The organism is Methanobacteriaceae archaeon (genome assembly GCA_030656015.1).
In the GTDB taxonomy this organism is placed as follows: Archaea; Methanobacteriota; Methanobacteria; order Methanobacteriales; family Methanobacteriaceae; genus UBA349.
Genome location: JAUSNX010000001.1, coordinates 230685 through 288355, shown reverse-complemented (window position 1 = coordinate 288355; position 57671 = coordinate 230685). Strand labels below are relative to the sequence as shown.

At 31.4% G+C, this 57671-nt stretch carries 66 protein-coding genes (2 of these 66 cut by a window edge); 23 read left to right on the top strand and 43 right to left on the bottom strand.

All coding sequences use genetic code 11. The features are described 5' to 3' along the window. Both priS and Q7I96_01385 read right to left on the bottom strand, forming a co-directional pair. A protein-coding gene (gene priS, locus Q7I96_01390) for a DNA primase catalytic subunit PriS (GenBank protein MDO9626264.1) crosses the window boundary here: on the bottom strand, positions 1-669 show its 5' portion. The gene continues 312 nt to the left of window position 1, outside the view; only the first 669 of its 981 coding nucleotides appear in the window; its start codon is at positions 667-669; its stop codon lies off the left edge, out of view. A 188-nt stretch (positions 670-857) separates the two neighbouring features. Next, positions 858-2219, bottom strand: coding sequence for a DNA primase (locus tag Q7I96_01385; GenBank protein ID MDO9626263.1), 1362 nt, complete (start codon positions 2217-2219; stop codon positions 858-860). Positions 2220-2790: 571 nt separating this feature from the next. Between Q7I96_01385 and metG the strand changes: the two genes are divergently transcribed. The 4 genes from metG to Q7I96_01365 all read left to right on the top strand — a co-directional run bounded on the left by metG (position 2791) and on the right by Q7I96_01365 (position 8061). Continuing rightward, positions 2791-4857 carry a methionine--tRNA ligase gene (metG, locus tag Q7I96_01380; protein MDO9626262.1) on the top strand — a complete coding sequence of 689 codons (2067 nt, stop codon included), beginning with the start codon at positions 2791-2793 and terminating at the stop codon, positions 4855-4857. Then, entirely contained in the window at positions 4854-6434 is a 1581-nt protein-coding gene (locus Q7I96_01375) for a DUF530 domain-containing protein (GenBank protein MDO9626261.1), read from the top strand. The genes metG and Q7I96_01375 overlap by 4 nt, the downstream gene beginning before the upstream one ends. Before the next feature lie 166 nt (positions 6435-6600). Then, entirely contained in the window at positions 6601-7065 is a 465-nt protein-coding gene (locus Q7I96_01370) for a resolvase (GenBank protein MDO9626260.1), read from the top strand. Between the two features lie 24 nt (positions 7066-7089). Beyond that, the gene (locus tag Q7I96_01365) at positions 7090-8061 is read left to right on the top strand and encodes a multidrug transporter (GenBank protein MDO9626259.1); all 972 of its coding nucleotides are present in this window, start codon (positions 7090-7092) and stop codon (positions 8059-8061) included. Between the two features lie 271 nt (positions 8062-8332). Here the strand turns inward: Q7I96_01365 and Q7I96_01360 are convergent, their stop codons facing one another. The 7 genes from Q7I96_01360 to Q7I96_01330 form a co-directional block, all read right to left on the bottom strand. Further along, positions 8333-9241, bottom strand: coding sequence for a tetratricopeptide repeat protein (locus Q7I96_01360; protein ID MDO9626258.1), 909 nt, complete (start codon positions 9239-9241; stop codon positions 8333-8335). A 165-nt stretch (positions 9242-9406) separates the two neighbouring features. Continuing rightward, positions 9407-10099, bottom strand: coding sequence for an RAD55 family ATPase (locus Q7I96_01355; GenBank protein MDO9626257.1), 693 nt, complete (start codon positions 10097-10099; stop codon positions 9407-9409). A 128-nt stretch (positions 10100-10227) separates the two neighbouring features. Then, entirely contained in the window at positions 10228-10941 is a 714-nt protein-coding gene (locus Q7I96_01350) for an RAD55 family ATPase (GenBank protein ID MDO9626256.1), read from the bottom strand. Positions 10942-10999: 58 nt separating this feature from the next. Continuing rightward, positions 11000-12175, bottom strand: a complete 1176-nt coding sequence (locus Q7I96_01345; protein ID MDO9626255.1) for an ATPase domain-containing protein — start codon at positions 12173-12175, stop codon at positions 11000-11002. A 2-nt stretch (positions 12176-12177) separates the two neighbouring features. Then, positions 12178-12555 carry a roadblock/LC7 domain-containing protein gene (locus Q7I96_01340; GenBank protein ID MDO9626254.1) on the bottom strand — a complete coding sequence of 126 codons (378 nt, stop codon included), beginning with the start codon at positions 12553-12555 and terminating at the stop codon, positions 12178-12180. A gap of 187 nt (positions 12556-12742) precedes the next feature. Further along, a complete protein-coding gene (locus Q7I96_01335; protein MDO9626253.1) occupies positions 12743-13249 on the bottom strand; it encodes a hypothetical protein in 507 nt (168 codons plus the stop codon). 61 nt (positions 13250-13310) lie between these two features. Continuing rightward, positions 13311-13757, bottom strand: coding sequence for a hypothetical protein (locus tag Q7I96_01330; GenBank protein MDO9626252.1), 447 nt, complete (start codon positions 13755-13757; stop codon positions 13311-13313). 384 nt (positions 13758-14141) lie between these two features. Here Q7I96_01330 and Q7I96_01325 point away from each other — a divergent pair, with 384 nt between their 5' ends. From Q7I96_01325 to cobM, 4 genes are all read left to right on the top strand, one after another. Then, the gene (locus tag Q7I96_01325) at positions 14142-14411 is read left to right on the top strand and encodes a hypothetical protein (GenBank protein ID MDO9626251.1); all 270 of its coding nucleotides are present in this window, start codon (positions 14142-14144) and stop codon (positions 14409-14411) included. Positions 14412-14589: 178 nt separating this feature from the next. After that, positions 14590-14853, top strand: coding sequence for a TIGR00304 family protein (locus tag Q7I96_01320; protein MDO9626250.1), 264 nt, complete (start codon positions 14590-14592; stop codon positions 14851-14853). A 137-nt stretch (positions 14854-14990) separates the two neighbouring features. Continuing rightward, positions 14991-15929 (top strand): DUF166 family protein, encoded by a 939-nt coding sequence (locus Q7I96_01315; protein ID MDO9626249.1) that lies wholly within the window; start codon positions 14991-14993, stop codon positions 15927-15929. A gap of 135 nt (positions 15930-16064) precedes the next feature. Then, complete coding sequence (gene cobM, locus Q7I96_01310; protein ID MDO9626248.1) at positions 16065-16826, top strand: precorrin-4 C(11)-methyltransferase; 762 nt, start codon at positions 16065-16067, stop codon at positions 16824-16826. A gap of 98 nt (positions 16827-16924) precedes the next feature. Here cobM and Q7I96_01305 read toward each other — a convergent pair whose 3' ends face one another. Next, positions 16925-17308 (bottom strand): CopG family ribbon-helix-helix protein, encoded by a 384-nt coding sequence (locus tag Q7I96_01305; GenBank protein MDO9626247.1) that lies wholly within the window; start codon positions 17306-17308, stop codon positions 16925-16927. A 180-nt stretch (positions 17309-17488) separates the two neighbouring features. Between Q7I96_01305 and Q7I96_01300 the strand changes: the two genes are divergently transcribed. The 4 genes from Q7I96_01300 to Q7I96_01285 all read left to right on the top strand — a co-directional run bounded on the left by Q7I96_01300 (position 17489) and on the right by Q7I96_01285 (position 20617). Then, positions 17489-18418, top strand: coding sequence for a zinc ABC transporter substrate-binding protein (locus Q7I96_01300; GenBank protein MDO9626246.1), 930 nt, complete (start codon positions 17489-17491; stop codon positions 18416-18418). 92 nt (positions 18419-18510) lie between these two features. After that, positions 18511-19257 carry a metal ABC transporter ATP-binding protein gene (locus tag Q7I96_01295; protein MDO9626245.1) on the top strand — a complete coding sequence of 249 codons (747 nt, stop codon included), beginning with the start codon at positions 18511-18513 and terminating at the stop codon, positions 19255-19257. A gap of 36 nt (positions 19258-19293) precedes the next feature. Beyond that, positions 19294-20103, top strand: a complete 810-nt coding sequence (locus Q7I96_01290) for a metal ABC transporter permease (GenBank protein ID MDO9626244.1) — start codon at positions 19294-19296, stop codon at positions 20101-20103. A gap of 307 nt (positions 20104-20410) precedes the next feature. Beyond that, entirely contained in the window at positions 20411-20617 is a 207-nt protein-coding gene (locus Q7I96_01285) for a hypothetical protein (protein MDO9626243.1), read from the top strand. A 205-nt stretch (positions 20618-20822) separates the two neighbouring features. Here the strand turns inward: Q7I96_01285 and rpiA are convergent, their stop codons facing one another. From rpiA to Q7I96_01270, 3 genes are all read right to left on the bottom strand, one after another. Further along, positions 20823-21488, bottom strand: coding sequence for a ribose-5-phosphate isomerase RpiA (gene rpiA / locus Q7I96_01280; GenBank protein ID MDO9626242.1), 666 nt, complete (start codon positions 21486-21488; stop codon positions 20823-20825). 142 nt (positions 21489-21630) lie between these two features. Further along, the gene (locus tag Q7I96_01275) at positions 21631-22062 is read right to left on the bottom strand and encodes a UPF0179 family protein (protein ID MDO9626241.1); all 432 of its coding nucleotides are present in this window, start codon (positions 22060-22062) and stop codon (positions 21631-21633) included. After that, complete coding sequence (locus Q7I96_01270; protein MDO9626240.1) at positions 22063-23106, bottom strand: NAD(P)-dependent glycerol-1-phosphate dehydrogenase; 1044 nt, start codon at positions 23104-23106, stop codon at positions 22063-22065. It abuts the gene before it with no gap. Positions 23107-23641: 535 nt separating this feature from the next. Here Q7I96_01270 and proS point away from each other — a divergent pair. The 4 genes from proS (at position 23642) to thiD (ending at position 27504) form a co-directional block, all read left to right on the top strand. Beyond that, complete coding sequence (gene proS, locus Q7I96_01265) at positions 23642-25045, top strand: proline--tRNA ligase (protein MDO9626239.1); 1404 nt, start codon at positions 23642-23644, stop codon at positions 25043-25045. 136 nt (positions 25046-25181) lie between these two features. Then, on the top strand, positions 25182-25874 hold the full coding sequence (locus tag Q7I96_01260) for a hypothetical protein (protein ID MDO9626238.1): 693 nt from the start codon (positions 25182-25184) through the stop codon (positions 25872-25874). Between the two features lie 67 nt (positions 25875-25941). Further along, positions 25942-26619, top strand: coding sequence for a 2-phospho-L-lactate guanylyltransferase (gene cofC / locus Q7I96_01255; protein ID MDO9626237.1), 678 nt, complete (start codon positions 25942-25944; stop codon positions 26617-26619). Between the two features lie 126 nt (positions 26620-26745). Next, positions 26746-27504 carry a bifunctional hydroxymethylpyrimidine kinase/phosphomethylpyrimidine kinase gene (thiD, locus tag Q7I96_01250; protein MDO9626236.1) on the top strand — a complete coding sequence of 253 codons (759 nt, stop codon included), beginning with the start codon at positions 26746-26748 and terminating at the stop codon, positions 27502-27504. Positions 27505-27642: 138 nt separating this feature from the next. On the opposite strand, the gene Q7I96_01245 is transcribed toward thiD, so the two are convergent. After that, positions 27643-28665: an adenylosuccinate synthetase gene (locus tag Q7I96_01245; protein MDO9626235.1), complete on the bottom strand. Its 1023-nt coding sequence runs from the start codon at positions 28663-28665 to the stop codon at positions 27643-27645. A gap of 194 nt (positions 28666-28859) precedes the next feature. After that, positions 28860-30194, bottom strand: a complete 1335-nt coding sequence (locus Q7I96_01240; protein MDO9626234.1) for an ATP-binding protein — start codon at positions 30192-30194, stop codon at positions 28860-28862. A 233-nt stretch (positions 30195-30427) separates the two neighbouring features. On the opposite strand from Q7I96_01240, the gene Q7I96_01235 reads away from it, so the two are divergent. The 3 genes from Q7I96_01235 (at position 30428) to Q7I96_01225 (ending at position 32149) form a co-directional block, all read left to right on the top strand. Beyond that, a complete protein-coding gene (locus Q7I96_01235; GenBank protein MDO9626233.1) occupies positions 30428-30640 on the top strand; it encodes a hypothetical protein in 213 nt (70 codons plus the stop codon). 128 nt (positions 30641-30768) lie between these two features. After that, positions 30769-31968 (top strand): low temperature requirement protein A, encoded by a 1200-nt coding sequence (locus Q7I96_01230; GenBank protein ID MDO9626232.1) that lies wholly within the window; start codon positions 30769-30771, stop codon positions 31966-31968. 52 nt (positions 31969-32020) lie between these two features. Then, positions 32021-32149, top strand: coding sequence for a hypothetical protein (locus Q7I96_01225; GenBank protein MDO9626231.1), 129 nt, complete (start codon positions 32021-32023; stop codon positions 32147-32149). 397 nt (positions 32150-32546) lie between these two features. On the opposite strand, the gene Q7I96_01220 is transcribed toward Q7I96_01225, so the two are convergent. The 5 genes from Q7I96_01220 to Q7I96_01200 form a co-directional block, all read right to left on the bottom strand. Continuing rightward, positions 32547-32912 (bottom strand): YbaN family protein, encoded by a 366-nt coding sequence (locus tag Q7I96_01220; GenBank protein MDO9626230.1) that lies wholly within the window; start codon positions 32910-32912, stop codon positions 32547-32549. Positions 32913-33328: 416 nt separating this feature from the next. Beyond that, on the bottom strand, positions 33329-33988 hold the full coding sequence (locus tag Q7I96_01215; GenBank protein MDO9626229.1) for an alpha/beta fold hydrolase: 660 nt from the start codon (positions 33986-33988) through the stop codon (positions 33329-33331). 263 nt (positions 33989-34251) lie between these two features. Continuing rightward, on the bottom strand, positions 34252-36156 hold the full coding sequence (locus Q7I96_01210) for a YhgE/Pip domain-containing protein (GenBank protein ID MDO9626228.1): 1905 nt from the start codon (positions 36154-36156) through the stop codon (positions 34252-34254). Positions 36157-36280: 124 nt separating this feature from the next. After that, a complete protein-coding gene (locus Q7I96_01205; GenBank protein MDO9626227.1) occupies positions 36281-36865 on the bottom strand; it encodes a TetR/AcrR family transcriptional regulator in 585 nt (194 codons plus the stop codon). Between the two features lie 210 nt (positions 36866-37075). Further along, complete coding sequence (locus tag Q7I96_01200; GenBank protein ID MDO9626226.1) at positions 37076-37579, bottom strand: Hsp20/alpha crystallin family protein; 504 nt, start codon at positions 37577-37579, stop codon at positions 37076-37078. A gap of 478 nt (positions 37580-38057) precedes the next feature. Here Q7I96_01200 and Q7I96_01195 point away from each other — a divergent pair, with 478 nt between their 5' ends. Together Q7I96_01195 and Q7I96_01190 are read left to right on the top strand one after the other, a co-directional pair. Beyond that, the gene (locus Q7I96_01195; GenBank protein ID MDO9626225.1) at positions 38058-38222 is read left to right on the top strand and encodes a 4Fe-4S binding protein; all 165 of its coding nucleotides are present in this window, start codon (positions 38058-38060) and stop codon (positions 38220-38222) included. 10 nt (positions 38223-38232) lie between these two features. Further along, positions 38233-39420 carry an NAD(P)/FAD-dependent oxidoreductase gene (locus Q7I96_01190; protein ID MDO9626224.1) on the top strand — a complete coding sequence of 396 codons (1188 nt, stop codon included), beginning with the start codon at positions 38233-38235 and terminating at the stop codon, positions 39418-39420. A 133-nt stretch (positions 39421-39553) separates the two neighbouring features. On the opposite strand, the gene Q7I96_01185 is transcribed toward Q7I96_01190, so the two are convergent. The 3 genes from Q7I96_01185 to Q7I96_01175 form a co-directional block, all read right to left on the bottom strand. Next, positions 39554-40351 (bottom strand): prenyltransferase, encoded by a 798-nt coding sequence (locus Q7I96_01185; protein MDO9626223.1) that lies wholly within the window; start codon positions 40349-40351, stop codon positions 39554-39556. A 70-nt stretch (positions 40352-40421) separates the two neighbouring features. Next, positions 40422-41096: a hypothetical protein gene (locus tag Q7I96_01180; protein ID MDO9626222.1), complete on the bottom strand. Its 675-nt coding sequence runs from the start codon at positions 41094-41096 to the stop codon at positions 40422-40424. 283 nt (positions 41097-41379) lie between these two features. Then, entirely contained in the window at positions 41380-41967 is a 588-nt protein-coding gene (locus tag Q7I96_01175) for an acyltransferase (GenBank protein MDO9626221.1), read from the bottom strand. A 285-nt stretch (positions 41968-42252) separates the two neighbouring features. Between Q7I96_01175 and Q7I96_01170 the strand changes: the two genes are divergently transcribed. Then, on the top strand, positions 42253-43308 hold the full coding sequence (locus Q7I96_01170; protein ID MDO9626220.1) for an ATPase: 1056 nt from the start codon (positions 42253-42255) through the stop codon (positions 43306-43308). Between the two features lie 43 nt (positions 43309-43351). On the opposite strand, the gene Q7I96_01165 is transcribed toward Q7I96_01170, so the two are convergent. Next, a complete protein-coding gene (locus tag Q7I96_01165; GenBank protein ID MDO9626219.1) occupies positions 43352-43492 on the bottom strand; it encodes a hypothetical protein in 141 nt (46 codons plus the stop codon). A 34-nt stretch (positions 43493-43526) separates the two neighbouring features. On the opposite strand from Q7I96_01165, the gene Q7I96_01160 reads away from it, so the two are divergent. Further along, the gene (locus tag Q7I96_01160; GenBank protein MDO9626218.1) at positions 43527-43709 is read left to right on the top strand and encodes a hypothetical protein; all 183 of its coding nucleotides are present in this window, start codon (positions 43527-43529) and stop codon (positions 43707-43709) included. A gap of 133 nt (positions 43710-43842) precedes the next feature. Here Q7I96_01160 and argH read toward each other — a convergent pair whose 3' ends face one another. The 19 genes from argH to Q7I96_01065 all read right to left on the bottom strand — a co-directional run. After that, positions 43843-45270, bottom strand: a complete 1428-nt coding sequence (gene argH / locus Q7I96_01155) for an argininosuccinate lyase (GenBank protein ID MDO9626217.1) — start codon at positions 45268-45270, stop codon at positions 43843-43845. Between the two features lie 228 nt (positions 45271-45498). Next, on the bottom strand, positions 45499-45657 hold the full coding sequence (locus Q7I96_01150) for a 30S ribosomal protein S27ae (GenBank protein ID MDO9626216.1): 159 nt from the start codon (positions 45655-45657) through the stop codon (positions 45499-45501). Between the two features lie 2 nt (positions 45658-45659). Beyond that, positions 45660-45965 (bottom strand): 30S ribosomal protein S24e, encoded by a 306-nt coding sequence (locus tag Q7I96_01145; GenBank protein ID MDO9626215.1) that lies wholly within the window; start codon positions 45963-45965, stop codon positions 45660-45662. Continuing rightward, on the bottom strand, positions 45965-46462 hold the full coding sequence (locus tag Q7I96_01140; protein ID MDO9626214.1) for a DUF359 domain-containing protein: 498 nt from the start codon (positions 46460-46462) through the stop codon (positions 45965-45967). Before Q7I96_01140 ends, Q7I96_01145 begins: the two co-directional genes overlap by 1 nt. A 5-nt stretch (positions 46463-46467) precedes the next feature. Next, positions 46468-46644 (bottom strand): transcription elongation factor subunit Spt4, encoded by a 177-nt coding sequence (gene spt4 / locus Q7I96_01135; protein MDO9626213.1) that lies wholly within the window; start codon positions 46642-46644, stop codon positions 46468-46470. A gap of 2 nt (positions 46645-46646) precedes the next feature. Next, positions 46647-47195, bottom strand: a complete 549-nt coding sequence (locus tag Q7I96_01130) for a DNA-directed RNA polymerase (protein MDO9626212.1) — start codon at positions 47193-47195, stop codon at positions 46647-46649. 159 nt (positions 47196-47354) lie between these two features. Next, on the bottom strand, positions 47355-47879 hold the full coding sequence (locus Q7I96_01125; protein MDO9626211.1) for an inorganic diphosphatase: 525 nt from the start codon (positions 47877-47879) through the stop codon (positions 47355-47357). Between the two features lie 185 nt (positions 47880-48064). Continuing rightward, the gene (locus Q7I96_01120) at positions 48065-48421 is read right to left on the bottom strand and encodes a twitching motility protein PilT (protein MDO9626210.1); all 357 of its coding nucleotides are present in this window, start codon (positions 48419-48421) and stop codon (positions 48065-48067) included. Positions 48422-48472: 51 nt separating this feature from the next. Then, positions 48473-49696 carry a translation initiation factor IF-2 subunit gamma gene (gene eif2g / locus Q7I96_01115; GenBank protein ID MDO9626209.1) on the bottom strand — a complete coding sequence of 408 codons (1224 nt, stop codon included), beginning with the start codon at positions 49694-49696 and terminating at the stop codon, positions 48473-48475. 195 nt (positions 49697-49891) lie between these two features. Further along, a complete protein-coding gene (locus Q7I96_01110; GenBank protein MDO9626208.1) occupies positions 49892-50275 on the bottom strand; it encodes a 30S ribosomal protein S6e in 384 nt (127 codons plus the stop codon). A 62-nt stretch (positions 50276-50337) separates the two neighbouring features. Continuing rightward, positions 50338-52125 carry a translation initiation factor IF-2 gene (infB, locus tag Q7I96_01105; protein ID MDO9626207.1) on the bottom strand — a complete coding sequence of 596 codons (1788 nt, stop codon included), beginning with the start codon at positions 52123-52125 and terminating at the stop codon, positions 50338-50340. A gap of 233 nt (positions 52126-52358) precedes the next feature. Then, the gene (ndk, locus tag Q7I96_01100) at positions 52359-52814 is read right to left on the bottom strand and encodes a nucleoside-diphosphate kinase (protein ID MDO9626206.1); all 456 of its coding nucleotides are present in this window, start codon (positions 52812-52814) and stop codon (positions 52359-52361) included. Then, entirely contained in the window at positions 52811-52972 is a 162-nt protein-coding gene (locus Q7I96_01095; protein ID MDO9626205.1) for a 50S ribosomal protein L24e, read from the bottom strand. Before Q7I96_01095 ends, ndk begins: the two co-directional genes overlap by 4 nt. Positions 52973-52996: 24 nt before the next feature. Next, complete coding sequence (locus Q7I96_01090; GenBank protein MDO9626204.1) at positions 52997-53203, bottom strand: 30S ribosomal protein S28e; 207 nt, start codon at positions 53201-53203, stop codon at positions 52997-52999. Between the two features lie 83 nt (positions 53204-53286). Continuing rightward, a complete protein-coding gene (rpl7ae, locus tag Q7I96_01085; GenBank protein MDO9626203.1) occupies positions 53287-53658 on the bottom strand; it encodes a 50S ribosomal protein L7Ae in 372 nt (123 codons plus the stop codon). Positions 53659-54289: 631 nt separating this feature from the next. Further along, complete coding sequence (locus tag Q7I96_01080) at positions 54290-54493, bottom strand: histone family protein (GenBank protein MDO9626202.1); 204 nt, start codon at positions 54491-54493, stop codon at positions 54290-54292. A 241-nt stretch (positions 54494-54734) separates the two neighbouring features. After that, positions 54735-55928, bottom strand: coding sequence for a threonine synthase (thrC, locus tag Q7I96_01075; protein ID MDO9626201.1), 1194 nt, complete (start codon positions 55926-55928; stop codon positions 54735-54737). A gap of 233 nt (positions 55929-56161) precedes the next feature. Then, positions 56162-56791: a stage II sporulation protein M gene (locus Q7I96_01070; protein MDO9626200.1), complete on the bottom strand. Its 630-nt coding sequence runs from the start codon at positions 56789-56791 to the stop codon at positions 56162-56164. 408 nt (positions 56792-57199) lie between these two features. Continuing rightward, positions 57200-57671, bottom strand: partial view of a tryptophan--tRNA ligase gene (locus tag Q7I96_01065; protein MDO9626199.1) — the 3' end only. 635 nt of this gene lie beyond the right edge of the window; the window shows 472 of its 1107 coding nt (coding positions 636-1107); the start codon falls outside the window, past its right edge; its stop codon occupies positions 57200-57202.

Below are 57671 nucleotides of genomic sequence, written 5' to 3'. Positions count from 1 at the left end.
TTTCTCAGTTCCATTCAAGTGTAGAATGGCATATTTAATCCTTTTAGTGAAAACAGCAGGATATCCTAGGGGTATGGAGAAATGTTCCAATTCATAAGGCTTTTGTCCAGATTCATCTTCCATAAAATACTTATTTTTAGGAGGCTCAGCACCAACTACATATTTAAGAACCTGAGAACGCCCTTCACTATCTAATCCCATGGCGGTTTCATCCAGTATTCTGATGTGGTAGCCCCTTCCAGAATAAATTACATGTATGTTTTTTAGCCCCAAATCTTGCTTTAATGTATCTATAAGTCCAGCAACTATCTGTCTAGCTTCATCCAGACAAATTTCACAAACGCTATCACAGCCACAAGATCTAACTGGAACATCTTTCGCATCAACGTCAAAAACCAGCTCAGATTTCAACCATTCTCCTCTTTTGCGAGGCTTATTATAAAAAGCCACAGAACAATATGCTGCAAAAGGAGATCGATACCTCATGAACCTTTTTAACATATCTGGTGTTTTAAAAACCCTATATCTATCATTAGGACCCCTTCCTAAATGATCAAAACCAAATTCTCTTTTACTCAGGTCTTTTCTTATAAAATCCGGTAGATCATTAACATTCCATTCGTCCCGGTAATATCGGCGTCTCTCTTCTAATGTTGATGGTTCAAATATATGCGTCACCTTATAATTATCTTGATAATTCGTTAAAATATGGATTAATGATATATGGGATTTAAATTATCTTCATATTAGTATTAAGTATCTCATTTTCAATATCTAATTTATATCAATATTCGAAGATTTTAAAATTTTCATTTCAATTATAATTATTTTCAATCATAATTTTAAAAATTATTCAATCAATCTTTATCTGAATCAGATTCTGAGGATTTAGAAGGAGTTTTATCTCCGGAATTTCGGAGTTCCCATCTTTTTCTATTGTAATAAGAGAGAGGATTTCCGATTTTTTTACAAGTGGCATCAGGTTTACATAATGAAGATAAATGAATTTTGATTTTATCGCAACTCATAGGAGTGTACCACTTACTTTCGCCTTCATGCTTTAATTCAGGGTCTTTATTAACTCCAAAACCAAGTTTGGCGATAACATTCAATTTTTCTTGAGGATCGTCATCAAATAATGGCGGGTTACAGTTATCTGCGGCCTCAAATATTAATGGGATTATTTCATTTATAGTAATTTGGAGATCTGGATCAATATCTGAAATCTTACTTGTTCCTTCATTTCTAAAAACAGAAGGGTATAATCTAGCATAAGATAAAAAAGATGTTAATAATAATACGATAGCATCGTTCCGGTTTCCAGACCCTACGCCTTCGATAGTTTTTTGTATACATGGGGGAAAAGCATCAGGTTGTAATTGAGTGGCCTTAATGTCTCCTCCAAAGCCACCAGAACCTCCAGACCCAGGAAAATACGATAATTCTTTGATTTTTTCAGATATTTGTTCCCCAATTTCGAGTAATGTGGGATGTGCTTCAATTTTAGGGGCCATTTCATGAACTTTCTGGAGATAATTTTCTGTTTTTTGCATTATCATGCGGCTTATAATCATTTCTTTGATTTTCTCACCAATTAATAAGTCATACATCTTCTCTGGTACTCTACCTTCAATTTTATCCTCAAATCTAATTAAAAAATCTTCTTTTTCTAATACAACGTCCCCTTGATCCAGGATCATGTCAGTCAAATTAATTTTTTTGGATCCTAAAAGTTGACTCATAGAAGTCCATTTAATGTTATCTTGAGTTATCATCTGATTTAGAAGATTGTTTACCACTTCTTTTCGCTCTATTGGGGCCAGTTTTTCAAGGCGATCTTCTACCAGTTTTCCCTGCGATTCAACTAATAATCTACCTTCTCTCGATTTGGGATTGAATTTAATGCCTATGGCCTGTGCCATTGTATAAATTGATATAACATCAAATTTTGCTATTTTTGGATTAATTAAGAATGCATAATCGTTATGGTTGTACTTTTTATCATTTTTTCTACGTAGATACCATTCTACTCTCTTTAATGCTAAATCAGCGTAGTTTTTAGGAATATATGAATCATCAGAAATGTTCTGTGATTTACTATCCCTTACTAATTGTAAAAGTTCGGGATTAACCTCAAATATTCCTTCAATAGAACCCTTTTCTCTAACTATATCTTCACCTTCGCTGGAGAAAGGATTTAGATATGATATTAAAACCATAATTTCTATTAGTTGAACTATAGATAAAAAATTACCCATATAAATTAATAAAATATGGATAAAATATTTAAATTTAATAATTCTTTTCATGGATTAAAACTCATATTTTTGTTTTATGATTCTTTTTTATACAAAAAACAAATATTTATCATGTATTATTTGCATTAGGTTCTTTTAATTATTTCATTCGATGATTTATAAGTTTATGAAGTATTTTAATACTTAAGACTTGAAATTGCTTCTTTTTTAATCAACTGCATCAGATTTATATAGTAAAATAACTTAAAATAGGATAAATATTTCTAAAATAATTCTGGTATCTTATTAAGAATAATATTTATAAATTTGAATAGTATAACCTCATTTTTATTTGGCCTTTAAAGTCAATTTATTGGTTATATTTATCTTATATTTGATTTAAGACATTTATTTGCGATATGTTTATTGGGATATTTAATATCCTTTTAATTAAATTTTACATTAATGACCGAGAAAGATGATAGAAATATAATTGATTATAAAATTAATAAAATACTAATTATCAAGCTTATTGGGCTTTAGGAGGAATAATATGGGTAAAATATTTATAACCAGTGCACTTCCCTATGCTAATGGACCTACTCATTTAGGCCATTTAAGGTCGACTTATATTCCTGCAGATATTTATGCACGTTTTAACAGAATGAAGGGACATGATGTGCTTTTTGTTTGTGCTACTGATGAACATGGTACTCCCATCGCGGTAAAAGCTGAAAAAGAAGGTAAAAAACCTTTAGAAATAGCCACCAGATACCATGAAATGATCAAGGAAGATTTATTATCTTGTAATATTTCTTTAGATAATTTTTCAAGGACTACTGATCCACTTCACTACGAACTTTCCCAAAACTTCTTTTTAAACCTTTATAATAAAGGTTTTATTTACGAAAAAGAAATTAAACAACCTTATTGTGGGGAATGTGCTAGGTTTTTACCTGATAGGTATGTAGAAGGAATTTGTCCAGATTGTGGGAGTGAAGGGGCCCGTGGAGATCACTGTGAAGCATGTGGTCGGCACCTGGAGCCTACTCAACTTCTGGAACCGCAGTGCTTAATATGCAGCAGTAAACCTGAAATTAGGGAGTCAAAACATTACTTTTTTAAATTAAGTCATTTTCAGGATGATGTTCAGAATTGGATAACCAATAATAATGATTTACCTCCAAATGTAAAAAATTATGCTCTCCAATGGGTAAAAGAAGGATTGAAAGATTGGATTCTCACTCGAGACATGGAATGGGGAGTTCCAGTTCCTTTAGAAGGTGCTGAGGGTAAAATTATTTACGTATGGGGTGAAGCATTCTTAGGTTATCTCTCATCCGCAAAACAATGGTCTAAAAAGATAAATAAAGATTGGATTGAATACTGGGATGAAAATGCGGTTCATTTCATTGGAAAAGACATAATTTACCATCATTCCATATTCTGGCCAGCACTTTTAATGGCCCGTGAATGTACTTTACCAAAAAACATTATTGCTGGCGAATATTTATCACTGGAAGGCCAAAAAATGTCTACCAGTAAAAATTGGGTTATATGGACCTCTGATTTCTTGAAAGACTTTGATGCTGATATTTTAAGGTATTATTTAACTATTAATGCTCCCTTAAACAAGGACACTGACTTTTCATGGGATGATTTCCAGAGGAGAATAAATGACGAACTGGCCGATGTTTTAGGTAATTTCCTGCACCGTACATTTTCGTTTACTAAACGATTTTTCCAGAATGTTATCCCTGAAACAGAATCGTTCGTGGAAGAAGATTTGGAATTTGAAGAATTAATTAAAAATGCTCCGGGGAAAATTGGAGGTTTAATATCTCAATTTAAGTTTAGAGAAGGTTTAGTCGGGATTATTAAAATGGCAAAGGCCGGAAATAAATACTTTAATGACCAGGAACCTTGGAAAACAGTAAAATCCAATCCTGAAAAGGCAGCGAATTGTATCTATCTTTGTAATCAAATGTCGAAAACATTAGGAATTCTTCTAAGGCCTTATATGCCTACTAAATCTTCAGAAATTCTGCAAATATTAAATATTGATGAAGAAATTGTTAATATTGAAAAATGGGATGATGCCGGGATATTTTTAGATTCTGGACATGAAATTAATAAAGCTAAACCTCTTTTTGCTAAGATAGATGATGATTTCATTGAAAAACAAAAGGAAGATCTTTATAAAAATTTAGGCACTGATAATAAAGACGTTGAAAGTTCAGAAAAAGTTAAATCTAATACTAACTCTGATAATTCAAATAAAACAGTGGAGACAGATAAAATGGGACAAATAATCAACATCGACGATTTTGCTAAATTAGACTTAAGAATTGGTCAAGTAACCAGTGCAGAAGCAGTGGAAGGTTCAAAAAATTTATTAAAACTTAAAGTTGATATTAAAGATAAAGAATTACAAGTGGTTGCTGGTGTGGCCAAAAAATATTCACCTGAAGAAATTTTAAACCATAAAGTTGTAATATTAGTCAATTTAGAACCAGCAAAACTCTTTGGAATTAAGTCTGAAGGAATGATACTGGCTACTGGTGACAGTTCCAGCCTTTTAACTTCTCAAAATGCAGCCGTTGGTGAAAGAATAAAATGAACGAAACCGTGCTTATTGGTAAGTCCGAGAAATTTTTAGACCGCATTGCGTGGGAAAAAATTGATCTGAGTGAAATTTCAACTTTAGAGAAATTTCTGAAAACTTACCAGTACCTGAAAGAAAACCTGGATGAATTACAGGATTTAAAGGAAAACATGGAATCTCGAGGTTATAAGGCCCCTTATAGGTCCTTGGCTCGTTATGGATCCAGTGCTCCAGGTGAAGTTGTGGTAGAAGAACTTTATGAAGTTAATCGCCACAATCAATATTTCAGGATGAAAGCGGCTGCAAAAAAGAATGTTTTAGATCGTGCAAAATCATCTATATCTTCTCATAAAATTGCTTTAGGACATTTAGAAGATTATGCGTCTTTAAAATGTATATCTTGTGGGAAAAGTTTCAGAGTTCATGAATTTAGTGATTTAAATCAAGAGGATAATATTATTAAATGTACCTGTAACTCACCAGATTTTGAATTGGAAGTTAATGAACACCATAGTTCCAGAATAGGTATAATTTCGGAGCTTCCCCTTTCTGGAAATTACATGGTTTTAATGTCACAGTTAACTCCTTTGGGAAGAGAATCGTTTAAAATAATAATGAAATTTTTAAAACAAGAAAGAAAAGGTGTTGTAAAAACTGTTTCTCTTGTTATAAAGGTTATGGAGTCTGGAAGATGGATTAGGAAGCGTGTTACTCAGGACGCTGATGATAATTTGAATTACGAATCTGAGTTGCGAAAAAAATACGGTCCAAATGTTCGTATTGAATTTTTACAATTTCAGCGCAAGAAACCCACAATTATTAATGATAAACATACTCGTACCGCATTATCTTTGGCATATGCTCGTTTTTCAGAAAAATTTTTAAAAAAATTTGCTGATGAAATTTTAAATGAGCACTTAAATCTAGAAATGGTCGAACTGTATGATGATCTATTTTTAAAGGCAGAATCATTTAATCCGGTTCTTTGGGAGGCAGATGATACTGTTTCTGAAGCCCGTAAAATGGAATTTAATAGGCTTCTTATAGATCATGGAATGATGAATGAAAATGAGGAAATTAATTCTGATTTAAAAAAAGACCTCAAGTTAAGGACAGAAATTCAGAAAAACATTTTTACATTAATTCCCATTACTTTAATTTCATGGGATATACTAAAATATTACTTAATAACTTCGTATGACCGTAGAACAACTTACTCTGGCCCTTTCCCTTATTTAAGATATAATCTTGATCGTAATCAAATCAAGGTTTTTCAAGATTTTGATTTAGATGTTATTGAAATCTTAAAAAATTTCATGAAAGAGAAAATTGATTATATTCCATCAATGCAAAAAACAATACTGAAGAAATTTGAAATAGAACAAAAAATGAAAGGCTTGAATATGAAAACCAATCCTTCAGCTTTTGGCGCAGCTATTGTCAATTTAAAATCCGAATTAGATATTAAAACATGTGCTGATGTATTTTCGGTAAATATAAAAGATATTGAAATGGAAAAAGAAAATATAAACACTATGGGTAAACCCAAAACTAAAAAAGCCAAAAAATTCATGGAAATGATCAAAAAATGAGTTCCTAGTTAAAATCCATGTTTTAAACCAAATAGCCTATTAAATTCAATGTTTTACATTATTTATTCAAATTTCGTAATTAATTATCTAGTTAATATTTATTAATTTAATTTAAACTCATTACTTATAATTTTAAATTTAATATTATTACTTATCATGTGATTTCATGTCATTGGAGAAAGTTCATATAAATCAACCATTAACTTCAAGAAAGATAATGGAAGTACTGGAAAAGTATCCTGATTTAAAAAAAATAACTTGCCCGATTAGTTTATACAAAAGAACATCTCCTAAATATTTAGATGCTCTTAAAGAGCTGGGTATTGAGGTAGAACCCTTATCTTCTAGGGGTAGGCCAAATAAATATGATGAAAAAAAAGTTTTTGAAATTAAAAGTCTCCTAAAAGATGGTAAGACTCCTAAAGAAATTTCTAAGCAGATGAAAATTCCTTTGAAATCTGTTTATTACTTAAATAAAGATTTACATCTAAAAAAGGGTCGAAAATCTAAGTATGCTAAAGGGATACATATTAAAGTCCGTGAAATGGCTAAAAATGGAGTTCCACGTAAACAAATTTCAGAAAGGCTCCATATACCACTTAGAACAGTTTATTATATTTTAAAAAAATAATTTTACTAAATGAATGGTGATAGAATGGTATTCCATGCTTCAATTGAATATTCATTAATATTAATTATTTCCGGAGTTTGCGGATTATTAGCATTTGCTTCTACTTATTTAGTAATGCCTAGGCTTATTAGTAAATTAGAGAATGCTAATGTTGTAGGTAAAGATATACACAAGATTTCAAAACCTATTGTTGCTGAAATGGGTGGAATAGGAATACTTTTTGGATTTACAATTGGAATGTTTTTTGGTATTTACTCATATCCTGATCTTCATTATGAATTAATCATTACTCTGTTAGTTATTCTTCTGGTGGGAATAGTTGGTATGGTGGATGATTTGGTAATGTTATCTTCCCGAGAAAAACTTCTTTTGCTTTTTTTAGCAGGATTACCTTTGATTTGGGTGGCACCTCCCGAGGTTGGAATTCTATATCTTATTATGATGCCCATATCTGTTTCCATAGCATCTAATTTAACTAATATGTTGGCTGGATTAAATGGAGTTGAATCTGGATTAGGTGTCATTGCCATGACTTCACTCACGGCTTCTTGTATTATAATGGGAAAATACGATGTTTCCATAATAACTATAGCTATGTTAGGTGCGTTACTAGCATTTTTACTATATAACAAACATCCATCACGTGTTTTCCCAGGTGATGTGGGAACTTTAATAATCGGTGCGTCGATTGCTTCGGTAGCTTTTATTGGTAGGGTTAAAATAATTGCACTTATAGTTTTATTGCCTAATATTATAGATGGTATTTTAAAATTTTACAGTGCCGGGGTGGTCGAAAGACAGAAACATGCACCTACTAAAGTAGGAAAAGATGGAAAGCTATTGGCACCTCCACAAGGATTTAAGTCTTTAATTCGCTGGATATTAAGAAGACCAATGGAAGAAAAAACAGTTGTTATAATTGTATGGTCAATAGGAATATTATTTGGAGCTATAGGCATATTACTTGCATTCATACTTCCTCTAGATCCATTTTAATAATTTAATTCAGCATCCAATTAAACTATTATTTATTATCTTATTTTTTATATTATTAGTTTTTATTATTTTTATTATAAAATTAACAAAATTATAACTTAATTAAGTTAAGAAAAACCAAAAAACTAAACATTTAATTGATAAGCAAGAATATAACTATCCAAAAAATTTCAAATCCAGAGAACAAATCATTTCTGGAAAAAAGATTTAATAACAATTATTAGAAAAAATGGGATGTTAATCAAAAAATAAGGATCTACTAAATAAGGATCTACTCATTGTATAGTGTATTTAAAATATCAATTGCAGCGGATTCCGCCTTTTTATTATCTAATTGTTGGAATTTTTCAACGGCTTTTCTAAAATTTTCAGAAACTCCCTCAATATTGCCTTGAATAAAATTAACGGTTCCTAAAATAATCATAGCACCAGCTAATCCACTTTCATCACCTAAACGTTTGAATATTGATTTAGAATTCTCTAAACATTTTTCTGCTTCATCATATTTCTTTTGTTTTAGATTTTCATTTCCCATTATTAAAAGTAGAGCTGCTTCTCCACTTGTATCACCAATTTCTTTGGATATTCTGAATGCTTGGCTAAGATGAATAAGTGCATCTTTTTCATTGGAGTAAGTTTCATAAATAGAAGCAGATTCCACAAGTTGAACTATATCGTCCAGTTTAGGGCTCATGTTTGATAAATCTGTTTCATGATCGTCTTCTTCAGAAAGTGAACTAGACTTACTTTTCATTTTTTCCAGTTCAGATAATTCAATAGCTTCTTTAATTTTTTCTACTTCTTTTATCTTTTCTTGGAGTTCTTCAACTAATGGAGAGTTGTTTGAGGCATAAATTCGTAGAGATTCATTATAATATTCCAGAGATTTGATTATTTTTCGGGTATTTAAGTAGACATCTCCAATAGAATCCAAAACAAAAGCTTCTAATTCGTCATCTTTTAGATTTATGGACATTCGCAATGCTTTTTCAAAATATTTCAAGGAATTTTCGTATTCTTCTGATTCTAAATAAATGACGCCTACATTAATCAGCACATTAAATTCATCATTTTGTAGCTCATCTAGGCGTTGAAGATAATACTCTAGACTACTTTCTTCTTCCTCTTTCTCGCCCTGGTTCTTGAGAACATCGAATACGCCTAAAACTTGAAGAATCATCTATTTTTCTCCATATGATTTATTTTACAGTAAATTATTATTTTTCCAAAAATTTTCAGAAAATATTAACGGCCGGTAATAAGTTAATTGATATAAATATACTGATTTTTTTAAAAATTAATATTAATTTACATTCAATATTCAGGACATATCGAAATTTATGAATTAAAAAATACTTATGCCTTGATCGTTTATCTCATACTTTGCTTCACTTGACTGATCTTCGGAGCTAATAAATATGTTTTTACCATCCATTCCTACCGTAAAATCTACTAAATCACCTAAAACCTCTTCAGTTTGATGATCAACAGTTCCTTGTGTGTGGGTGATTAATGCAACACCATTAGCTTCTTTTATTCGTTCGATGTATGATTTCAAAACCCTTAAAACTAAATGTTCTGGATTGAAAGCAAACTGAGTTGTTAAAGAATCTAAAATGGATCTAAATTTCGGTGATTTTTGAAATAAAAACCTAGTTCCAATCCCTACTTTAACCATCATATCGGTTGGATTCTGAAGTGAAGAAATTTTATAAGTTGCTGATTCTTCCAGTTTTGCCCCAGACAACTTGGAAATAAGATCTATAATATATAAATTTTGATTTTGAATGTGTGATTGAAGAAACCAGTTAAAATCCATAGTTCTTTGTTGTAGCTGTTTAATTCCATAGTCAGCTGTTATGTAGAGGCATGGCTCGCTTTCCTCTAGTCCGTTGTACATGAATTGGTAGCAGAAAATGGATTTTCCTACTTTAGGGGGTCCATATATGAGGGCTACTGAATCTTCGCTGATTTCTAATCCTTCTTCACCAATTAAAGCGTCGAAACCTGGAATGCCAGATTGATAGTATTTTGTCATTATAACCACGTGTTAAATCTAAACAAATCAACTATTTTAATAGTAGTTATGTTCATAATCAATTTTTACTATGATTGTTTTTTGGAGGCATACTCTACAATGAATGTTGTGTTTATTGGATATTATTTTTATTTATCAGAGGTTCCAATAGAAATACCATTTTCATTCACAGTATAACTAGATTTTTTCTTTCCAACACCAACCATGGCTTCAATTGTTATTTCATCTCCATTAAGATGAATTATGTTATCTACTATAGATTTTAACATTGCTTCGACTTTAGAATCTGCTGATCCTTCAGTATAAGTCACAATTGCAGTCCCTCCTGATTCTTTAATGCGCATTATATATGCGGTTAGGACTCTCACAATTAACATTTCGTCATTGAAAGCCATTAATGTAGTGAGTGAATCGAGGATTGATCTAAAACGTGCTGATTTTTTTGATATAAATCTGGTTCCAACTCCTAATTTAACCATAATGTCTGTGGGATTGTGTACTGAAGATGAAGCATAAGTTGGAGTGTCTATTACTTTGTTACCAGAAACGCTTGATATGGCATCAATTAGATACAAAGTTTCTTCATTGAAATATGTGCTTAATTCCCATCCAAAATCTAAAGTATTTTGTTGTAGTTGTTTTATACCATAGTCTGTGGTGATGTAGAGGCATGGTTCGCTTTCTTTTAGTCCGTTGTACATGAATTGGTAGCAAAATATGGATTTTCCTACTTTAGGAGGCCCATATACTAATGTGACTGTATTTTCTGGAATACCTCCAGTACCATTACTGGAAACCATATCGTCAAAACTTGAAATTCCTGATGGAATACGGGGTATCATTTAATCACCTATTTACTGAATATTTAATGAATTTAAAATAATTATGAATAATTTGAGATTAATCTCCATAAAGAATTTTTAGAAGTGCATCCAATGCGTCTTCTATTCCTTTCTTCTCAGAGATTACTGTGGGTATTATAGGTATACTTTTATCTAATTTCATTTTTTCTCTAATTTCATCTGGTGAAAGTGCACCATCTAAATCCTGTTTATTAGCTACAATTATTTTGGGGATTGATTCTGAGCGAGTCTTCCTAATCATTTCTTTGGCTCGTGCAAAGGTTTGCTCTGCAGTTGAATCAACTAATATAAATGCACCAACGGCTTCTTTAGATAAAACACCTAATATCAAGTCAAATCTCTCTTGACCAGGTGTTCCAAATACATCTGCCAAAAATCCTTTATAATCCACGTGTCCAATATCCATAGCAATTGTGGTCGGAAATGCAGACATGGCTTGCCTATCAACAGAAACAGATTTTTTAGATATGGCCTTGACAAAACTGGATTTTCCGGAGTTATAGGGTCCCGTAACAAGTATTTTAGGAACATAAACCTTTACCCCACCTGGCTGAACTATAAAGAAAAGAACCATAGTATCTGCAGGGCTTGACCATGAGGAATGAGCAACCATAAATCCTTGTCCGATAATTACTCTTTCTTCTATTGTTTTTAAGTCTACAACACAATCCATAGAATCTTTAATTGCATTGATCACATCTTTATCATAGTCCCATTCGGTAAAAACATAAACAAGTGTTGTTTTTGTTTCTTTAGCTTTCTCATTCCATTTTTTGATTAAATCTAACGTGTTTCCATTACTTAAATAATCTATAAGTACAGAAAGATTATTTATAACTCCTATGCCTCCGGCAACATCTTCTATAGCAGCTAAAATAACATTCTCTACTTCAGAATAATCATTAATAGAATATTTACTATCACTTTGTGAACCTAAAAAACTGGAACTACCATCTACAAAAAAAACTTTTTCTTCTTCTAAAAAAGATTCTAAGTCCCAACCATAGGAATTGAATTCATATTGTATTGTTTCAGGTTCTGAAACATTTGTAAAAATAAATGCAGGATCTCCTTCTTCTACCCGACCATTAAGCATTTGATAACCGAATGCTTCACAGTCTACTCCAGGATATGCACAAAACATGATAGATGCATCATCTAAAATTCCACCACCCAGCAAGTCGTCAAGCTTGGGGATGTAGGTTTTTTTCATGTTTACATCTCCTTAAGGATTTCATCGACTTGACTTGCCCGACTTTCCATCTCAAAAAGAATTAATCCTAATTGGGCGTCTGGTTCAGTCAAAGCATTGAATATAGCTTTATCTCCTGCTGGTTTTAAAATAATAATTCCTTTTTCAGTTCTAACAGAAATTTCATTTACAGATCCAGTATTCATTTGACCGGAAGCTGCTTCTGCCGCACCCATAATTGTAGAACATAGTGCGGAAAAAATACGAGCATCTACATCTGGAGGAGCTCTGGAATTAATTAGCAACCCTTCTTTAGATACAATACCACATGCTTTAATCTGTCCCACTTGCATGAAAGCTGAAAGTACATCATCCAGTTTTTCCTTTTTTGTTTTACTCATGCATTCACCCAGTATTTGTATTCCTATTATTATCTTTATGTTTATAATTATATAAAATGAGTAGTTATTTTATGCATTGGAAAATAAATTCTATAAATTAATTTTTATTTTGTATTATTAATAATTATATTAACCTGAGGAATATAAATATTTATCAACAAATTTTTATTTAAAATAATTGAATAATTTAAATCCATTTAATATCAGCCGTGGTGAAAACATATTTTGGGGAAAAAGCAGGGTTATAAATACTATTTGTTAAATTTTCAGTTTTAAAACATATGCTTATGCTTTTTCGGATATTATAATTTATTCTATCTCCTAAGGAATTCTTTTCATTACTATTAAGTGGTTTTGTGCAAGAGACGAAAACCTTTAATTGAATTTTTGTTTTTTTATAATTAATATTATATCCTTGATTTTTGGTTTCAATTTTTACAATTTTTATTGATGAAGGTGAAATTAATGTTGGTTTTTCAGTTTCATAGGTTTTAAATGCTTCTTTAGGATAAATGGCAAAATTATTCATATTTATACCTTCTGAAGCTCCGGATCTAGCTGCACCTAATGCATTACCAAGTTCTTGTTCGGTGTTTATAAAATTAACAATCATTAAGGTTATTATAAATGCCATCCCTACAATCAGCATATATTCTATAGATATATTTCCCTGATTGTCTATAAATTTTGACATGTATATCTCCTCGTTTGTTTTCAAAAAAATTTGTTAATATTCTTCTTTTTAATTTAATGTCTTACTTTTCACATTCTTTTATGATAATGGTCTTTAAATGAAGATTTGAAACATCATTTTGAATTAAATATGATTTTCCAGGATAAAGCTTAACTTGGCTACTACTTTTTGTAATTTCATTTATAATAACTGTAGGATATATCTCTGATTTCCCTTTCAAGCCTTCTATTTCAATATAAACTCCTGAAGAATTTATGGATATGGTATAATCACTTGAATTCCCTATCTTTTCAGGCATTTTAATTTTAAATTCATTTCCTGTGCCTGTTTGAACATTATTTATGGCACTGGCTATTTTTTCAGTTAGTATTCTAGCTTCTGATAGTTTTTCACTTGCATTGGCATGATCTATTCTGTCAGAAACTATGGATATTAGGCCAATTGATATAATTATGGCTATAAAAAATGATAAAATAAAATCTCCTGCTAAAGCTCCCTTTTGATCCATAAAAATATTATATTATTTAATATATATAAAGTATTACTTTTTTAGGTTAATTATAATTAATTGAACTTAGATAAATATTTTTATTGTTAGATTAATCTGTTGTCATATTTGAAATCAATTCATACAAATTTTATCAAATAACATTGATATTGTCTCTGATTAATTAATGACCAAGAGGATTATATGTACCAAATAAGAATTTATTCCTGAGTTTTATATAAATTCAATGAATTTATTGAGTTTATAGATGATTTAGGGGGCTTAGTTCTTAAAAGAGACAAATTTCATATAAGTAGGGGCGAATATTTTTTATCAGAGGAAGTACATGCACTTACAGTTATTCCCACTCAAGAAAGTCCAAATGCTGAAATAAAGGCTAAAAATTTGAAAGGGAGTTTAAATCTTTTGGATGTTGAAAAAAAGAACAAAATAAAGATTTTATCTTGTTTAACATTGTTTAACTTATTAAGTAAGAATGTAAATGGCCTTAATAAAGAACAGATTATTAATGAGATTCAATGTCCTTGTATTTCTGAAATTTGCAGTGAAAATGAAGAAGAATGTCTTTTAAATTACTTGGATGAAGTACTGGATGGCATGTTGCAAATGGAAATGATTGAAGAACATGTAATTGAGCAGTTAATTGTTTTATAACATTTTTAACCATGAAAAAGATTGAGGGCATATATTTAATTAGCGAATTATAAAAATTGTGAAATTATAAATCATATCAAATAAATTTATTAAATCCATTTAAATAAAATCAGTAATTTTTAAGTTTATTAATTAATAAATAGCAATAACCTAATAAATAGACCAAAGGAACTAATTAATGATTAATGGAAGTACTCTAGTCAATATAGGATTTTTTGTAGTAGTAGCTGGAATTCTGCTAATCTTTTTGGGCAGTATGATTCAATCAACTTCTTCAGAAAATACTAAAGAAAGTTCTAATAGTGAAATTAAAACTGGTGGGGTCATTTTAATAGGCCCCATACCAATTATTTTTGGCAATGATAAAAATATGCTAGTTACTAGTGTTATTTTAGGTGTTATTTTAATGCTGGTTGCTTATTTTCTATTTTACAGATATTAAACGAAATATTTAAAAAAAATTTAAAAACATGAATATTCTTATTAAATAATTTTTAAGTGTGTTTTAATAATAATTGATAATTATTTAATCAATATTTAAACCAATAAACAAAGAATAATAATTGATCAAGGGATAAAATGAAAATTGTAATTTTAAGTTCTGGTGAATATGGCTCTAGGATTGTTAATACTATTGCTTCAAAGGGATTCGCACAATATATTGTAGGAATTTACGAATTTTCAGATGACTTACCTGAGTTTTTAGATGATGTTTCGACTTACATTCCTGAAAATCTTCCAGAAGCGGAATTACTAATATCTGTTGGCCTATTTGGTGATATCAATTTAGTAATTCCGGAAATTATTTCTCAAACTGGTATTAAATCAGTTATCGTACCTATTCATGATCCTAAACAGATTCCAGCTGGTCTTCAAAATGAAATAGAACTTATGGTTAAAAATATCAATAGTGAAGTTAAAATAATATTTCCTAAACCATTTTGTGCTTTAATTCCTAATGGGGATGAATTTATAGATCGATTTGCAGAGCTTTTTGGAAAACCAAAACTTGAAATAGATGCAGATAGTAGAATAAATGGTATAATTGTTATTAGGGGTGCTCCCTGTGGTTCGACATGGCACATAGCTGAAAAACTGCTGGGGTTGCCTATTGAAGATGCCGAATTTGAATCCGGAAATAAATTTCATAATTATCCCTGTCTGGCCTCTATGAACACTGATCCAATGGTGGGAGATACGATTATGCATCTGGCAGGTTATAAAACCAAAGAATCTGTAAAAAGGGCTTTAGGTTTTACTCTCAAATCTGCGGTGGTGGATAATGAAGTGTGTTTGGGTGGGGAAGACTGTGATTATTTATGCCGTGCGGCCTGTCCTAATGTGAGGGCGGGAGATGAAACCGTTTTTGTTGATAATAATGGAAAAGCTGAAATTGACCCAGCTTCTTGTGGAGTTTGTGAAATTTGCATAAAAGAGTGTCCTTATGGTGTAATAGAGATTTATGAAGAAAAAATTAATATTAAACCAGATTCTACGAAACAAAATTCAAAAATTTGATGGAATTTTTAATTAATGAATTTTTATAATTTATATTTTAATTAAAAAATTATATTTAATTGATATAGTATTATATAATCTTAAAATAATTCAATAACTAATTTAAACATATTAAAATCAGTGTAAAGTGAAACTATGAGTGGAAAAGTGATTTTCATCGGTGGAGGTCCTGGCGACCCGGAACTACTTACTGTCAAGGCTTATAAAGTTATTGAGAACGCAGAAATTATAATATATGCTGGTTCTTTAGTAAATAAAGATATTTTAAGCTGTGCTCGAGAAGATGCAACTATTCATAATAGTGCTTCTTTAAATCTAAATGAAATTATTGATTTAATGGAAAGTGGAGTTTTAGAAGGTAAAACTGTGGCCAGGGTCCATACGGGCGATCCGGCTATTTATGGTGCTATTGGGGAACAGATTCGAGAACTGGATAAAAAAGGAATTGAATATGATATAATTCCAGGAGTAAGTTCTCTTTTTGCAACAGCAGCTGCTTTAAGATCTGAATTAACCCTTCCTGAAATTTCACAGACTGTGATTATCACTCGACCTGAAGGTAGAACCCCTAAACCTTCAAAAGAATCAATATCTAGTCTGGCCAGTCATCAGGCGACTATGTGCATATTTTTAGGCGTTCATATGATAAAAAATGTGGTAGAAGATCTTTTGAGTCATTATCCTTTGGATACTCCAGTGGGTGTTGTTCAGAAAGCTTCCTGGCCAGAAGAAATAGTTGTTAGAGGTACTCTGGAAAATATTTCTAAAAAAGTAGTTGATGCTGGAATTAAAAAAACAGCTATGATTGTGGTGGGCCCGGTTTTAGATCCAGGAGACTTCAAAGCATCTAAATTGTATGATGCTACATTTAAGCATGAATATCGGGACTCTGAATAATTAAAATGAATTAGATAAATCTACTCAATATTATTTATTTCAATATTATTTAATTATTTTTTTTAAATATTGATATTTGTTTATTATTTTATACTAATCTAAAAAACAATCACCTTGAGATGCTCCATTTTCCCACAGTTTCTAAACTTCCGAGCAAGGTCTTTTATTCGCAAAGCATCACCTTCTAAAATGAATATTTCAAGACAATTTCCCTCTTTTAAATGACTGTGTATTTGAGTATTTATGATGTCTTCATAGTTGTGTTTAACCTCAGTTACTTTATCTTCAACTTTTTGACTATGTATTAAAAAAATTACAGCATTCACATTTCCTGAGATATTTTTGCTTTGTCGGTTATCATCAATTAACATTCTAGCAGCGGCTCTAATAACATCGGATCTGCCAGAAAATCCCATATCTTCTTTTAGAGAGTCTAATTCTCCTAAAAGTTTTTCATTTAGGGATATGCTTATTATTGTCATAGCCATAATTTTTTTAATAACTATTTATAAATGTTTTCATAAATTTTATTAAGATTAATTATAAATATTAATAAATATTATATATTAAATTAAGAAATATTAATAAATTTATTATCTTAACTTTCAAGGTCTTAAAAAATTATTAGGGCCCTTTTAGAGCTATGCTATTAGAGGAATTACATGGAAAAAGACTTTAAGATTCTTTTTATTGTAGTTTTAATAATTTTAACTGTTTCAAGTGTACTAATTTATTTTTCTAATTATCATAATTTTTTGAATAATAATAATAATAATACTTCAAATGTATCTAACACTAAAATTGTTGTTGCAGCATCGGTTTTACCTCAAAAAGAATTCATTGAGAAAGTGGGTGGTGATAAAGTCCAGGTAATCATCATGGTTCCTCCCGGAGCTGATCCACATACTTATGAACCAAAAGCCAGCCAAATGGAGCAGATTGCTAATGCTCAAATGTATGTTCAGGTAGGGTCGGGGATTGACTTTGAAATAACTTGGATTGATAAAATAAAATCTCTTAATCGTAATATGCTTATCATAAATGATTCTAAGGGGGTTAATTTTATTCCAAGTATTGAAAAAAATACGGAAAATAATTCTAATGCTGAAATTGAATCTGATCCTCATGTATGGGTTTCGCCCAAAAATGCCCAAATAATGGTTGAAAATATTTATCAAGGTCTGGTAAAAATTGACCCAGAAAATAAGGAATATTATTTAATTAATAAAGAAAACTACTTGAAAGAACTAAGGCAACTTGATAAAAATATCACTAATGAGCTTTTTAATCAAAAAGGGTCAAAAATATTGGTTTATCATCCTTCATGGGGATATTTCTGCCAGGATTATGGAATGACTCAAATAGCGATTGAAAAGGAAGGAAAAGATCCAACGCCTAAAGAAATGATGAATATTATTGATTTATCCAAAAAAGATAATATTACGGCAATATTTGTTTCACCTCAGTATAATACGAGAAGTTCAGAGGTCATAGCTTCTGAAATTGGTGCTAAAGTTGTTTTTATAGATGAACTTTCACCAGACTATGTCTTTAATATGAGAAAAATTGTCAAGGCCTTCGAAAATGGGTGAAATAATAAATTCTATTTAAATAGGAACTTAAATTGGATTAATCAATGAATCTTTATAAAATAAATTATTAGATTGTGACGTATGGTGATTTAATGTCTTCTAATGTGGTCTCAATTAAAAATATGAGCTATAAAATTAAGGATAATTATATTCTTGAAGATATAACTCTTTCTATAAAAAATAATGATTTTTTAGCAATAATTGGTCCTAATGGCGGTGGAAAAAGCACATTGCTAAAAATTATAATGGGATTATTAAAACCCGAGAATGGCACTGTGTCGGTTTTTAATACTGCTCCTGAAGAAGCAAGAACTAAAATTGGGTATTTGCCTCAAATAACTCACTTGGAATCTGATTTTCCCATTAATGTGTTTGATACGGTCATGATGGGTAGATATAATGGAATTTTCAAGGATTACAATAATAAAGATGAAAAATATGTCATGGAATCTCTTAAAGCAGTTAAAATGGCTGATTTTAAGGATAAACAAATTGGAAATTTATCTGGAGGTGAGATGCAGCGTGTTCTAATTGCAAGAGCTTTATCTAGAAGGCCTAAATTGTTATTACTTGATGAACCAACTGCTAGTATTGATCCGGAAATGCAAGGTCTGTTTTATGAACTTTTAAAGAAAATTAGGAAAGAAATGGCGGTTGTTTTAGTTTCTCATGATGTGGGTGTGGTTTCATCTTATGTAGAAAGCATAGCTTGTTTAAATGGCCGTCTATTTTCGCATGGTCCTGTTGAAACTGCTGCTAAAGGTATAAAAGAAGCATATAACTTTAAATTAGATTTAATAACTCATGAAACACCTAGAAGAGTATTAAAAGAACATTAATTCACTATAATTTTGATAATTTTTAGGAGCGATTTAATGCTGGATTTTCTTCAATATCAATTCATGCAAAATGCACTTATTTCTGCTATTTTAGTCAGTGTAGCATGTGGCCTAGTGGGAACTTATGTAGTTCTCAAAAAAATAGTTTCTATAAGTGGTGGAATATCACATGCGGCATTTGGTGGTATTGGATTGGGATATTTCCTGGGAATTAACCCCGTAATAACTGCCATACCATTTAGTATTTTATCCGCTGTTTTTATGGGTGAGATAAGCAAAAAAGTTGATATTAGTGAAGATACTGCTATAGGAATATTATGGTCTGTGGGAATGGCCATTGGTATAATATTTATTAATATAACTCCAGGATATGCTCCAGATTTGTTTAGTTACCTTTTTGGAAGTATTTTAACAGTTCCTAGTTCTGACTTAATTATAATGTTGGTTTTAGATATAATTATTTTATTAACCGTAATTTTATTTAGAAGAGAATTTGCAGCCATATCATTTGATGAAGAGTTCGCAGAAGCATTAGGAATTCGTGCTAATCTTTTTTACATACTTTTGCTGGCTATGGTGGCTTTGAGTGTTGTTGTTTTGATTAAAGTGGTGGGTGTGATTTTAATAATAGCTCTTTTAACGATCCCATCTGCTATTGCTCGACAATTTACTTACAATCTTCCAAAATTGATGTTATTATCTATTTTCTTAGGTATGATTCTCACCATGTCTGGCCTGATGTTATCATATATTTATGATATTTCTTCAGGAGCAACCATAGTATTAGTGTTAGGAATGGCCTTTGCGGCGGTATCAATTGCACGAAAATACTTGTTTAAATTGTGATTCAAATTTGGGTTAATTTTTATTTAGATTATTTAATAGTGAATTAATTACTATTTTGACTGGATTCTATTTTTTATCAGCATTTATTTCGTAGTTATTAATTATTGAAATATTAAATAAATTTAAATAAGAATTCTTAATTTATAAGTATAAGTTTTAATAAAAATTATTTGTGAACTAAAAAAAATCATGATACAACTCATGTTAAAAATCGTATAAATTTCAAAATTTAGAATTTATAATCTATTAATAAATAATTTCAGAGCATTTCAAATGAATATATTATATTTAAAATGAGGGAATTAGTATGGAATGCGGTTCAGATCTTAGAGATACACTTAAATCAGCTTTAGGTGATTATTTAAGTATAACCCTTATCACGGGTAAAACATATTATGGTGAAGTTAAAACTGTAGAAACTGATTATGTACTTATAGAGCTAAGATTACGTGGAGGAAAGAATAAAACTTCGGTTATATTGCCATTTGCACACATAGTTACTATAACCATTTAAATTAAAAATTAAGTGTTTTTTAAAAGAAATATTATACTAAATTAAATTTGGTCCTAAATATGTTCTAAAAATTATAATTGATTTTAGAAAATTTTTTTTAATTTTATTAATTTAATAAAAATAAATTAGATTTTTAGTTACTACATTCTATTTTTAAAATAATTTTATTTCAAATTTTAGTTCATAATAGTTGTAATATTAAAAACTAAATCTTTTTTATACCGTCTGGTGTTCCCACAAAAACTTGATCAACAACTCCCGAGAAAATTCCGTTTTCAACAACGCCTGGAATGGAATTCAATTCAATTTCAAGTTCTTCTGGATCATTTAAAATCCCGAATTCAGCATCTATGACAAAATTTCCATTGTCAGTTATAACTGGACCATCTTTTCGCTCAGCCATTCTTATTGAAGTAACCACTCCCATATCTTCTAGAATTTGAGAAACGACTCTAGATGCAGTAGGAATAACTTCTAATGGTACTGGGAATTTTCCAAGGGTTTCTACCATTTTAGAATCATCTACAATAACAATAAACCGATCTGCAGAGTAATCGATAATTTTTTCCAGTGTGTGAGCCGCACCTCCTCCTTTAATTAGATTAAGTGCAGGATCTACTTCATCAGCACCATCTACAGCAAGATCTATATCGTGTTCTTCTAGAGTGGTTACTGGTATATTGCAGTCTTTGGCCAGGAAGAAAGACTGATAAGATGTGGGTATTCCCATAATGTCCAAATCTTCTTCTTTTATTCTCATTCCTAGTTTTTCTATAAAATAATGAGTGGTTGATCCAGTTCCTAAACCAACGATCTGCCCATCTAAAACTTCTTTAGCTGCCTCATAACCGGTATTTTTTTTTAAATTCATTTTAAATCTCCTTATTAAAAAATTTGAGCAAATATTTGAATTAATAAATAAATTACAATAATGTGTGGAATGAATATAATATTTAATATACTAATTTGTTTTTAATGAGCTAGTTAATTAACTTTAAATTAAATAAATAAATTTAATATTTCAAAATGACACGATTAAGGTCATATCCCTTAGCACATTTTTTGGAAGGTTTTCCTAGAGTTTTAACAATTTTACATTTGTCATTTTCGTATAATCCTTCTGGGAAACACATATCATGGATTTCACATTCTTCTTCACAATTAGGATGTTTTATTGAGATCATAGATCCTTCAAAAGCTCTTTTTGAATCAACTAGAGCTTCTATATTGGCCTTTTCAACTTCTATAACTTTTACTTTATGGCCTTCGTGTAGATTACATTTCTGTTCTGAATCTTTGATATTTTTGATAATATACATTCTTCCTTCTTCTAGAGAATCAACACAGGTACCTTTAAAACGGCATTCATCGCATTCTGGAGCAGATCCACAATGCATAAATATTAATCCTTTTTTTGCAAGTTTTTTTCCAATGAGGGTTATCAATTAAATCACTTCCGTTTTAATGGCCAGCTTTTCTGCTGCTTCTCTGGTAAGACCACGATCTCCCAGAATTGTGTATCTTTCTTTCCGAATACTATGTGCCATAGTAAGGGCTTCAATGATATATTCTGCATCTATACCTAACTCTTCTGCAGTGGTGGGTGCATGCATTCTTTTTAGAGCATCCCTAATAAACTGCCAATCTTCTCCATGAAGATGCATCATCATTATAGTTCCTACACCACATTGTTCTCCGTGCAGGGCTGGTTTTGGAGCAATCATATCTAAAGCATGACTGAATTTATGTTCTGAGCCACTCGCGGGCCTACTTGTGCCTGCAATACTGATGGCAATGCTACTACTAATTAATGATTTTACAACCATACGTGCGCTCTCTTCTAAGCCTTCTTTAATGGAATCTGAGTATTTGATTATCATTTTGGCAGTCATTAATGAAAGTGCAGAAGCAGATTCACTGTAATCTTCATTTAATAATCGGCTGGCAAGCTTCCAATCAAGTATGGCTGTATAGTTTGAAATTATATCTCCGCATCCTGCAGCTAATAGTCTTATAGGGGCTTTACTAATAATTTCTGTATCCGCAATGACTCCTAAAGGAGAATTTGCTTCTAAAGAAACAGTTCCTCCACTATTACGTATGGAAGCTCTTGGTGAAGCAATTCCGTCGTGAGATGCTGCCGTAGGTACACTAATAAAATGAATATTGGAATTGGTGGACGCTATTTTTGCTACATCTATTACTTTTCCACCACCTACTCCTAAAACAGCAGAAACATCGTTTATTTTTTTCTGAACTTTTTTAACAGCTTCATCTGAAGCTTCATGGATTGTTACATTTTCAACATTAAATCCTTCGGCTTCAAGACTCTCAATAGCTTTTTCACCACCAATACGCAGTGTTTTAGGGCCACTGACTACTAATATATTGTCTTCAAACCTTAAATTACGGCATATAATGCCCGTTTTGTTGATTACTCCTGCTCCAGTATGTATCTCACGGGGCAGTTGTATTTTCTTTGAATCCATGTTATCTTACCTGTTATAATGATTATATTTTAAGCACCTTTAATAAAATAATTTTGGATTTTTAAGCCACTCTTAAGCTTAAAAAGTTTAATATAAATTTTATGTTGTTATTATCTATCTAAGTAACTATTGTATTATTCTTATCATATTTTGAAATTAAATTTATAAATATAATTAATTAACAAGGATAATAATCAGATATTAATAAGATTGATTGAATAATATTAAAATAAGAATTAAAGTAATGCACTAAGTTAGTTATAAGAAATTAAATGTAGTTAATTAAAATATTAGTTTTTCTTAAACTGAATTAAAATTCTAGAAATAGATTATTGAAATTAAAAGTTTTAAGTATTTGATTAGTTAATGAATTTTTTAAATAATCTTTAAATGATATGGGAGTAGATTATTGTTATTGATAATATTAGGTCGATTTAATTTAATCAATTTTATAATAAATATTTATTATTTAAACTCCATAAATCAATTATAACACTTATTACTAACTTTATCGCAGTAAATCACGGTGAAAAATATGACAAATTTCAGTGAATGGTTTCACAATATATTAGAGGAAGCAGAAATTTTAGACTCCCGTTATCCAATCAAAGGAATGAATGTTTGGCTTCCTAATGGTTTTAAAATAAGAAAGTACACTTTAAATATCCTTAAAGATATTTTAGATAAAGAACATGAAGAAGTGCTCTTCCCATTACTTATTCCTGAAGATGAACTTGCAAAAGAGGCTATTCATGTAAAAGGATTCGAAGAAGAGGTTTATTGGATAAATCATGGTGGTTTAACTGAATTAAACAAAAAAATGGCTCTAAGGCCAACCAGTGAAACTGCTATGTATCCTATGTTTTCTTTATGGGTTAGATCTCATACAGATTTACCTATGAAGTTTTATCAAGTAGTAAACACTTTCCGGTACGAAACTAAACACACTCGACCTCTCATAAGAGTAAGAGAAATTACAACATTCAAGGAAGCACACACGGTTCACAGCAGTAAAGAAGATGCTCAAAAGCAGGTTGAAGATGCTATTAAAATTTATAAAGAGTTTTTTGATGTTTTAGGAATTCCTTACTTAATTACTAAAAGGCCAGTATGGGATAAATTCCCTGGTGCGGACTATACCATGGCTTTTGATACATTACTACCTGATGGAAAGACTTTGCAGATTGGTACAGTCCATAATTTAGGCCAAACCTTTGCTAAAACTTTTGAAATCACTTTCGAAACTCCTGAAGGGGAGCACGAATATGCTTATCAAACGTGTTATGGTCTTTCTGATAGAGTTATTGCTTCAGTGATTGGTGTTCATGGAGATGATTCTGGACTATGCCTTCCACCTGAAATTTCACCATATCAAGTAGTAATAGTTCCGATCATATTTAAAAAAGGTGGAGAAGAGGTTATAGCTGCTTGTGAGGAAATTCAGAGCAAACTGAAAGATGCTGGATTCAGAGTTCACATGGATGACCGTGATATGAGGGCCGGTAAAAAATTCTATGATTGGGAGATGAGAGGAGTTCCATTAAGAATAGAACTAGGGCCAAGAGATTTAAATGATAATAAAACTGTCTTCTTAAGAAGAGATACCATGGAAAAAATTAGTGTTTCACTTGAAGAGGACATTATAGATAATGTTAACAACTTAATGTCAGATATTAGTTTGAATATGCGAGAAAAAGCCCGGGAAAAATTCAATAATCAAATTCGCCAGGTAGATAATATTGAAGATGTTAAAGAGTCTATAGAAACTGAAAAAGGCATAATTTCATTTTCATGGTGTGGCGAAGAGTCCTGTGGAAAAGAAATAGAAGAAATAGCAAATGTAGATATTTTAGGTGTTCAGGAAGAAGAAACTTCTGGAAATTGTTTTAACTGTAGCAGGGATGCAAAATTTAAGGCTTTTCTGGCAAAAACATATTAATTAATGATTCAGAATTTGATAAATTCGAATTATACATTTTTAATAATACATTTTTTACCTAGAATTAACTGATATGTAAATTAAATTTAATTTAATTATTAAAATAATGTATAACATAAAGGACTGAGGAAGAGGAATGAATTACCGAATAATTTTGGTGTTAATGGTCATATGTTTATTTGCTGTAGGATTAGGAGCTATGAATTTCATATCTGCCAAAGGCTTAACCCTAGATGAAGCTTATAATGCGGGTAATGTTGTTATTACTCAGCAAACACCTGCAGGAACCATACCTCATGAAATAAATATTCAAAACAAAGGAAAAAATCCGGTGAATGTTCAAAAAGGCACTATCCTCTCTAGTAAAGATTCTCAAGATTTAGTAATTGCTCGTGATGAAGTTGTTTCACCTAATACTAAAATAACAGTTCCTGCTTACTGTATTGAGCCTGATCAAAAAGCAATTGAAAATAAAAAGCTTACAGTATCAGGTTTAGCTCCTCAGGTTATTACTGAGATTGCATCATCTTCCAATCCTGAAAATCCTTCTGATGCATTAAATGCTCAACTAAAAATCTGGACTATTGTGGGCGGGCCTGACTTTAATATTTACACGGGAGAAGTAGCTGCTGTTAGTCAAAAACAAGATATAAGCTTTTATGATATTAAAGGAAACTTATCTAATGCTAAAATAGAAGTAATGACCAAATTTAATTTAACTGCAGATCAAATGAACAATGTAAATATCAATAGTTCAATATTAAACCAAAGCCAGAGTTTTACTGAACAAGTAACGAATTGGTTTAGTGGGTTAGGATTAAATTTATGATATATCCTTTGAGTAATAACCTTTTAGTTATAATATAATAGAAAAATATTATTTTCGGAGATTAACTATGAAATCCACTTATGCAATAATTCCTGTTTCCAGGTTTTCCCATGCGAAAACACGGCTTTCTCCCACTTTAACCCCAAGTGAAAGAGAGGGTTTATTAAAGGCTATGTTAACTGATGTTACCATGGCCTTAAAAGGTGCTGTTGATGAAGTAGTGGTCATAAGCGCTGATGAAGATGTTCTTGAATTTGCATATGAATTAGGAGTAACAATTATTCAAGAAAAAGGCCAGACTGACTTGAATGGTGCTCTTAAACAGGCCATTGAATGGTGTTCTGAAAATTGTAGCAAAGTAATAATAACTCCTTCAGATATTCCATTACTAAGTATTGCTAATCCAAAAAAATTTATTGAAGATTCTGAGAAATATGATGTAGTAATTGCTCCTGCTAAAGGTGGTGGAACTAATGCGATTGCATTCCAACCTGGAGCAATTGAATTAAAATTCGGTGATTGCAGCTTCTTTGAACATTTGCAAGATGCAAAAAATAATGAACTTTCCTTTAAAATATATGATTCATTCTATCTTTCTCTGGATGTTAATACGGCAGAGGATTTAGGTGAAATTATTTTACATGGTCATGATACTCATACTCAAACATATTTAAAGAAACTAAAATTAAGTGCCAAGCCTTTTCACGGCTCAGAACGTTTAGAAATCAAAAGAGAATTAATATAAACTTAAATTAATTTATTTTTAATGTATAGTTAAAAAAAATCTACAAACATTAAGTAGTATTAATTTAATCTTAGTTGATTATGTTGATTGTATTAAGGTGTTTATAGTTATTTAAGAGTTGATGAAATGTTAGCTATTTCCATTGCTGGTTTTGATCCTTCAGGAGGGGCAGGAATATTAAGTGATTTAAAGACATTTTCTGCACTTGGAATTTATGGAACGGGTGTAATTACTGCCTTAACTGCTCAAAATGTTCAAAGAGTTTCAAATATACGTCCCATAGAACTGGATTTTATTGAAGAGCAGATAGACTTAATTTTAGAAGATCTTCCAGTAATTTACGGGAAAACTGGAATGCTTTATTCAAAAGAAATCATAAAATCCGTTTCTAAAAAGATTTCAGAATATGATTTAAAAATAGTAGTTGACCCGGTAATGGTTGCCGGATCTGGAAGTTCTCTCTCACAAGAGGGAATGGCCAGTGCTATAAAAAAATACCTTTTAAAAGAGGCATTAATAGTCACCCCCAATGTTTTTGAAGCAGAATTACTTTCAGGAATCAATATTGAAACTCAAGAAGATGCTATTGAATCTGCTTACAAAATAGGAAAACTATGTGATGTGGTAGTTACAGGAGGCCATCTAGATGGGGATAATATCCTTTATAATGGCCAAATCAGAGTTATTAGCGGAGAATTAATAGAAAGTAGTAATACTCATGGGAGTGGATGCTCCTTTTCAGCAGCTATTACTTCTTATATGAGTAAAGGGATTGAAATGGAAATTGCCATTAAAAAAGCTGATATTTTCGTAAAAGAAAGCATTAAAAATGGTCATTGGGGTACTTTAAATCAATTCTGGAAGAATAATATAAATGAAAAATAATAATTTTTTTTTATTTAATTTGTTTATTAATCAAATTTTAGTGAAATAAATTTTAGAGAAAATAAGTAATTGGAATTTGGATTTGTTAAATTTGCATTATTAAAATTAAAAAAAATTTAAATAAATATTTGAGAAGAATTAAAGTAATTCATCTCTTAAATCAATGGTATCAACTAGATCTGGGCCAGTAGATATTATGGTTACAGGAACTCCAGTTTCTCCTTCAATTTCATCTATAAATCTTTTTATTTCTGGTTTAAGCGAAGAATAATCAGTTGTTCGTTCGCATTCTGGATAAAGACGGTCTACACATGTCAAAGCGATTTGTGTTGCTCCATTTATCATACAGGATTCTTTAGCCATTTCCATATCAAATAGACCAACTCTTCTTCGTCTGCCAGTAACGGTTCCGTACTCTTCAAGTCCCATTTCTTCAGCTTTTTGTTGTGTAATTTCTGTTGGGAATGGTCCTTCACCTACTCGAGTTATATATGATTTAAAAACAGCTATAACGTCATCGATACGGGTAGGTCCCACACCTACATCTGCTGCTGCAGTACTAGCAGTAGTGTCTTTACTGGTCACATAGGGATATGTTCCATAGTACAGAGATAATCCAAAACCCTGTGAACCTTCAATAAAAACATCCTGGTCTTGATCTAAAGCTTCATTTATTTGCAGAGGCACATTAGCTGTGTAATCTTCAAGTTCTGGTATTTCACTGGCCAGTTTGGCTGTTCTCATTACTCTATCTGAGTTAGCAGGTCCGCAACCAGTACCAGTACTCCCTATTTTCTTAAAAAGGTGATCAGAGGCTTTATCTCTTTCTTTATGTTGTTCTTCTATTATAGCGCAGCGATAATCAACAAATGTTCGCTCTTTAACATTATATTTGTTTAAATAATCCATTTCATGTAAGAATACTTCTGGATCAACTAGTACTCCTGCGCCTATAAACATCTTAGCGTCAGTATGCACAAATCCAGAAGGAGTTAACCTTAAACCGTATTTTTCACCATTAAATTCTACAGAGTGGCCTGCATTAGGCCCTACTCCTGCTCTGGCGATGATGCTGGGTTTATCATAATGGCATAAATAAGTAATACACTTACCTTTACCTTCGTCACCCCATCCGCCTCCGACTAAAACACTGCATGTCATTTATTGTTCTCCTTTGACTGTTGCCTCTTTTATATTAAAAAAGATGTAATAAAAACTTTTCCCTTATTTGAAAAATAATTATTTTTATTTAAACATTTTTGTATTTTTTTATTTTAATTTAATTAGTTTGATAGGTGAATTTGTATTTTTATATTTTTAATTAAGTAAAATATTATTCTTAAATATAATTTTGTTTATTCATCTTTCTTCTTCCGAATAATTCTATCAAATAAAGCAGGAGTAAATCTTCTCTGTAAAGCAATTAAAACGTGCTGTTGGAGTGCATTATCCATAATTTCCGAAGTTATAATATCTTCATTTTTTCGGATTCTAACTGCTTGAGCAATTTGGGCTAAATCCCTTGCATGGGCAAAGGTTGGTTGTAGGCCTTCACCACCATTTCTGGTAGGTTCATACACTTTTTCAAATGTTTTTATTACATCTGGATCGTACTTTTCACCAAGTAAATCAAGATTTTTTTTAAAAACTTTTACTATCTCTGGCAAGGTAGGGTTTTCCAGGAAAATATGTAATGGTGCTCGCCTCAAATGTGCTTCATCCATAATAGTTATATCCAGGTTTGTTGAAAATGCAGGTATGAAATGTGTTTGGACGACCATAGGAGCACCTTTAATATAAATCATGTCTTTTTTATTTTCCATAGGTACAATCAAACGATTTAAAAGATTATTGTGGTCTTCTTTTTGTCGACCTAGATCATCCAGTAATAGAACACCACCATTGGCTTTAATAATGGGTGAGGTTTCATAAACACCTTTATGAGGATCAAAATTGGTTTCTAATTTTTCACTATTCAGTTCAGATCCTGTAAAAACGAATGGTGCGTATATTTTGACCCAACGAATATCTTCTGGTTGCTCAGGACACTCTTTATGAAAATCTGGGTCAAATAATTGGATTACATGGTCACTGAACTCAATATATCTTGGTATCAATATTGGCGGTAACAAATCTGACATTTTACTGGTAATGAATGTTTTTCCAGTTCCTGGAAGCCCATAAATAAAAAATCCTTTTCCACCAATTGCTGATTCAATCAAAGTTCTTTTACCATTCTCATTTCCTACAACTTCTTCAAATGTTTTATCTATAACTTCTTGAGGTATTTTTTGGGGAAATCGACCTTTTAATTGAATCTCCATAATTTTGTAGTATGTATCATAAGCGACTGGAGCAATACCTACGTATGGATTCTCTTCTGAAAGGTGATCTGCCTGAGTTTTTCCCACTTTTTTAATGGTAAATGTAACGCTGGGAAACATGAAACCTCCCCCAATGGCAGCGCATAGATCTTCTTCTTCCATATCATTTAGGCATTTTTCTAGAATATTTATAGAGAGTCCTGTTATTTCATGTATATGATTAACTTTGATATGACCATAATTTGAAATAACCTTTAAAATAAGATTTTTTATAAAACTTTCAGAGAGATCAATTTCTTCTAAAGTTTTAGGTTGTTTGAGGATTTCAAATAATCTCTGCATTTTTTCATCATGGTAGTAATCCATTAAACCACTCCTAAAATATTATGTTTCACTTACAAAATATATGTTGTTCTGATAACTAATACTCATACTATTTACTTTTTTAATAATTTGATAAATTATCTTGATTTTTTATAAAAAATATAAAATAATATATCAATTAAAGAAATAAAATTCCTTTCAATTTTTTTAGAGTATTTGATTGTTTTTTGGTGAAAAATATTTATTAAAAGAAAAAGAACATTTAATTAGATATTATGAACACAAAAATTTTATTAGTAGCATTATTAGTAATAATTTCAATTATAGGAATATTTGGTTTTTCTGGTCAAGATTCAACTTCTAATAATTCTTCTAATTCAACCAATCAAAACCCGTCTTATGTGCCGGTTACCACTCCTGCTCAAAATAATTCATCAGATACTTCTTCTCAATCTAATATTCAACATCAAGAGGGAGTTCCTATATAATTATGAGAATTTAATCTCTGCCATTGAATTTCTCTACTGTACAATTTATATCTATATTAGGATGGTTTCATCTTTTTAAATTCTAATCAAGATTTTAAGACTTTTAAGTTAATTATTTTTAGAATTCAATGAAAATTAGAAAAGATATAATTCTACCGCCACGGCTGCGTTCTATTGATGAAGAAGAGGAGGAGAGACATGCTGAGTGGCTAGAGCTTTTGTATGATCTAGTTTTTGTAGCAGCTGTTTCCATATTGGCCCTTAATTTAAGTTTAGATTATTCTTTCATAGGTCTTTTAAAGTCCATTCCCTTATTTTTTGTTATTTGGTGGGGATGGGTAGGCCATACTTTTTTCCTATCCCGCTTCGGTACCGACGACCTTTTTGATAGATTTTTAACTATGTTACAGATGATAGCTGTAGCAGCCATGGCCGTCAATGTTGAAGACGCATATAGTTTCAGTGGATCCAGCTTTGCAGTATCTTACGCATTTTTAAGAATTATTCTGGTATATGAACATTATAGGGCTGGTAAACACATTAAAGAAGCTAAACCACTCACAAATCATTTCTGTAAGGGTTTTGGATTAGCTGCTTTGATTTGGTTTATATCGGCATTTGTTCCTATCCCTTTTCGGTTTATTTTATGGGGAATAGCACTAATAATTGATATAATAACGGCTATTACTGCCGCTGAAGAACAATTTAAACTACCTCCCCATTCCACCCATCTTCCAGAACGTTTTGGGCTTTTTACCATAATCTTAATAGGTGAAGCAGTGGTAAGTATTGTATTTACCATAAATACTATTGGATTTGTGTTTTTAGCTGAAATTACAGGGATATTTGGTTTGATAATCGCATTTTGTATATGGTGGAGTTATTTTGAAGAAGCAAAAGGTGCTGAGGCCAAAGTAATCGAATCTGGAAATAAGGTTAGTAAATATCAGTTATGGTTATATTCTCACTTTCCATTACTTTTAGGAATAGTAACTGTTGCTATTGGTATAAAACACGTCATATATTTGGACCTAGAAGAATTCCTACCATCTTATGAGGCATGGCTTCTTTGTTTCTCCCTGGCCCTAACCTTTTTATCCTTAAATTTTATCCATTTATCTTCTTATAGCCTTGAAGAGTGTAAAAATAGGGTATTAATTATATTCCGGATGCCTTATTACACGGTTATAATACTGATTTTAATGACGGGATTTTTAGGAAATTTAGTTCCAGGATGGGCCTTTTTAGGAATTTTAACTGTTTTATGTTTGATAAAGGTTATTATTTCCTTAAGGGAAGTTCCAAAAGACCTGGTTTGTGAATTATGAATATATTTATGCTGTGCATCAACAGAAATTGATCTAGAATGGCCCATATTTAATGGAACTCAACTACAAAGAATCTGGCCAGGGATTCCCTATAGTATTCCTCAATGGTCTTTTTGATGATTTAAATTTCTACGAACCTATAATTCCAGAAATATCCAGATTATCGAACTATAAGTATTGATTTATTAGGTCATGTAGGTCCCCTAAAAAAACTCATTATTCCATGGATTATTTTCTGAGGAGATTTATTCACTTTTAAAAACCTTGAAAATCTCAAAGGCCCATTTCATTGGTTTTCGTTGAGCGGGGCTGTTGCCCAACAATTGGCTGTGGATCATCCACATTTGGGTTCTTCTCTAATTTTAGTGTCTAGTTTTAGTTTTGTTGATGCAACAAATCTCTTGATAAAACACTCAAAAATTTAAATTTTAGACGATACCAGTCATAATCTATTAATTCCATCCAATATTCCTGAAATCACTGATATGGTGATGGGTTTTAGATTAGCATTAAGGTGTCCCATTTATAACATTAAAATTATTTATCCACTATTGAATATTTAGATTTCATTTTTTATTCTACTTTTTAGTTTTTAATAAAAAGATATGCACAGTAACTGCTATTCCCACTAAAATTAGCATTATATATAGATTTTTCTGATTAAAAAATAATAGAGACCCTAACAAGCTGATCCACAAAAATAAAATGCTTTTTATTTTAATGTCTAATGGAACGCCCTTTTTATTTTTATAATTTTCAATATAACTTCTGAAATATCTATTTTTCATAATCCATTGTTCAGCTTTCTTGGAACTTTTAGTAAAACAAAAAAATGCGGCTAAAATAAACGGAGTAGTGGGCAATACTGGAATAATTAGCCCAACGGCACCTGTGCTTAAAAATGCAGTTCCCAACATCAGAAAAAAAAATTTTTTAGTTTTCATTTGACCCACATTTTGTTTGGATAAATCCATATTTGATTTTTTCAATTTAAATTGTATATTAAATGCAATAAATCAAGAAAGTACTGAATAAATTTACTCATGATTTAATAAATTAATTTATTTAGTACTATCTCGTGAATTTTACTACAAAATTTAATCTAAATTAACTATTACATATGGATGTTCTTGTTAATATATGGTTTAGAAATTAAAATTAGGTAACAAATATTCTTCGTTAAACATCCATATAACGAATACACTTATTTTCTTTGAAATATTGGTTGAAAATTGAGAATTTAGGGATATGTTTTTCAGGATAATTTTTGCATTGTAAAAATTTATTAGATTTATGTTTTTTTTAATAATTTTTCTACTAGATCATATTTTGTATTTTAATAACTAAAAATTCATAAAAATTATTTATACCATTCTTCCATTTTATCATTAACTGCTTTGAAAGTTGGTTCAAAAAGAAAAATGTCGCCGTGCAACGCCTCATCTATTTCAAAAATATCTAATCCTTCGGATTTTAATTTATTACATTCAGAGATAATTTCTGGAAGATCACGTGAACCATGCAGGATAAAAACTTTATCATCTTTGATTTGATATTTGGGAAGGTTATTTAAGATGTTAAATATATTAGAATTTGATTTACTCACCCTATAATCCCTCATTTCTTCAATTAATTCTTGAGTTTGGGGACTGTAGGTTTTATCTAATGCGGGAGCAATTCCAATGGCATAATCCGCACTACTTATAAGTGAAAGGCGGCCACCTAATGAATGCCCTATCGCTGTGACTTTTCCGAATTGTCTAAAATAAGAAATAGAAGCTTCCAAGTCTAACAATATATTTTCATCAAGATCCAGTGGATGTTCGCCATGGCCTCTAAGATCTATAGCTCCGGTAATGAATCCTTGTTCTGCTATGCGCCAGGCCAGCCCTAAAGTTTCTTCTTTAAAACCACCATATCCATGAACCACCACGGCAGCTCCTACATACTTTGTTGGTTTTAAAATTGCGCATGGTACTTTAAAATCTTCACAGTTTATTATTTTTCTTTCAATCTCCAATTGAATCACTGGAATATGATATGTTTAAAATAGGTATTATTTTTAATCATTTGAAAATTACAAATAGTTTTTTAAAAAGCAACAATTTTCCTTAAAGAATAAAATTAGGAATAGAATATCCTTGATTTTATTCATTTTTAAAGAAATTAATGGTTCAAATGCAAATTTTAAAAAATATTTGAAAATTGATTTTTTTATCAATAGACATAATTTAAAAAATAATATAAAAAAATAGATTTATGTGGATATTCTAATTATTAATTTTAGAATAAACCACTTTTCTTCAATTTCTCTTCTAACAGTTGGGCACGTTTATCCATTTTTTCTTTGATCAATAAGGTCAGAACAAATGTTAAAACGGGGAATAGTGCCAGTGCTATCATATTGTACCAGTAAGTACTCCATATAACTCCGGCAACTACTTCCCGGAGTGCACCAATGGAATAAGTCAATGGTAAATATGGATTTATGGCCTGGAAGAATGGTGGGAGAATCTCCACCGGGAAAATACCTCCGGTTGCTGTAATCTGTAGAACCAGTATCACCACTACCATAGCTTTTCCGGCATTTCCAAAGGCGGATGTTAAGGAGTACACCACTATCATAAAGCATAAACCAACAAATAATGTGGTTAAGGTGAATAGTAATGCTGAGGTTATTTGTATATGCAAGAATAAGGAACCCAATATTACTAAAATTGATTGTAATAAAGCTATTAACAAGAATAGTCCCATTCTTCCTATATAAACACTTTCAGCATTATATTTTTTAATTGACCTAAATCTCATGCTTATCATGGCCACGGCTATAAGACATCCTATCCATAATGAGATAGATATATAGAATGGAGCCAGTGCAGATCCATAAGTATCAACAGGATATATATGTTTCTTTTCCAGTTGTACCGGGCTTTCAAAGTAATTAGCCACATCGCTTTGATTCGTATCTGAAAATGCGATTAATTTGTTTAAATCATCTTCATTAATGGAGTTAAGTTTTGCTGCAGCTATGGGAATAGATTGTTTAACTATAGGCCATTTTGAGTTAACTAAACTTAATTTAGCTGTTGCATCATTAATTTTCTTATTTATACTGGCTTTATTTTTAACCAGATAATTTACTCCATCATCCATTTCATCAATTAAAGTTTTTAATTTAGTTAATTTCCCTTGAGGATTTTTACCATCTTTTATATCGGATTCAACACTTTTTAAAATGCCAAAAACTTGATTTGCTTTGTTTATATCGTCTTCAATTTGACCAATAACTGGTTTTAAATTACCATCGCCTGTAGCATTGTTTAAACTGGTTAATATAGCATCAACGTATTTTAGGCCAGTGATGGTGGTACTAACCTTTGTTTCCATGTCCTGAACAGTAGTTAGTGCCTTGGCAGGATCTGATGTTACTTGATTATATAATGTGTCGTATTTTCCACGCACATTATTGGAATAAGTTTGTATTTCTGGTAAAGCAGCACTAATTTTAGGCCAGATTTCATTAACCGTACTCATGACGTTATTTGCTTCCCCCAGGGTGGAATATATCTCGCCTAATTTTCCATTTAATTCATTTACAAATGCTTTTAATTTAAGGAATTGAGCTTTATTATCTTTAACCAGTGATCCCACATCACTGAGCTGACCAAAAATAATTCCATCAACGGTTTTAACTATTTCATTATTGATTTTTGTTTGTACAGCATCTGCTCCAACACTGGTAAGTCGAGGTGCAACTGGATTCAACTTATCATTAACTATATATTCTATTTGAGCGGGTTGGGGTGTTGTGGTTTCAATTGAAAGTAAGTTTTCACTGAAATTAGAGGGTATTATTAGGGCTGCGTAATAGTCTCCATTTTTAACTCCATTTAATGCAGTTTTTTTACCAACAAACCTCCAGCTGAAATTTTTGTTATCTTTTAATTCATCTACTAAAATATTTCCTATATTATAATGGGTTCCGTTGGTAGTATAACCCAAATCATCATTAACTACTGCTACTTCGATATTTGCCGTTCTAGCATAGGGATCCCATGTGGCCTGAACATTAAGTAATGCATAAAGTGAGGGTATACAAATAATTATGAAAATAACCAGCACGACGGCCGGGTTATTTTTAATAGTTTTCATATCATTTTTAAATATTTCTCTTGCGCCTTTTATCATTCAAAATCATTCCTAATTCTAAAATGCTATTCAATACTAAATGCATTAATTAATAGTGAATTGTAAAAAATTCCTTAAAAATTATTATAAATAATAGATTATTATCAGATATTATAGATATTTTCTATTTATTTACTAAAATACCGTTCATGAATATGTCCAGGAAGCTTTCCAAGCATCTTTCATCTTCTACTGGTGGATTTTGTCCATAAACTTTCCACATCATATTCATTTGGAAAACAATACTGAAAAAATTCAAAGCGGCCACTTCCGGGTCGATATTACGCATAGTTCCTTTAACCATTTGATCTTTGAAATAACCTGTCAAATTATCTAGCACCATTTTTGAAATTTTGGGCAATACTTTATTTTCGAATGGAACTCCCCTTACTTCTTCCATGGAGATCCGTATTAAGTTAGTTCTTTTATCGATCATTTTTGAAGAATTTTTCCAGATAGTTCTTAGATAAGTTTGAATGTCACTTTCAGGATCGATTTTTAGAAGCTCTTCGAGCTCATTAAGAAATTTACCAGCACTTCTATTCTTTGCAGCTTCAAGCATGAGGTTTTTAGTTTTAAATTTTCTAAACAAGGTTACTTCATTTACCCCGGCTTCAGCAGCTATTCTTTTGGTTGTGGCACCGTCCCATCCCACCTCATCTAGGAGTTTGATGGTTGCATCCAGTATTTTATCTTCCGTATTATCCATTTTTGCAAGTATGCACTTGCATACATATAAATGTTCTGTTTTTTTTAAATACTATTGTGAAAAAATGAAATTATAGAATATGAATAGAGTATAATAATTTAATTTCGAATTTTTTGTTAAAAAATGGATAAAAAAATTTAGATTAATTAAAAAAAATTTAAAAATATTTCAAAATAATAATTAATAATAATACAATTATATTTATTTAATTTAAATAATATCTACTTTATGGACTTCTTTATCCATTTTAGGCATTTCAACAGTTAAAACGGAATCCTTAAAAGTTGCTTTAACTTCTTCAGTCTTTATGTTCATAGGTAGAGTTATTGATCGCAGAAGCTTTCCATGGCTTCTTTCTTTTTGAAGATATTTGGTGTTTTCATTGTTATTTTCTTCTTCAAAGAGAACTTTTATTTCAATACTGTCTTCTGATATTCCCAGATCGATATCATCTTTATTAACTCCCGGCAAATCAAATGTTATTATTAAACTAGTTTTTGTTTCTATAACATCTGTAAGTGGTTTTTGAAGGGCAGTTTTATAATCAGAGATAGTTTTTCCAAATTCTCCAGCTTTATTTTGAATGTCGCTGATTATATCATTCAATAATTTCTCAGCATTTATTTTTTCGTTATCTTCTGATTTATTATCGGTATTTTCTTCTTTAATTTCCTCTTCTATATTCTCGTTAATATCAGTCTCTTTTTTTTCCATAGAACTCACCGAATCAGTATTCTATTTAATACACAATTATCATTGTTAATATTATATAATTACTCTTATATCATTATTTTTAAATGAAATAAACTATTTTATTTAAGGATAACTTTTTTCATGATTTAATTAGATATTAAATGCTTATTGTGTAATTACTACACTATAAAAACATGATTATTAATGGAAATGAATAAATACCTAAAAATCTAATATAAATTGAACTAAATAGAAATTTTAATAAATTTAGTTTTTGGTAGAATAAAATTTGCTAATTATTTGCTAAATCTAATAAATTATGATTATTATTTTATTAATCTATTAAATTAATTTAAAAATATTAATAGTAAACTGCATATATCTAGGTTTATATCTATGATAATTTTGCAATTAATAGTAAAGATAATATATTAAAATACTCAAAGACTAATAATCTATAATAATTAAACTTATAAATAATTTTAAAAGGTAAGATAAGATGATTGTCAAGGAATGGTGTATGTATTGTGGGGAATGTGCAGGAGTTTGCCCCCGCAACTTAATCGAAGTTAGGGAACTAACTTTGAAATTTAATGAAGACCAATGCAAAGAGTGTAGCCTTTGTGTCCAGGTTTGCCCGGTGAAGGCGCTGGAAAAGGAATAATTAAGGTGTTATGATGGTTATTGAAACTGATGTATTAGTTATAGGTGCCGGACCTGCTGGATCTACTGCTGCTAAACACGCAGCCAGTGGTGGAGCAAAGGTCTTATTAATGGATAAAAAATCAGAAATAGGAGCACCAAAAAGATGTGCTGAAGGAGTATCCAATGGTGGATTAGAATCATTAGGAATTGAACATAATCCTAGATGGATAACTAGACAATTAGATGGTGTGCGTTTAATATCTCCTGATGGAACTAATGTATGGCTAACTTCTGATAAAGTGGACTTGCCGGAAGCAGGTTGCATTTTAGAGAGAAAAGTTTTTGATAAATACATGGCCATGGATGCTGGACGTGCTGGTGCTGAAATTAAAATCAAAACTCTCGCTACTTCCATGGAAAGAGTTGAAGAAGGATTTTTAGTAGATGCCGAATGCATGGGTGAAAAATTCCAGATTCAAGCAAAAATTATCATAGCTGCTGATGGTCCTGAATCCAGGGTAGCTCGATGGGCTGGCCTAAAAACTGCAGTAAAACCTAAAGATATGGAATCTGCGGCTCAGTTTGAAATGGCTGGAGTGGAAATGGAAGATAATAACTGTATTGAGTTTTACTTTGGTAGTGTGGCCCCGGGTGGATATGCCTGGATTTTCCCTAAAGGTGACGATATAGCCAATGTCGGTCTGGGTGTTTTAACAACTAATACTGATAAAACTGCTTATGATCATCTTTTGGACTTTGTTAAAAATTGCCCGGCCACTCAAAATGCTCAACCTGTTGAATTAAACATTGGTGGAGATCCTGTTGGTGGGATGCCTAAAAAATTGGTCACTGATAACTTAATGGTTGTTGGAGATGCAGCAGGACAGGTAAATCCTTTAACTGGTGGTGGAATTATCAGTGGAATGACTGGTGGAATGATTGCTGGTAAAGTCGCTGCTGAGGCCATTAATGAAGGAGATTTATCTGAAAATAAACTTAAAGAATATGAAACAACTTGTCGGGCTGAAATTGGAGACTCTATAAATAAATATCTCAAAGTCAAAGATTATATGATGACTTTAAATGATGATGAGCTTAACTCCATAGCTGATACCTTTAAAGACAGCGATTTTGAAAAAATTAGTACTGCTGAATTGGTTAAAAAATTAATTAAGGTATCTCCAAAGGCATTATTGAAATTAGGTAAAGTATTCTAATATAAATTCCTACCTAAATTCATATTAGTTTTTTATTTTTTTTAAAACTTAGATTATTTATTTTAATTTATTTATTATAAAGAAAATTTTTTTATTTCTATTTATTTAGTATTTAAATCTTATTTTTACCAATTTAGAATAATAGAACGAATATGCAAACCAGATAGAAAATTAAGACAACTTTATGATATAAAAAGTCTGCTAAATTAATCATTTTTTCTTTTTCAAAGAAATTAGATAGATAAAGGGGTATGGTGGCCAAAAATGATGGGACAATTATAATCATTACTTGGATGACATTCATATCACCTACTAATAGAATATATGTTATTAAAAGACAAAATATTGCTGCTAATCCATGCATCATTTTTGTTTTTTCTTTATACATCAAATAGGTACCCATTCCAGCTACAAACATTAAAAGATAAACACTTAATGGTACCAAAAGAATATTGCCTAAAATTACAGTACATGAAGCAACTCTAAGAACATTATTGGTGGCCGTACTAGCGAATGGGGCCAGGGCAGTTTCTTTAAGTCTTAGGGGTGGTAAGGTATATAATAACTGGTTTATCACCATCATTAGCATTATTATGGTGAATAATGGGGTCAAAGTCAATATAGAAATACCAAATACGGATAAACATAAAATTCCAACAAATAACAGAACTATTTTCGGATCTATTGAATCTTTAATAAACGCTCTATTGATCTTACTTTTATCTTTTTTATCAACTTCAAGGTCTGTTAAATCATTAAGAGAGTAAAGTGCACCCCATAAAACAGAAACAAGTATTAATCCCTCTAAAATTTCTAATGGGTTTGTAATAATGGTCTGAGAAAAATAAGCATAAGTCAAAGCCAGAAGATACATATGAACATTTTTGGCCGCCCAGGTTAATCTGGTGGACTTTAAAAGAGTGATTATCATATTTTTACCTATATTTGGATAAGATAAAATTGGAATTTAGAATTTATTAGTAATTTATTAATTACTATTATTATTTATTATTTTTAAGATTATTTAATATGAATCTGGGTTTATGACCATGTTTATGTATACATTCTTCCAGTTTTTCATCATCAATATTTTTTAAATGGCTTTTAACAATATTAACTGTTTCGGAACGGGAATAAGAAATTTCTATCACACAAAAGAGTTTTCCTAAAATAATTAAAATAATTCTGGATAAAATGCCAAAATCAGTGAATAAATCATATTTTTTACCTCTGATTCGAATTCTCCAAGCGGTTTGGAAAATTATATTCATTTTTCCGAATTGCTTATGAAATTTTAAATATTCTTTTATGCAGATTAAATAGAATCTGAAAGATTTGAATCCAGCTTTACGGGTCCATTCACTGAACCCAACTACCTTATTATCTATTAGATGTTTATCATGAAATTGATCAGCAAAAAGAACTGCATCAAATTCGCTTAGTTTGTTATAGGCCTCTATTTTATCTTTTACATTTAAAGAATATTCAAGGTCGTTTATTAAAGTGAAAAAAACTTCCTGTGAATGGGCATTTGAACTGGAAATACTGCTATTCACTTCATATATATTTAAATCCAGTTCTCTTAAAGCCTGATAAATATTTGATGATTTACCGGTTCCTGGAGCCCCTACAATATGTAATATGCTTCCTCTAGATTTTTTTAATTCCTTAAACACTTTTTTTATTTTTTTATATATTTTAGTATTTATAAAAATAGAATTATCATTGCATGAATTTACTTTATGCTGCCTCATGGTATTAGGTATGTATTGAAGATATATACAATTATATGATGAAATCATCTGTTTTACAGCATGGATACTAATAAATGTTTTTAATCATAGGAATAAAGCCCACATGCAGTGGTTAAGATATGCCTTTAGTAAATTCTTAAGAAAAAGTCTTGATTTTTATGTATATAACTTGATTATTTTTTAAAAGAAAAAAAGAATTAATTATTTAAATATCGTTGGATACTTTTAATTTTGGTGGTAATGGCTTAATTTTAGCTGGGGCCCCTATAGCTAAATACCATGGCGGGACTGGGCGTGTTACAACTGCTCCCGCAGCAACAATTGATCCTTCTCCAATTTCAATATTGGATAAAAAAGTGGAATTTGCTCCAATGGATGCACCTTTTCTTATGATTGGCCCTTTTAGTTGATAATCGACCCTTACTGGGTATCTATCATTAGTAAAACATGCGCATGGTCCGATAAATACATTATCTTCAATGAAACTCTTTTTTGGGATATATACATTGGATTGAATACTTACATTACTACCTATTTTAGAATGTCCCTCGATAACAGTATTGGTACCTATTAAAACATCATTGCCTAGGGTTGTTTTTTCCCTTATTAAAACATTGTGTCCAGTCATCAAGTTGTCACCTATGGTGACGTCATTGTAAATAATGCTGTTGGATCTAATAAGTGGATTGTTTCCAATGATTGGGGGTTTACTAAATCGTTTATAATCATAACCAATTATAACATTTTCAGATTCCCTCTTACCTTCCCAGGCTTCCTGTTCAGATCCAAATATTAAACTTTTAAAATTAGGCAATAATTATCCCCCTATAAAGAGCGTAATTATATATTATATTTTTCATCATTATTTATGTTTTGTTAATTGTAAATTATTTTATAATAATTTTATATAAAAAATTTAGAACTTGTTATGTGCTTTTAAATAAATTATAATTTAAATTGTTTTAAGGATATATCTTTAAAGAAATTAAGGAATAGATAATATAATATTAAAATAAAAATAACTATTGTGATATAAAATTAAAAGTTTATAATTATAAATATAATCCAGGTGTAATTTTTGCAATTAACGAAAAATCAATTAATTTCTATCATTGAAGAAATAAGGACTGAAATTGGCCACGAAAAGTCTGAACTTAATATTAAAGAAGTTATTTTTGATTCAAAAAATAATAATCTTTTAATTATAACTCCTGATCGTCCAGATAAATCTGCAGTAATAGGAAAAGGAGGATGGGTCGTAGGTAAATTAAGGGAAAGATTGGATGTTGAAAATATTCATGTAGCTGCCTACACGGACATTATGGTTAAACAATATCGTATGGAACTTGCTGGTGAAAAAATCCATGAAATAACATCAAAAAAACCATTTAATGTTTCTAATGCCCTGAATAATTTAATGGACATGCTTTTTGAAAAAATCGAAAACTTATCACTTTTCAATTTTTCAGATTATTTAAATATTACAGAATCAGAGCATCATTTAGAAAATGAGCAAAATAAAAGCCATACTGCTGTGGTAGCGCTTTCGGGAGGAGTAGATAGTAGTTTTTCACTAATCATTTCTGCTTTTCTGGGATTTAATCCTTTAGCAGTAACTGCTGATCCTGGAAGTATAGTACTTCCCCAGCACTTCAAAAATAATATAAATAATTTATGTGAAAAATTGGGCGTAGATCATAACTATGTGCCCCTAGATTTTTCAGATTTTATTAATGAAAGTTTTGATGGCAGATTTCATCCTTGTGGTAGATGCTCTAAGATGATTCATCAAGCTGTAATTAAACACGCTAAAGAAAACGATATAAATATAGTTATTTTTGGAGATATGATTTCCACAGGATATCAGTCTATGATTTATAAGGATGGTATTTTGAGAATAAATCTGCCTGCTTTGTTAGGAGTTTCTAAACAAGAGCTACAATCTTTAACTTCTTTATTTAATGTAAAAAAATCAAATTATTTTGGATGTCCTCTTTTAGGAGAGGTACAAAAGAAGTTTCCTTATATGAGGCGCTATTCAATTCAGAGGGTCCTAAGAGAAACTCGTGCAGGTGTACTAGAGCCAGGCCAAGCCTTAGATCTTATTTGGAGTCTTTGTAATGACTTGAAGTAATTTAAAATTAATTGAATAAAATTAATCATTTTTTCCTAAAAGATCAGGAAAAGACTTTAAGTAGTCCATAAGCAATTAGGAAAATGCCTACTAGATAACCAACTAGGAATGGGTAGATTAACATTAATATTCCAATTAATATTCCTATTAGTCCAATTATTTTAGGGTCTGTTTTTCCATCCATAATTTTATATTGCATACTAAACTATATATATGTTATGAAAAGAAAATTCTGCCCCAATTGCGGTTCAGACAACATTAAATGGGCTTTACCTCAGAATTGGTCTTTATGGGAGTGTTATAATTGTGGATATACTGGAGCAGTGGTTATTGAGGATGGAAAACTGGCCAAAGAAATAAGTGAAAACTACGAAAAAGAGAAAAATAAGAGAGAAGAATAATTTATTTTATAATAAAATTTATTTTGATTATTAGTTCGGTTATAAATGAAATCGCTTAGATAAACTAATTTTATTATAAAAAAATATGGAAAATTAATTAATAAACAAATTTTATCTAAAAATGGATGCTATCCTAGACATTTTTAGTATCTAAATATTCATCTTCTGTTTTTAAAAAGCTTCTTAGATTTTTTAATGCAAGATTAACCATTTCTGGTGAAGGACCGCCTGGAACTTTCCTCATTTTAACGTTTTCCAATGGATCTAATGCTTTTGAAATTAAATCATTACTTAATTCCAATGGACTGCCAGTTATTTCTTCAGTTATTTCATCAAGAAAAGCAGCATCAATATCTTCAGGTTTCATATTAGTTGCCAGAGCATCAGTTACCATTCTGCCTACAATTTTATGGGCAATTCTAAATGGTATTTGTTTTTCCCGTACAATAACATCTGCTAAATCAGTAGCTGTTGCAAAATTGGCCCTTGCTAAATCGAGACCTCTTGCTTTATTAATTTTTATACTTAAAACCATTTCTCTAACAATATTCAATGTGGAGTGAGCTGTTTCAATTCCATTCCAGAGATGGGGTGTTATCTCTTGCAAGTCACGGTTGTAAGTGTAAGGAATTGCTTTTAAGATGGTTAATATGGTATTTAATTCACCATATAATACTGCACTTTTGGCCCTTGCAATTTCAGCCACGTCAGGATTCTTTTTTTGAGGCATTATAGAAGATGTGGATGAAAATTCATCGGAAATGGTTATAAGGCCAAACTCATGGGTACTCCATAGAACCATTTCTTCACATATCTTACTAATGGTGGTTATTAGCATAGATAAATCAAAAACGGTTTCAGCAATGAAATCACGAGAACTCACGGCGTCCATGGAATTTTCCATGTAACTGTCAAATCCAAGAATTTCTGTGGTTATCTCCCTATTTATAGGGAAACTAGTAGTGGTCATGGCTGCTGAACCTAATGGATTTATATTAACTCTCTTGTAAGTATCTTTGAGCCTTTCATAATCTCTTTTAAGTGAATGGGTATAGGCCATTAAATGATGGGCAAATGTGGTGGGCTGGGCATGTTGAAGGTGAGTGTAACCTATTATTACTGTTTCAGTATGTTCACTAGCTAAATCAACTAATCCTTCTATAAAATCAAGAATATCTATTTGAATTTCTATTATTTTTTGCCTAAGCACTATCCTGAGATCAGTAGCTACCTGGTCGTTTCGGGACTTGGCAGTATGCATGAAACCTGCCTTTTTACCTATTTTAGCGGTAACATAATTTTCCAGGGCCATATGTATGTCTTCCACTGATGGATCCAGATCTAAAGCACCAATACCTTCACTTTTGAGCTCATCCAGCGCGTCCAATATTTCCTGTGCTGTGGAAGATTCAATAATACCCTGCTTGCTTAGCATTGTTGTATGGGCCCTATTACATTCAACATCTGCTTCAAATATGTATTTATCAAATTCTAAAGAAGATGTAAATGTAGCCGCATCTTCACTCATCTTTTTACCAAGTCTTCCAGCCCTTAAATTCACAAAAACACCTTTTTTACGTTTTATCCTTAATTTTTTGTTAATTATAATAAATTTAGTTTAATTTAATATTTATTTATGAATATCTATTATGAAACTATTTAATTATCAGTTATATTAAATATGCTGTAATTTAGGACGGTAATTGAAATAAATTAAAAAAATAAACTAACTCATTAAAAAAAATCTGATTTAAATTAAAAATAAAATTAAAAATTAGAAAAAAATTAATTATTTGTCTTTATTTTTCCATTCAGTGTATCCACACTTACCACAGGAGTATCTGTCACCGTGGTCAGCCATGAATACTCCGCTGGAGCATCGAGGACAAAAAGGATTTTTTCTATTTAATTTGTCATCTTTAATGTCGTAAAGTTCACCTTTTTTCATAATTATTCCTCCTCAGTACTCTCTGTTGAGGCTTCTTTATTTTTGTTAAGGACGTGTTCGGTTTCAACATCGTTTAAACTTTCTGCAGTCCCGTAAATTTTAGCGTAACCTTTGGCTTTACCTTCACCGAAGTGAGGTTTTACTTTATCTACCACTAGGAGGTTTTTATCCGCATCTAACATAGCTACTAGCTTGCTTTTAACGTCTAATACTTTAGGTGTGGATTCGCCTTGATATACACATTCAAAATCTATTTCGGTTCTATCTAAGAGTGGATTTTCAGTTTTTTTGATTATATTGATTTCCATTATTGTGCCTCCTCAAATTCATTGATTAATTCTTCAGCTTTTTTCTTTAATTTATTCGCTTCAACAACAACCAATCCTTCATTGGGTTGCCCATACAATACAACTGCATTTTCAGGGGCCATTAAAATACTGGGAAGGACCGCCAAGTCTTCCTCTCCTTCAACCACAATTAAAAAATTTTCCTTGCTGTTTGATGAAGAGCTAATAGCATGGTCTATGGTTTCCCATAGATCTTTAGTTATGGTTCCAGGTGGATTTTCAGCATTTAATATTGTTGCTTGATATTCTATTTCATGATCTGAATCCTTTCTTTGTATTCGATTATCTATTATTCCTAATCGAGGATATACTTGGGATTCAATAAGATTTCTTGTAGTAACATCACCAACAGAGATTATATAGTCATATTTTGCTAAAGAGTTTTTTACTTCGTTAAGGGAAGTGTATAGATTACCTAATGGATCTTTTAACTTTGATCTTAACTCTTTTGTTAGCATTAACACTATCTAACCCTCAGTGCATATTCTCCAGGGATGTTGATATTTAGTTCATGGGCTATATCTGAACGTTCGGGATCTATTATTATTAAAAGACCACTCCAGTTAGTTGATGTAGTTATATTACATACTGGACAACGTTCCTCTGTTGTTATACGTTTGCACCTTGTGCAAGCTTTCATACTCATTTCTTCTTCTTCCTTTTTTCTTCTTCAACCCATTCGAATCTTCCAAGTCCGGGTTGTCTCATGGTGAGACCAATTTTAATTTCTTTTGTAGAACGGCCTTTTAAACTTAGAGCCACTATTCTGGCACGAACTTTACTGCCTTCATCAAGAGTTTTTTTAGATTCTTTACCAAGAAGTGCTCCTCTTTTTCCATCATAATTGATGTAATCATCAGTAACCTGTGAAACGTGAACTAATCCGTCCATTGGCCCAATTCTAATGAATGCACCGAATTCAGCTATCTCAATAACTTCACCTTCTATTATTTCATGAAGTTCTGGTTTAAAGAATAGTGCTGTGAATTCAACTTCGTGGTAGGCTGCTCCGTCACCCATTATGACTTTACCTACACCAATTTCATCTATTGATTTGACGGTTACCATAAGACCTAATTTTTTATCTATTTTCCCAACATAGGCCTCATTCATGGTTTCAATCGCCACTTCTTCTAGAGGTTCTTCAAACCGGTGAGGGGGAATTCTCACGGTGTCCTCAATTCTGGATATATAATACAAATAGATCCCTCGGTTAAATTTCTTTTAATTTCATATAAAATTATCAAATAACAATAGGTTTATTAAAAATATAAAACAATTAGTTTATTTTATATCATCCTACTATTACTAACTATTCCTACTATTACTAATTGTTATATTAGTATATTATTATTCTTCCTTTTTATATAAATCTATGGAATGATTAATTGCTTCAAATGCCTTTTGGGCATTTTCCCAACCAAGTACTTCGGTTGTTTTTCCTTCAAGATGTTTATATTCCTTGAAGAAATGGGCAATTTCTTTTAATAAATGAGAAGGAACATCATCGATGTCTTTTATATCTGTGAATTTAGGATCGTTTAAGGGGACTGCAAGTATCTTGTCGTCCATGTCTCCACCATCAATCATTCTCATGATACCAATAGGCCGAGCTTCAATAATACATCCTGGGAATGTGGGTTGTTCCATAAGGACCATAATGTCCATGGGATCTCCATCATCATAGATAGTTTGAGGTATTAATCCATAATCTGCAGGATAAACAAATGGTGAATATAAAACTCTATCCAGAGCAAAAGACTCTAGGTCTTTGTCGTATTCGTATTTATTTCTTGATCCTTTTGGTATTTCGATTACTGCGTATACAACTTCCGGTATTGATGGTCCGGGTACAATATCTTTCCAGAGATTCACTAATATTCCTCCTTATTCATTGGAATTGGATAATGATATATAATCGTTAGTTAATTAAATTTATTTTTATTAATTTATTTATTAATTTCAAATTCTATTAGAATAATATTTCCATTAATAAATTTTTTATTTATATACTTATTTTATTCATATTATGATTATAATATTAATTTATTATAATAAATTTATTTTAAATGCCCATCTATGGCTAAATACTTTCTTTGCCTCAAGTAAACAACTTTTATTCCATTTTCTCTAGCTTTTTCTCTTAATTCTTTATCATTTGTACATAGAATTTTTGAAATCCGAATAAGAGCATCATCTACTTTTTCAGCTTTTTCTAATGGAATCTTTTTGATTTCAAAAGGATGAGATTTTGCCATTTTGAGGGCAATATTTGCTGCAATTTTATTTTTTCCTTTAGAACTTTTTTTAATGCCATGCAATTCATTTATAATGAAATCTGGCACAATTAGTCTGTAAGAAGGTAAAATCTTTTCCAGTTCATAGATTATATCTACATTGAACTGGAAGGGCATCATAAAAAATTTGCGTCTAGGACTGCCTCCTTGGAAGAATCAGTGTCCTTTGACTTAGATGATGATACCATATCCTATTAACCTCCATCTAGCACCAACTCTACGTGATAGAGCAACTCTGTCACCTTTTTCTGCAGCTACTGGCAGTTTAAGTGTTACTTTGGCTTTATTTCCAGCAGTAGTGACAACTCCTATAGTGGTGGTTGTTCCTGCATTTATCATGAGAGGTTCTTTGGCTTTGATGGGTTCTACTTCTCGTTCTTCCTTAGTACCAACTACTCGGTCTAATAAATGAACTTCCATTCCTAATTCATGCATGACTGGAGGTAATGTCTCTGGTTCTCCTGCAACAGAACCTGAAAGTGAATCTGCCTTAGTTAGTGCTGCATCCAGATTGGTTCCTATTCCAACCAGCCCACCAGGCCCTACTTCTTCAACATCTTCTCCACCAGCTATTAGGCCAGTGATTTTTGAGTGAAGACTGATCCATTTCTGTTTCCCATCTTTATTAATTTGAATACCTGGTTTAATTTCAATTTCGTCACCGACTTTTAGTGTTCCCTGAACTAGAGAACCTCCAATGACTCCACCTACCATAGTACTTGGATGAGATCCGGGTTTGTTAATATCAAAAGAACGAGCCACATATAACTTAGCTGGTTTGTCAGCAAATCTCTCAGGAGTACTAATCTTCTTTTCGATTAAATCAATGAGTATATCAATATTAGCGCCTTGTTGAGCAGACACTGGAATTATAGGGGCGTCTTCTGCGCATGTACCCTTAACAAACTCTTTAATTTCGTTGTAGCTCTCTATTGCTCTTTCTTTGGATACAATATCAATTTTGTTTTGAACTACTATAACTTCTTTAACACCAATAACATCCAATGCCATTAAGTGTTCTTTGGTTTGGGGTTGAGGGCAGTGTTCGTTAGCGGCAATAACCAGAACGGCTCCATCCATAATAGCAGCTCCTGAGAGCATGGTAGCCATTAAGGTTTCGTGTCCTGGGGCATCTACAAAGGATACTTTCCTCAGCATCTCGGTTTCCTTTCCACAATCTTCACAAACCAGTGCAGTAGTATAGCATTGGGGTTCCGCACATTCCGCACATTTACGGAAAGTAATGTCAGCATATCCTAAACGGATAGAAATACCCCTTTTTGTTTCCTCGCTGTGGGTATCGGTCCAAATTCCAGACAATGCCTTGGTAAGTGTGGTCTTACCATGGTCCACGTGACCCACTAGCCCTATGTTAATCTCCGACTGTATTTTCACAGATTACACCTATAATTTTTAATTAATTCTGTTTTAAAAAGTATATTAATATATGAATAATATTTAATTAAAATATTTTTTTTAATGTTATTAAATATTATTTTTTGAAGTATATCTATTCTTCCAATTATAATCAACAAATAAAAGATATTTATAATGATCTTTATTTATTTTAATAATCAAATAAGAAGAATTTTATTCTTCTTCAGAAGAACCTAAAATCTCGTCCAAAGGTTTTTCACCCGTCTTAGCAACGATTGTACTTATCTGAACGATATCATCGGATATGGTATTTCCTCTGACGGTTTTCCTTCTTCTTTCACCATCACGAGTTGGGTTGTATCCAATTCCACCAGATAATAAACTTCTGATTCTTCTAGGACCACTAACATCTTTTTTCATTGGGAAACCATTTTTATCGCTTCCACCAGTAATCTTTAAGGTGTATCCTTGTAAGCCTATCAAAGAACCATCAAATTCTTCTCCAAGGGTTAAACCCACTAATTTTTTGGATTGAACAGCGTCAACTTCTACTTGTAGACTTTTTTCTTTTTCTGAAACTACTACTTTAAATGCCAAATTCTCTCCTCCTTCTTATTTCTTCTCTTTTAATTTATAATATGAATATATTATCATTTATATTAGAAAGCCGGTTGCATTCCCCATTCCGGTTCTTCTTTCCGTTTTATATCCAGAGTTTCATGAAGAGTTTCATATTCATCTTCACTTAACTTTTCCTTAAGTTCTGTTTCCAGTATACGGAAGTGCTTCTCAGGAATGTCCACATAAAGAACATCACCCTCTTCAAAGTCTTTTCCATGGATAGCGTTTTTAATGGCCATGGCCACTTTTTGACCACGAGGAGTAGATTTTTTATTATCTCCCTTATCCTGCATACTTTCTACCTTACCCACAATCCCACCATCTTCTCGAATAAGGATGGCGCCCTGTTTCACAGTTCCACTTAAAACTTCAATTCCTGCAATAGCTGGTTTACTTTGCCTAAATACTAATTTGGGTATAATTCGTATTTTTGCAGGTTTGATAATGGCATCCAGCCATTCTTTCTTTCTCTTCTCTTCAATAGATTTAATCCATGCTTGATAATCTTCTGTAATTTGATATATTACATTACCTGCAAATACTTTTACATCGGAATTTTTTATTTCTGCCGCTGCGGATGGTAGGATTTTCACATTAAATGCAATAATCACTCCATGAAGAACATCTTCTTTTTGAACAATGTCTGCATCCACCACATCTCGACGGGAAACATCACCGATGTCAGCTATTCTTATGGGAATGTCTATATCTTTTAGTAAATTGACCAGGGCTTCTAAAGATCCTAATGTATCTGCTTTTACCAGAACACCGGTTTCTTCAGTGTCAATTTTTATATCATCAATTTCGCTAAGCATTTCTTGACGAACATTATCTAAATTTCCCCTTGAAACACGTAAAGGAGATCCAGCCACAACGTTTTCAATGTTAGGAGCTACAATTTTTATACCTGCAGCTGCCACAACTTCGTCAACTTTTTGGAATCTCTTTTTAGCTTCCCTTATTTCTTCGAGAGGTAAAGGCTTTAAAAGAGACCTGATTTTAGTGGTAATAACGTCGTCAGTGACCATAAGTGCAATATTATCATTCTTTTTAATAATTCCATCATATATGACTGCATCAATAGTTAATCCTAGTCCGACTTCTTCTTTAACTTCCAATATGGTTCCTTTAGCTGGTGCATTGGTTTCAATTTGTAACTGTTCCTGCAAGTATTGCTGGGCCAATCCCATAAGCATAGTAAGAAGTTCAGGTATGCCTTCACCATTTTTGGCACTAATTGGAATGATACTAACCTGAGAAGCAAAATCCGTAACTCTATCAAACCTTTCTGATTCAAATCCTTCATTATGAAGAATTCCCACCAATTCATATAAATTGGTTTCAAGGGTTTGTTGAATATTACTTGATTGTTTTGAAAACGTTTCCATAAATGAAGCACCTTCATGAACTTGCCATCCATAAGTCCTGTCTATTTTGTTAGCAGCGACAATAAATGGAGTTTTATACATTTTAAGTATATTCAGGGCCTCATAAGTTTGAGGCTTAAAACCTTCTTTCATATCAACAATTAAAATAGCTAAATCTGCCAGAGCCCCACCTCTTTTTCTAAGAGTGGTAAATGCTTCATGTCCTGGTGTATCAATAAAAAATAGTCCGGGTAGGGTATCTTTGATAGAGAGTTTATTTAAAAAGTCCCCACATATGTTTTCAATGATTTCCATTGGTATTTCTGTCGCTCCGATGTGCTGGGTAATTCCTCCAGCTTCTTTGCTTGCAATAGCACTGCCTCTAATAAAATCCAGTAAAGTGGTTTTACCATGGTCTACATGACCCAGTACTGATACAATAGGTGATCTAATTTTCATGGTAGGATCTCGGATATTCAATGGTTTCATTTAATATTGATTCAGATATTTGATTTAATAGTTTAACCAATGGAATATTAAAATTTATATGTATATATGCTGATTTAATACTGCTAATTAATCTAAGAACGAATATTTTGAATTTATTTTATAAATTCACATATTGTATTCTAATATTTGCAATATAATCACTTAATATTTAATGTATTATTCAAAGAAGAGAAAAATGGGGTTTATAATTCGTAGATTAAGTTAGTATCAGGCATTTCATATTCTACGATTTCAGTCTCATCAAAGAACAGAGCGATTTCTCTTTCTGCTGATTGTGGAGAATCTGAAGCGTGGATAATGTTTCTACCCATATCTAGAGCAAAATCTCCTCTTATCGTTCCTAAATCAGCTTCTTTTGGATTGGTTGCACCAACCATTTTCCTGATTAAACTGATGCAGTCATCGCCTTGAATTACCATTGCTAATACTGCGGAAGATGTGATATACTCTACTAAACCACCGAAGAAAGGTTTCTCACTGTGCTCACCATAATGCTCTTTAGCAAGATCTTTACTAATATGCATCAATTTAGCAGCGACAATTTGGAGTCCTTTTTCTTCAAATCTACTTAATACTTGTCCCATTAACCGTCGTTGGACAGCATCGGGTTTCATCATAACGAAACTTTTTTCCATCATTCTTTAACCCATTTGACTTTTCTTGGAACTCTTCCAAGTTTAATCATATTCTTTTCGCATTTGCTTCCACAAAAGAAGTATACTGTACCATCTTTTTTAACATACATGGATCCAGTCCCTTCTTCCATGTCCTTTTTACAGAATGAACATACTCTCATGCACAACACCTTTCCTTGGTAAGATTAAGGAGTTCTAATCTCCTTGGCTTCTCGAATGGTGTCTAGTAACATTAAAACGTCACCTTCGCGAATAGGTCCCATAATATTACGGGTAAGTATTCTGCCCTTATCTCTTCCATCCAGAATCCTGCATTTAACTTGCATGACTTCGCCAGTCATCCCAGTTCGTTTTAGGACCTCAATTATTTCCGCTGGAGTTCCTTCTTCCATATAATCACCTTTAGATTAAATTGAAAAGCTAATTGCTTTTCGGTAAAAATAGTTTGGAATATAATATTATTTATATAATAATATTATTTCTTGAGTTCTTCGATTTTTTCCACAACGTCTTTTACAAGGTCTTCGCCTTCTCCAGCGTCAATGATACATGCTGAAGCAGTTCCGACGTTTAAACCAGCTGCTCCGCCTACTTCATCTTTAGTAGGTAGGTATGCGTAAGGAATTTCTTTTTCCTCAGCTAGTACTGGTATGTGAGCGACTATTTCTGCAGGTTCCACATCTTCAGCAACTAAAACTAATAGTGCGCTTCCCCGTTCAATGGCCTTGGTAACCTCGTTGGTTCCTTTAGCCACCTTACCGGTGTCTCTTGCTATTTCTAATGCTTCTGCAGCTTTGTCAGCTAACTCTTGTGGTACTTCGAATTTTACGTAAATTGCTTTTGCCATATTATTTACCTCCTTTTTCATCTGGTATTTACCATCCATCGGCAAATATCGCAACAAAAATCTGTTTTTTTAATGTTGCGAGTTCACAAATCTGTGATTTGTAATTAGTACTTTTATACAATATTCATATATAAAAGTTGCTGATTTAACAGCTTAATTATGGATTAAGAGTGATTTTAAAAATCGTATTTGATTGATATAAAAATTTTTATCCATAATTTAAAAAGTTCTAAACCAAAATTAGTCTAGAGAATTAGACATATCATAGGTTGAGATTTATCCCTTATAAAGTTTTTCTATTAAGAATTATTAATTCATAATTAAAACTAGGATTGATAGTAATTATATAAAAAACTTATTTTCTGGAGATTTTTATTTATTTAAATAATTTAATTAGGTCTATTTTATTTTAATACTAACATTTTGAAAGATTATAATTAATTAAATGTTAAATATATAAACTAATTTATAAAAATGATTTCTTAAATTTTTAAAATTGAATGATCAAGTAAAGTAATTATAATTAATATTAAGTTTAATATAAATTCAAAAAAATAGATTCAACCTTTTTAGATTAATTTGAGTATCAAAAATAAATTTAAAATAAAAGAAGGGCAGTTATTAGTCTCAATTAGAGTCTTTTAACTGCTAATTCAATGTCAGAAGCTTTTACAGTTTTTCTTCCAGCATGTTTTGCTAGTTTGACGGCTTCTGCTGCAATAGCTTCGCCTTTTGCTTCTAGAGCTTTAGCTAATTCTTCTCGAGCGTCATCGCTCACTCTTTCTGCACCAGCATTTTTTATTATTCTTCCGATTGGAGCAATTGGTAATTCCATATTTAATCACCTCATTTTATGTAATATAAACTGTATTAATACTCCTATATAAATTTATCGTTAATTTATGGGATTTTTGACAAATTTATATTGTATCTGCTCATGATAAGGTGATTTATATTGTTTTGGGTGAGTATGTAACTAACCATATGATATTTGGCCAGTCTTGAAAAAAAGATAAGTTTTTATTGGTTGAATTTCCCTAAAAAGAACTTAAAAAATTAAGAAATTAAAAGAGTTATTATCTCCTTATAATTTCTGATAACTTATTAATATCGGCTTCAACCTCTAAAGGTTCCACACAAGCGTTAATTGCAGTGTTTGGATCCTTTAATAGATGTCCAGTTACTATACAAACTACTTGTTCTCCTTTATCAACAACGCCCTCATCAATCAGCTTCATAAGGCCTGCTATGGACGCAGCAGATGCTGGCTCAACACCAATTCCTTCTTTCTGGGCAAGTAATTTTTGGGCAGAAAGTATCTCTTCATCACTAACTGTTTCTGCATGTCCATTGGAATCATAGATGGCCCGGAGAGCTTTCAGTGAACTTACCGGTGCACCAATTCTAATTGCTGTAGCCACGGTTTCAGGATTTTCTATAGCTTCAATTTCAGTTTTACCTTTTTGATATGCATTTACTATCGGACAAGCTCCTTCTGCTTGAATACCAGTCATCATAGGCCTATCTTCAATAAAACCTGCTTCATAAAACTCGCTAACTCCTTTCCATATGGCAGAAATATTTCCAGCATTTCCGACAGGCAATATAACTCTGTCGGGAGACTTCCATCCTAAATCATCTACTATTTCAAATCCAATGGATTTCTGTCCTTCTAAACGGAATGGATTTACTGAATTGAGTAAATATAATTGCCCTTCCAGTGCAAGAGCAGTAATTGCATCTAAAGCTTCATCGAAATTTCCTTTAATGGATAGAACTTCTGCCCCATGGAACATGGCCTGGGCCAATTTTCCCAGGGCAACTTTACCTGATGGTAGAAGAACCACACATCTTAGTCCGGCACGTGCTGCATAAGCGGCCAAAGAAGCAGAAGTGTTACCAGTAGATGCACATCCTACTGTAGATACTCCTAGTTCCATGGCCTTGGTAATACCTACACTCATTCCCCTATCTTTAAAACTACCTGTGGGATTAGAACCTTCCACTTTAACATAGAGATCTATGCCCAGTTCACTACCTAGTTTGTCACATTTAACAAAAGGAGTTCCACCTTCTTCCAGACTGACAATTTTTGTCTCATCCACAGGCATAAATTCCTTGTATTTCCACATGGTCTGTTTTCTGCAACTGAATATATCCTTGGAGACATCAGGATTACAAATTACTTCTAAAACAGATCCACAATCTGTGCAGGTGTAAATTATTTCATCATTACTGTATTCTTTTCCACAAGATACGCATTTTATCATGATATTCACCGTAATTATTTTTTATAATTCTTTTTAGCTGCTTGTTGACATGAATTAATTAAATTATTAAATGAAGAATAACTGAATAACAGTATTTAGGCATTAAAATCAATCTAATATTTTTTTTAAGAAGTTGTTTATTCTAATTTTATTATTAACAAATTTATTATCATTTATTTATAATTCTGTTATTTCTTGATGGGTTAAAAATTTAATAAATAATACTTGTTGGTTTAAATATTTCCTTTTATGTACTGATACCAAGCAATAGTGAAATTGGCCTCAATTACGGCTGCAATTAACAATAGAATAATAGCAATTCCTAAAAGAATTAATGATTCTGTTAATTGATCTTTTTGATTATTATATACATATTCTAATTTTCCCCAAAAAGATCCATACCATGTTTCTTCTATTAGGTCTCTTAAGAAAGTATATACAAAATTAGCCAGTCTAAAACCTGCTCCGCCCGCAATTATAAAGCTTATAATTTCAAATATTCCATGAGGAATAGTTAAAAGGATAAAATCTGCAAGGGGTGCTTGTGTAGCAAAATATCCAATGAAAGCCCCATTTATAAATATAAATATTGCAGTGATAGATCCCAGAGCGATTCCACCAGCAAATAACTTGAGAAGGACCTCTAAATTACTGAAAAAAATTGAAAAAGTTTCTATTTTTATTTGACCCTCCATAATACTTTTTTTAAATTGCTGTTGAAGTGGAACCATTAAAAAATCAAGTAGGTGCAAATATCCTATAAACATTGATCCAAAAAATATGACTGCTGAAAGAGCAAAATACTTTTCGTTATGTTTGTAAATGGCATTTAGTGTACTTTCGTGCCGTTCTTTTTTTACCATGCAATTCCTCTGTGATTTTAATTAATTATATTTAAGACTATTGAATAAAGATAATTATGAAATTTTAGTTATTTAAAATGTTTATTAATTGAATACTTAATCTATTATATTCTATTATCACTGTTTATATTATTGTATTTAATTAATAACCTTTTTTGTAATTATTTATATTTAAAAATTTGTTTGATAATTCTTTAATAATTAAATTAAGTGTTTAATAAATGTTTTAATCTGTTTAAAAATATATAGGCCTTTTTTATTTTAATTAATTCTAAATAATATTTAAATCTAGAACTTCATTTTTTATATTTTAAAATAATTAAATTAAAAAAAATTTACAATTAATATAAAAATTTAATTTTAAAATAAATAAAAAATAACTTGGAAAAAATATGAGAAATAGGATGCTTAACAGACTTTTGCATCATCTAAAACTTTCTCAGCAATTTTTGCTCCTTTTTTCCTTTTTGATGAAAATTCTTCAAAGAATTTTTTCATTAAGTCTGCGGTATGGGCCTTACATTCGCCGCACATAATATTCCCACTTTTACAGTCTTCCAGAATCTCCCGTAGTTTTTCATCAGATTCCATTAGGTGATATAATAACATTTCATAAATCACGCAGTGGGTCGGGTCGCCCCCTTTTTCTTGTTGTTCTTTAAGACTTTCCCTACCACCGGTTTTTGCTGTTTTCACTTTATTTTCAGCTTCTTCAATACTATCACTTAAAAATATGGCTGTTTTGGGTTGGCTACTGGACATCTTACCACCAGTGAGGCCAGTAATGAATCTATGGTATGTGGAAGATGGAGCTATGAAATTTAACTGATTTTTAAATCGATCGGCAATATCCCTAGTCAAGCGTATATGTGGGTCTTGA

Coding starts and splice junctions, on each gene's coding strand:
- Q7I96_01385 (MDO9626263.1), bottom strand. CDS start 2,219: ATGGTTTTAATATCATATCTAAATCCTTTCTCCAGCGAAGGTGAAGAT.
- metG (MDO9626262.1), top strand. CDS start 2,791: ATGGGTAAAATATTTATAACCAGTGCACTTCCCTATGCTAATGGACCT.
- Q7I96_01375 (MDO9626261.1), top strand. CDS start 4,854: ATGAACGAAACCGTGCTTATTGGTAAGTCCGAGAAATTTTTAGACCGC.
- Q7I96_01370 (MDO9626260.1), top strand. CDS start 6,601: ATGTCATTGGAGAAAGTTCATATAAATCAACCATTAACTTCAAGAAAG.
- Q7I96_01365 (MDO9626259.1), top strand. CDS start 7,090: ATGGTATTCCATGCTTCAATTGAATATTCATTAATATTAATTATTTCC.
- Q7I96_01360 (MDO9626258.1), bottom strand. CDS start 9,241: ATGATTCTTCAAGTTTTAGGCGTATTCGATGTTCTCAAGAACCAGGGC.
- Q7I96_01355 (MDO9626257.1), bottom strand. CDS start 10,099: ATGACAAAATACTATCAATCTGGCATTCCAGGTTTCGACGCTTTAATT.
- Q7I96_01350 (MDO9626256.1), bottom strand. CDS start 10,941: ATGATACCCCGTATTCCATCAGGAATTTCAAGTTTTGACGATATGGTT.
- Q7I96_01345 (MDO9626255.1), bottom strand. CDS start 12,175: ATGAAAAAAACCTACATCCCCAAGCTTGACGACTTGCTGGGTGGTGGA.
- Q7I96_01340 (MDO9626254.1), bottom strand. CDS start 12,555: ATGAGTAAAACAAAAAAGGAAAAACTGGATGATGTACTTTCAGCTTTC.
- Q7I96_01335 (MDO9626253.1), bottom strand. CDS start 13,249: ATGTCAAAATTTATAGACAATCAGGGAAATATATCTATAGAATATATG.
- Q7I96_01330 (MDO9626252.1), bottom strand. CDS start 13,757: ATGGATCAAAAGGGAGCTTTAGCAGGAGATTTTATTTTATCATTTTTT.
- Q7I96_01320 (MDO9626250.1), top strand. CDS start 14,590: ATGATTAATGGAAGTACTCTAGTCAATATAGGATTTTTTGTAGTAGTA.
- Q7I96_01315 (MDO9626249.1), top strand. CDS start 14,991: ATGAAAATTGTAATTTTAAGTTCTGGTGAATATGGCTCTAGGATTGTT.
- cobM (MDO9626248.1), top strand. CDS start 16,065: ATGAGTGGAAAAGTGATTTTCATCGGTGGAGGTCCTGGCGACCCGGAA.
- Q7I96_01305 (MDO9626247.1), bottom strand. CDS start 17,308: ATGACAATAATAAGCATATCCCTAAATGAAAAACTTTTAGGAGAATTA.
- Q7I96_01300 (MDO9626246.1), top strand. CDS start 17,489: ATGGAAAAAGACTTTAAGATTCTTTTTATTGTAGTTTTAATAATTTTA.
- Q7I96_01295 (MDO9626245.1), top strand. CDS start 18,511: ATGTCTTCTAATGTGGTCTCAATTAAAAATATGAGCTATAAAATTAAG.
- Q7I96_01290 (MDO9626244.1), top strand. CDS start 19,294: ATGCTGGATTTTCTTCAATATCAATTCATGCAAAATGCACTTATTTCT.
- Q7I96_01285 (MDO9626243.1), top strand. CDS start 20,411: ATGGAATGCGGTTCAGATCTTAGAGATACACTTAAATCAGCTTTAGGT.
- rpiA (MDO9626242.1), bottom strand. CDS start 21,488: ATGAATTTAAAAAAAAATACCGGTTATGAGGCAGCTAAAGAAGTTTTA.
- Q7I96_01270 (MDO9626240.1), bottom strand. CDS start 23,106: ATGGATTCAAAGAAAATACAACTGCCCCGTGAGATACATACTGGAGCA.
- proS (MDO9626239.1), top strand. CDS start 23,642: ATGACAAATTTCAGTGAATGGTTTCACAATATATTAGAGGAAGCAGAA.
- Q7I96_01260 (MDO9626238.1), top strand. CDS start 25,182: ATGAATTACCGAATAATTTTGGTGTTAATGGTCATATGTTTATTTGCT.
- cofC (MDO9626237.1), top strand. CDS start 25,942: ATGAAATCCACTTATGCAATAATTCCTGTTTCCAGGTTTTCCCATGCG.
- thiD (MDO9626236.1), top strand. CDS start 26,746: ATGTTAGCTATTTCCATTGCTGGTTTTGATCCTTCAGGAGGGGCAGGA.
- Q7I96_01245 (MDO9626235.1), bottom strand. CDS start 28,665: ATGACATGCAGTGTTTTAGTCGGAGGCGGATGGGGTGACGAAGGTAAA.
- Q7I96_01240 (MDO9626234.1), bottom strand. CDS start 30,194: ATGGATTACTACCATGATGAAAAAATGCAGAGATTATTTGAAATCCTC.
- Q7I96_01235 (MDO9626233.1), top strand. CDS start 30,428: ATGAACACAAAAATTTTATTAGTAGCATTATTAGTAATAATTTCAATT.
- Q7I96_01230 (MDO9626232.1), top strand. CDS start 30,769: ATGAAAATTAGAAAAGATATAATTCTACCGCCACGGCTGCGTTCTATT.
- Q7I96_01225 (MDO9626231.1), top strand. CDS start 32,021: ATGGAACTCAACTACAAAGAATCTGGCCAGGGATTCCCTATAGTATTC.
- Q7I96_01220 (MDO9626230.1), bottom strand. CDS start 32,912: ATGAAAACTAAAAAATTTTTTTTTCTGATGTTGGGAACTGCATTTTTA.
- Q7I96_01210 (MDO9626228.1), bottom strand. CDS start 36,156: ATGATAAAAGGCGCAAGAGAAATATTTAAAAATGATATGAAAACTATT.
- Q7I96_01205 (MDO9626227.1), bottom strand. CDS start 36,865: ATGGATAATACGGAAGATAAAATACTGGATGCAACCATCAAACTCCTA.
- Q7I96_01200 (MDO9626226.1), bottom strand. CDS start 37,579: ATGGAAAAAAAAGAGACTGATATTAACGAGAATATAGAAGAGGAAATT.
- Q7I96_01195 (MDO9626225.1), top strand. CDS start 38,058: ATGATTGTCAAGGAATGGTGTATGTATTGTGGGGAATGTGCAGGAGTT.
- Q7I96_01190 (MDO9626224.1), top strand. CDS start 38,233: ATGATGGTTATTGAAACTGATGTATTAGTTATAGGTGCCGGACCTGCT.
- Q7I96_01185 (MDO9626223.1), bottom strand. CDS start 40,351: ATGATAATCACTCTTTTAAAGTCCACCAGATTAACCTGGGCGGCCAAA.
- Q7I96_01165 (MDO9626219.1), bottom strand. CDS start 43,492: ATGGATGGAAAAACAGACCCTAAAATAATTGGACTAATAGGAATATTA.
- Q7I96_01160 (MDO9626218.1), top strand. CDS start 43,527: ATGAAAAGAAAATTCTGCCCCAATTGCGGTTCAGACAACATTAAATGG.
- Q7I96_01150 (MDO9626216.1), bottom strand. CDS start 45,657: ATGAAAAAAGGTGAACTTTACGACATTAAAGATGACAAATTAAATAGA.
- Q7I96_01145 (MDO9626215.1), bottom strand. CDS start 45,965: ATGGAAATCAATATAATCAAAAAAACTGAAAATCCACTCTTAGATAGA.
- Q7I96_01140 (MDO9626214.1), bottom strand. CDS start 46,462: ATGCTAACAAAAGAGTTAAGATCAAAGTTAAAAGATCCATTAGGTAAT.
- spt4 (MDO9626213.1), bottom strand. CDS start 46,644: ATGAAAGCTTGCACAAGGTGCAAACGTATAACAACAGAGGAACGTTGT.
- Q7I96_01120 (MDO9626210.1), bottom strand. CDS start 48,421: ATGATGCCCTTCCAGTTCAATGTAGATATAATCTATGAACTGGAAAAG.
- infB (MDO9626207.1), bottom strand. CDS start 52,125: ATGAAAATTAGATCACCTATTGTATCAGTACTGGGTCATGTAGACCAT.
- ndk (MDO9626206.1), bottom strand. CDS start 52,814: ATGATGGAAAAAAGTTTCGTTATGATGAAACCCGATGCTGTCCAACGA.
- Q7I96_01095 (MDO9626205.1), bottom strand. CDS start 52,972: ATGAGAGTATGTTCATTCTGTAAAAAGGACATGGAAGAAGGGACTGGA.
- Q7I96_01090 (MDO9626204.1), bottom strand. CDS start 53,203: ATGGAAGAAGGAACTCCAGCGGAAATAATTGAGGTCCTAAAACGAACT.
- rpl7ae (MDO9626203.1), bottom strand. CDS start 53,658: ATGGCAAAAGCAATTTACGTAAAATTCGAAGTACCACAAGAGTTAGCT.
- Q7I96_01080 (MDO9626202.1), bottom strand. CDS start 54,493: ATGGAATTACCAATTGCTCCAATCGGAAGAATAATAAAAAATGCTGGT.
- thrC (MDO9626201.1), bottom strand. CDS start 55,928: ATGATAAAATGCGTATCTTGTGGAAAAGAATACAGTAATGATGAAATA.
- Q7I96_01070 (MDO9626200.1), bottom strand. CDS start 56,791: ATGGTAAAAAAAGAACGGCACGAAAGTACACTAAATGCCATTTACAAA.